General features: G+C 69.0%; 35 protein-coding genes and 1 tRNA gene. 19 read left to right on the top strand and 17 right to left on the bottom strand.

Annotated features, from left to right (window positions below; translation table 11 throughout):
• Both LRR16_RS23215 and LRR16_RS23210 read right to left on the bottom strand, forming a co-directional pair.
• Positions 1-896, bottom strand: an 896-nt coding sequence (locus LRR16_RS23215) for an AAA family ATPase (RefSeq protein ID WP_232207221.1), incomplete at its 3' end; no start/stop codon positions are given.
• Positions 893-2,167 (bottom strand): exonuclease SbcCD subunit D C-terminal domain-containing protein, encoded by a 1,275-nt coding sequence (locus LRR16_RS23210; RefSeq protein ID WP_232207220.1) that lies wholly within the window; start codon positions 2,165-2,167, stop codon positions 893-895. The genes LRR16_RS23215 and LRR16_RS23210, both read right to left, overlap by 4 nt.
• Positions 2,168-2,317: 150 nt before the next feature.
• Here LRR16_RS23210 and LRR16_RS23205 point away from each other — a divergent pair.
• Positions 2,318-2,391, top strand: a tRNA-Cys gene (locus LRR16_RS23205).
• 50 nt (positions 2,392-2,441) lie between these two features.
• Here the strand turns inward: LRR16_RS23205 and dmeF are convergent.
• Positions 2,442-3,470: a CDF family Co(II)/Ni(II) efflux transporter DmeF gene (gene dmeF / locus LRR16_RS23200; protein WP_232207219.1), complete on the bottom strand. Its 1,029-nt coding sequence runs from the start codon at positions 3,468-3,470 to the stop codon at positions 2,442-2,444.
• Positions 3,471-3,891: 421 nt separating this feature from the next.
• Here dmeF and LRR16_RS23195 point away from each other — a divergent pair, with 421 nt between their 5' ends.
• Positions 3,892-4,464: an acyloxyacyl hydrolase gene (locus LRR16_RS23195; protein ID WP_023263830.1), complete on the top strand. Its 573-nt coding sequence runs from the start codon at positions 3,892-3,894 to the stop codon at positions 4,462-4,464.
• Between the two features lie 46 nt (positions 4,465-4,510).
• On the opposite strand, the gene LRR16_RS23190 is transcribed toward LRR16_RS23195, so the two are convergent.
• Complete coding sequence (locus LRR16_RS23190; protein WP_232207218.1) at positions 4,511-5,953, bottom strand: PLP-dependent aminotransferase family protein; 1,443 nt, start codon at positions 5,951-5,953, stop codon at positions 4,511-4,513.
• Positions 5,954-6,282: 329 nt separating this feature from the next.
• On the opposite strand from LRR16_RS23190, the gene LRR16_RS23185 reads away from it, so the two are divergent.
• From LRR16_RS23185 to LRR16_RS23175, 3 genes are all read left to right on the top strand, one after another.
• The gene (locus LRR16_RS23185; protein WP_232207217.1) at positions 6,283-7,614 is read left to right on the top strand and encodes an aspartate aminotransferase family protein; all 1,332 of its coding nucleotides are present in this window, start codon (positions 6,283-6,285) and stop codon (positions 7,612-7,614) included.
• A gap of 455 nt (positions 7,615-8,069) precedes the next feature.
• On the top strand, positions 8,070-9,458 hold the full coding sequence (locus LRR16_RS23180) for an amino acid permease (RefSeq protein WP_064575070.1): 1,389 nt from the start codon (positions 8,070-8,072) through the stop codon (positions 9,456-9,458).
• A 312-nt stretch (positions 9,459-9,770) separates the two neighbouring features.
• The gene (locus tag LRR16_RS23175; RefSeq protein WP_064575072.1) at positions 9,771-10,118 is read left to right on the top strand and encodes a DUF2917 domain-containing protein; all 348 of its coding nucleotides are present in this window, start codon (positions 9,771-9,773) and stop codon (positions 10,116-10,118) included.
• A 10-nt stretch (positions 10,119-10,128) separates the two neighbouring features.
• On the opposite strand, the gene LRR16_RS23170 is transcribed toward LRR16_RS23175, so the two are convergent.
• Entirely contained in the window at positions 10,129-11,190 is a 1,062-nt protein-coding gene (locus tag LRR16_RS23170; RefSeq protein WP_064577375.1) for a hypothetical protein, read from the bottom strand.
• A 296-nt stretch (positions 11,191-11,486) separates the two neighbouring features.
• Here LRR16_RS23170 and icmF point away from each other — a divergent pair, with 296 nt between their 5' ends.
• The 4 genes from icmF to LRR16_RS23150 all read left to right on the top strand — a co-directional run bounded on the left by icmF (position 11,487) and on the right by LRR16_RS23150 (position 18,835).
• Positions 11,487-14,801: a fused isobutyryl-CoA mutase/GTPase IcmF gene (gene icmF, locus LRR16_RS23165; protein ID WP_232207216.1), complete on the top strand. Its 3,315-nt coding sequence runs from the start codon at positions 11,487-11,489 to the stop codon at positions 14,799-14,801.
• Between the two features lie 155 nt (positions 14,802-14,956).
• Positions 14,957-15,373 (top strand): HIT family protein, encoded by a 417-nt coding sequence (locus LRR16_RS23160; protein WP_023264791.1) that lies wholly within the window; start codon positions 14,957-14,959, stop codon positions 15,371-15,373.
• Positions 15,374-15,444: 71 nt separating this feature from the next.
• A complete protein-coding gene (locus tag LRR16_RS23155; RefSeq protein ID WP_232207215.1) occupies positions 15,445-16,305 on the top strand; it encodes a 3-hydroxybutyryl-CoA dehydrogenase in 861 nt (286 codons plus the stop codon).
• A 340-nt stretch (positions 16,306-16,645) separates the two neighbouring features.
• Positions 16,646-18,835 (top strand): hypothetical protein, encoded by a 2,190-nt coding sequence (locus LRR16_RS23150; protein WP_232207214.1) that lies wholly within the window; start codon positions 16,646-16,648, stop codon positions 18,833-18,835.
• Between the two features lie 10 nt (positions 18,836-18,845).
• Here the strand turns inward: LRR16_RS23150 and LRR16_RS23145 are convergent, their stop codons facing one another.
• Positions 18,846-19,514, bottom strand: coding sequence for a Crp/Fnr family transcriptional regulator (locus LRR16_RS23145; RefSeq protein ID WP_006578248.1), 669 nt, complete (start codon positions 19,512-19,514; stop codon positions 18,846-18,848).
• A 259-nt stretch (positions 19,515-19,773) separates the two neighbouring features.
• Here LRR16_RS23145 and LRR16_RS23140 point away from each other — a divergent pair, with 259 nt between their 5' ends.
• The 7 genes from LRR16_RS23140 (at position 19,774) to LRR16_RS23110 (ending at position 28,573) form a co-directional block, all read left to right on the top strand.
• Positions 19,774-21,783, top strand: a complete 2,010-nt coding sequence (locus LRR16_RS23140) for a long-chain fatty acid--CoA ligase (RefSeq protein WP_064577370.1) — start codon at positions 19,774-19,776, stop codon at positions 21,781-21,783.
• Positions 21,784-21,796: 13 nt separating this feature from the next.
• Positions 21,797-22,744 carry an ABC transporter ATP-binding protein gene (locus LRR16_RS23135; RefSeq protein WP_232207213.1) on the top strand — a complete coding sequence of 316 codons (948 nt, stop codon included), beginning with the start codon at positions 21,797-21,799 and terminating at the stop codon, positions 22,742-22,744.
• 55 nt (positions 22,745-22,799) lie between these two features.
• Positions 22,800-23,714, top strand: a complete 915-nt coding sequence (locus tag LRR16_RS23130; protein WP_006578245.1) for a branched-chain amino acid ABC transporter permease — start codon at positions 22,800-22,802, stop codon at positions 23,712-23,714.
• Between the two features lie 42 nt (positions 23,715-23,756).
• On the top strand, positions 23,757-24,833 hold the full coding sequence (locus LRR16_RS23125; RefSeq protein ID WP_006578244.1) for a branched-chain amino acid ABC transporter permease: 1,077 nt from the start codon (positions 23,757-23,759) through the stop codon (positions 24,831-24,833).
• Positions 24,834-24,927: 94 nt separating this feature from the next.
• Positions 24,928-26,265 carry an ABC transporter substrate-binding protein gene (locus LRR16_RS23120; protein ID WP_023264789.1) on the top strand — a complete coding sequence of 446 codons (1,338 nt, stop codon included), beginning with the start codon at positions 24,928-24,930 and terminating at the stop codon, positions 26,263-26,265.
• 212 nt (positions 26,266-26,477) lie between these two features.
• The gene (locus LRR16_RS23115; RefSeq protein WP_006578243.1) at positions 26,478-27,293 is read left to right on the top strand and encodes an ABC transporter ATP-binding protein; all 816 of its coding nucleotides are present in this window, start codon (positions 26,478-26,480) and stop codon (positions 27,291-27,293) included.
• 32 nt (positions 27,294-27,325) lie between these two features.
• Positions 27,326-28,573: a phenylacetate--CoA ligase family protein gene (locus tag LRR16_RS23110; RefSeq protein WP_006578242.1), complete on the top strand. Its 1,248-nt coding sequence runs from the start codon at positions 27,326-27,328 to the stop codon at positions 28,571-28,573.
• Positions 28,574-28,595: 22 nt separating this feature from the next.
• Here the strand turns inward: LRR16_RS23110 and LRR16_RS23105 are convergent, their stop codons facing one another.
• The 10 genes from LRR16_RS23105 to LRR16_RS23060 all read right to left on the bottom strand — a co-directional run bounded on the left by LRR16_RS23105 (position 28,596) and on the right by LRR16_RS23060 (position 38,220).
• Positions 28,596-29,018 carry a YbaN family protein gene (locus tag LRR16_RS23105; RefSeq protein ID WP_082928731.1) on the bottom strand — a complete coding sequence of 141 codons (423 nt, stop codon included), beginning with the start codon at positions 29,016-29,018 and terminating at the stop codon, positions 28,596-28,598.
• Between the two features lie 111 nt (positions 29,019-29,129).
• A complete protein-coding gene (locus LRR16_RS23100) occupies positions 29,130-30,107 on the bottom strand; it encodes a nitronate monooxygenase family protein (protein ID WP_232207212.1) in 978 nt (325 codons plus the stop codon).
• Between the two features lie 323 nt (positions 30,108-30,430).
• Complete coding sequence (locus LRR16_RS23095) at positions 30,431-31,633, bottom strand: class I SAM-dependent rRNA methyltransferase (protein ID WP_232207211.1); 1,203 nt, start codon at positions 31,631-31,633, stop codon at positions 30,431-30,433.
• A 123-nt stretch (positions 31,634-31,756) separates the two neighbouring features.
• On the bottom strand, positions 31,757-32,047 hold the full coding sequence (locus LRR16_RS23090) for a DUF493 family protein (RefSeq protein WP_023264787.1): 291 nt from the start codon (positions 32,045-32,047) through the stop codon (positions 31,757-31,759).
• Between the two features lie 23 nt (positions 32,048-32,070).
• Complete coding sequence (locus LRR16_RS23085) at positions 32,071-33,276, bottom strand: D-alanyl-D-alanine carboxypeptidase family protein (protein ID WP_232207210.1); 1,206 nt, start codon at positions 33,274-33,276, stop codon at positions 32,071-32,073.
• Between the two features lie 114 nt (positions 33,277-33,390).
• Positions 33,391-34,035, bottom strand: a complete 645-nt coding sequence (locus LRR16_RS23080) for an alpha/beta hydrolase (protein ID WP_232207209.1) — start codon at positions 34,033-34,035, stop codon at positions 33,391-33,393.
• An 88-nt stretch (positions 34,036-34,123) separates the two neighbouring features.
• A complete protein-coding gene (locus LRR16_RS23075) occupies positions 34,124-34,444 on the bottom strand; it encodes a ferredoxin (protein ID WP_006578238.1) in 321 nt (106 codons plus the stop codon).
• Positions 34,445-34,689: 245 nt separating this feature from the next.
• Positions 34,690-36,807 carry an ATP-dependent helicase gene (locus LRR16_RS23070; protein WP_023264785.1) on the bottom strand — a complete coding sequence of 706 codons (2,118 nt, stop codon included), beginning with the start codon at positions 36,805-36,807 and terminating at the stop codon, positions 34,690-34,692.
• Positions 36,808-37,135: 328 nt separating this feature from the next.
• Positions 37,136-37,681: a TlpA disulfide reductase family protein gene (locus tag LRR16_RS23065; RefSeq protein WP_006578237.1), complete on the bottom strand. Its 546-nt coding sequence runs from the start codon at positions 37,679-37,681 to the stop codon at positions 37,136-37,138.
• Between the two features lie 65 nt (positions 37,682-37,746).
• Positions 37,747-38,220, bottom strand: coding sequence for a thioredoxin fold domain-containing protein (locus tag LRR16_RS23060; RefSeq protein ID WP_232207208.1), 474 nt, complete (start codon positions 38,218-38,220; stop codon positions 37,747-37,749).
• A 212-nt stretch (positions 38,221-38,432) separates the two neighbouring features.
• Here LRR16_RS23060 and LRR16_RS23055 point away from each other — a divergent pair, with 212 nt between their 5' ends.
• The 3 genes from LRR16_RS23055 to LRR16_RS23045 all read left to right on the top strand — a co-directional run bounded on the left by LRR16_RS23055 (position 38,433) and on the right by LRR16_RS23045 (position 41,256).
• Positions 38,433-39,017 (top strand): hypothetical protein, encoded by a 585-nt coding sequence (locus tag LRR16_RS23055; protein WP_064577356.1) that lies wholly within the window; start codon positions 38,433-38,435, stop codon positions 39,015-39,017.
• Entirely contained in the window at positions 39,017-40,399 is a 1,383-nt protein-coding gene (locus LRR16_RS23050) for an MFS transporter (RefSeq protein ID WP_232207207.1), read from the top strand. Before LRR16_RS23055 ends, LRR16_RS23050 begins: the two co-directional genes overlap by 1 nt.
• 197 nt (positions 40,400-40,596) lie before the next feature.
• A complete protein-coding gene (locus tag LRR16_RS23045; protein WP_064577354.1) occupies positions 40,597-41,256 on the top strand; it encodes a LysE family transporter in 660 nt (219 codons plus the stop codon).
• Positions 41,257-41,656: 400 nt separating this feature from the next.
• Here LRR16_RS23045 and LRR16_RS23040 read toward each other — a convergent pair.
• On the bottom strand, positions 41,657-42,633 hold a 977-nt coding region (locus LRR16_RS23040; protein ID WP_232207206.1), incomplete at its 5' end, for a YifB family Mg chelatase-like AAA ATPase.

Here is a 42,633-nt window from a genome sequence, read left to right as displayed (position 1 = left end):
GTTCGCCGTGGCGCGGCGGCATCGTGGGCGGCGACGGCGTCCCGATGCCGGTCGATCGCCTGTTGTTCGAGCCTGGCGAGGTCGGCCGCATCGGCGTGCCAGCGCAACTGCGCCTCGTGTTGCCGCAGCCGCTCGTCCAGCGCCGCCACCGCGTCCTGCTGCTGCCGCCGCTGCTGCTCGCACTGCGCGCGCGTGTCGGCGTCCAGCGGCTGGTGCTGGGCGGCCTGCTCGCGCAGCTGGCGCAGCGCCTCCTGCTCGGCCTTGTTGCGTTCGAACGCGCGCCGCGAGATCGCCTCGAAGCGGCCGGTGCCGGTCAGCGCCTGCAGCAGCGCCGCACGTTCGTCGTCGCCGGCCTTCAGGAAGGCGAAGAACTCGTTCTGTGCCAGCAGCACCGCGCGGGTGAATTGCTCGAAGGTCAGACCGACGCGCTCGACGATCGCGGCCTGGACCTCGGTCTTCAGTCCGCCGCCGACCGGTTCCTGTCCGGGCAGCCGTGCCAGCGACATCTGGGTCTGCTGCAGCTTGCCGCCGGCCTTGCCGCGCGCCCGGCGCACGCTCCAGCGGGCGCGGTAGGCCTGGCCGTCGCCGCCGACGAAGTCGACCTCGGCGTGCCCCTCGGCGGCGCCGCGGCGCAGCAGCGTGCGCGTGTCGTGCGCGCCGATGGTCTCGCCCGCGACGTCGGGCAGCACCGTGGCGCGGCCGCCGACCCGGGCGACGCGCGGAGTTTCGTCATACAGCGCCAGGCACAGCGCATCGAGCAGTGTGCTCTTGCCCGCGCCGGTGGGGCCGCAGATCGCGAACAGGCCGGCCGAGGCCAGCGGTTCGGCGGTGAAGTCGATCGCAAACTCGCCGGACAGCGAGGCCAGGTTGCGGCCGCGAATGGCGAGGATCCTCATGGCGCGGCGACCTCGTCCGGGGCGTGCAGCAGTTCGGCGAGCGCGGCCGCCAGCGTGGCCGGCGCCTCGGCACCATGCCGCTCGCGATACAGCGAGGCAAACACCGCGGCCGGGTCGAGCCGGTTCAGGTCGTCGAGCGACAGCATCGGCGCGGGCGCGTCGCCGGGCGCGCCGGCGGCGCTGACCTCGATGCGCGCGAGGCGCACCGGCTTGCCGTCGAGCGCGGCTTCGACCTTCGCGCGCAGTGCCGGCTCGGGACCGTCCAGCGTGACGCGGACCTGCAGATAGGGCTGCAGCGAGTCCGGCAATGGCGGCAGCTCGAGCGCGCGCAGCGCGTCGAGCACCTGTTCCAGCGGCCGGGGCGTCGGCGGCACGCGCATCAGCTCGACCGGCCTGGGCACCGGGATCGCGTGCCACTCGGCCAGTGCTTCGCCGTCCAGTCTGGCGCTGACGACCTGGTGCGGGTAGTGGATCTCGGAGAACGACATTGGCAGCGGACTGCCGCTGTAGCGGATGTGCTCGTGGCGGCCGACCTTCTGCGGCCGATGCAGGTGGCCCAGCGCGACATAGGCGATGGCGGGGTCGAAGATGCCGGCGGGCAGCGCCTCGGCGCCACCGATCACGATGCGCCGCTCGGAGTCCTCCGACACCTCGCCGTCGCGCATATGGCAATGGCCGAGCGCGACGATGGGCTGACCGGGTTGCCGGCGGGCGAGCGCCAGTTCGAGCGCGCCGCGATAGAGCGCGGCGACGCCGGCCTGGTAGGGGTCGGCATCGGCGTCGGCATCGTCATCGGCATGGTCGCTGGAGCCGTCGACGCGCGGCACATCGCCGGGCCGCAGGAAGGGGATGGCCAGGCACCACGCCGCGATCCGGCCCTGCGCATCGCGCACCGGCACCACCAGCCTTTCCATGTCGATCGTGCCGTCGGGCAGCCGGTGGACCTGGCCGACGCAGGCCGCGCCGAACCAGTCGAGGAAGGGCGCGGGCGCCTCCAGCCGCGCCGGCGAATCATGATTGCCGGCGATCATCGCGATCGCCAGATGCGGACGCCGGCGCCTCGCCTCGGTCAGGAAGCGGTACAGCTGCCGCTGCGCGGCGGCCGACGGGTTGGCGGTATCGAAGATATCGCCGGCGACCAGCAGCAGGTCGGTGGCCTCGGCGTCCAGCGTATCGAGCAGCCAGTCGAGGAAGTGCTGGTGTTCGTGGGTGCGGTCGTAGTGATGCAGGGTCTGGCCCAGATGCCAGTCCGAGGTGTGCAGCAGTCGCATGCGGGGAGGGGCCTTTCAACGATGGCCGAGACGATAGCAGAGATCGCTGTGGGGTCCGGTGTGGGCCGATGGAGCGCTCGCCTGCACGATCGGGAGAATCGGGCTACACTTCGGCCCGCGCTGTTTCGCAGCGCACCGCTTCAGAACAGCGGCGGGGTGGCAGAGTGGCATGCCACGGCCTGCAAAGCCGTGTACGACGGTTCGATTCCGTTCCCCCGCCTCCAGTCTTCCTGCCCGCGCCAGCGCGCGGGTGCGAGCCGGTCAGCAGCCGCGGTCAGCCGGCCTTGACCATCGCGCCATCGTCGCAGCGCGCGATTTCCACCGTCACATGCGCCAGTTCCTCGTGCACGCCGAGGGCGGTACGCACGCGCGCCGGCGTCAGCGTCGGGTCGTGCGTGACCAGCGCGACGATGCAGGCGAACTTGTCCTTGCCGACGCGCCAGACATGCAGGTCGGTAATGCGGGTGCCCTCGCGCCCGTGATCGAACCCGGCCAGCACCTCGCGCACCGCGTCGACCACCGGGTGGTCCATCTCGCGATCGAGCAGCACGGCGGAGGTCTGGCGGATCAGGCCCAGGGCCCAGTGTCCGACCAGCACCGCGCCGACGATGCCCATCACCGGGTCGAGCCAGTTCCAGCCGAGCCACCAGCCGCCCGCCAGCGCCAGCAGCGCCAGCACCGAGGTGGCGGCGTCGGCCAGCACGTGCAGATAGGCCGAGCGCAGGTTCAGGTCGTGGCCATGCGCGTGGCCGTGATGGTGGTCGTGGCCGTGGTGATGATCGTGGTGATGATCGTGGTGATGGTGAGCGTGATCGTGGTCGTTCCCGTGCCCGTGGTGGTGATGATGGTGGGCGCCGCCCAGCAGCCAGGCGCTGGCCAGATTGACCAGCAGGCCCAGGCAGGTGACCGCCATCGCCTCCGGATAGCGGATCGCCGCCGGCGCGAACAGCCGCTCGATCGACGCGAAGCCCATCAGCGCGGCCACGCCCATCAGGAAGATCGCGCTGGCGAAGCCGGCCAGCACCTCGATCTTCCAGGTGCCGAAGGCGAAGCGGCGGTCGTTGGCGAAGCGTCGGGCCGCTGCATACGCGAATACAGACAGGCCGATCGCCAGCGCGTGCGAACTCATGTGCCAGCCGTCGGCCAGCAGCGCCATCGAGCCGAACCACCAGCCGGCGCCGATCTCCGCGACCATCGCCGCGGCCGTCAGCAGCAGCACCAGGCGCGTCCCGCGCTCGCCGGCGGCGTTGCCGCGGTCGAACACATGCGAATGGGTCCAGGGGGAGAGATCGTGGGTATGCATGGCGTGCCTCTTTTCGATGGCCGCAAGGGTAGCAGCATGCGCGTGCCGGCAGGCGCAAATCCCTGTTGGCGGTGCGCCGGCTGGCGCGGCGCGGCTCAAGTTTTCGGGTGGCGGATCGTTTACCCCCAGACGCGAAATGGATTTATCGGCTCATAACATACATTCATGAATGCATGTATCATCCGGGTCACGAATTTGCGTAACTTCGCTCTTTGCTTGCCAAAAGTACGATGACTTATCGATTTATTGCCGGTTGCATGGCGGCGTGGCTGGGCATGTGCGCCACCGCCGGATGGCTGATCGAACGGCTCTGGGCCTAGCCTGGGCCGGTTCGCGCGGCGCCGATGCGTGTGGCGTGTTGTGCCTGGCACGGACTGTGCCAGTGCCTTCGCCGGCATCTTTCAACTCTCTCCCCTCGACCATGACACAACAACAAGAACGGACGGCGCGTTCGCTGCGCCGCTCGGCCGCCCTTTGCTGCGCTGCCGCAGCGCTGATCGTGGCGGCGCCGGCCCAGGCCGATCCCGCCGTCCATGTCGCCTACGGCCGCGACCCCGGCCACGGCCTGAACAAGTACGAGATCGGCCTGAACTGGGATTCGGGATTCGCCTACGGCAATCCACAGGGCTGGCTGGCCAAGCTGCAGTGGGAAGTCGAACTGGCCCGCTGGAACGCGCGCACCGGCAACAATCGCCGCGACGTGACCGAGATCGGCTTCTCGCCGATCCTGCGCGTCGAAAAGCATGGCTGGAGCGTGGTGCCGTTTGCCGAGCTGTCGGTCGGCCTGCGGCTGATGAGCGCCACCTCGACGTCGGACTCGCACGACTACAGCACCGCGTTCCAGTTCTCGGACATGGTCGGCGTGGGCGTGGCCTTCGGCCCGCAGAAGCGCGCCGAGGCGGGTTTCCGCTTCCAGCACATCTCGAACGCCAGCATCAAGCGGCCGAATCCGGGTACCAACTTCTACACCGGCTACGTGCGCTACCGCTTCTGAGCGGGTCCTTGGCGCCGGTCGTTGGCGTAGCCAGAGGCGTGCGCGGCTAGCCGCCGCCGCGCACGCCGTCGAAGAATTCCCACAGCGCCGGCGCATCGCTGGTCGCGATATTGAAGCGGATCCACGGCGAATCGGTCTCGTCCGGCGCGAAATAGCTGCCGGGTGCCAGCCACACGCCGTGCGACAGCGCGCGCGTCGCCAACTGTCCGCCGGACAGCCCGCGCGCAGCGGCGGCCGCGCCGTCGGGCGCCCCCCGCACGCGCGCCCAGGCAAACATGCCGCCTTCCGGGCGCAGCAGCACTTCGAGGCCGTGCGCCTCCATCTTCTCGGTGACCCGGTCCTGCTGCGCGCGCAGCCGGGCCGCCAGCGCGTCGACATGGCGCGCGTAGTGGCCGCCGGTCAGCACCGCATAGACCAGCCGCTCGGTCACCTCCGACGAGGTCAGCCCGACCGCCATCTTGGTGCGGGCGAAGGCCTTGGCCAGTTCCGGGCTGGCCGCCAGATAGCCGACCCGCAGCGACGGCGTGATGGTCTTCGAGAACCCGTTGACATAGACCACGTGCGACAGCCCGTCCATCGCCGCGAGCATCGGCGCGCCGGCCGGCGCCAGCTCCCGGTAGATATCGTCCTCGACCACCAGCAGCCGGTGCTGCTCGGCCAGTTGCAGCACGCGGTGCGCGTTCATGCTGGTCAGCGTGCCGCCGGTCGGGTTCTGCAGCACCGTGTTGACGAACAGGGCGCGCGGCCCGTGCCGGCGGATCGCCGCGTCCAGCGCGTCGGTATCGAGCCCCGCCGCGCCGCGCGGCACGCCGACCACCTTCAGCCCGGCGAGCCGCAGGATCTGCAGCAGATTGCAGTAGCACGGGTCCTCGACCAGCACGGTATCGCCGGCGCGCAGCAGCGTGCGCACCACCAGGTCCAGCGCCTGGGTCGCGCCCTGCGTCAACACCACCTGCTGGGCCTGCATCGGCATGCCGTACTGCGCCAGCCGGGTGGCGATGTGCTCGCGCAGCGCGGCGAAGCCATAGGGATGCCCGTAGCCCGACACCTGCCCGGCCGGCACGCGCGCGGCGGCGCGGATCGCCTGGTGCAGCCCTTCCTCGTTGAGCCAGTCGCCCGGCAGCCAGCCGGCGCCGGCCTTGATCGGCACCGAGTGGTCGGCGAACACGTCCGACAGCAGCCAGGCGGCGTTCAGCGCCGGGGTTTCCCAGCGGGGGTGGTGCGCCTGTTCGGTGCTGGGCTGGCGATGCGCCACCGTGTAGCCCGAGCCGGCGCGCGCCGCCAGGTAGCCGAGCGCGGTCAGCCGGCCGTAGGCCTCGGCCACCGTGAAGGTGCTGACGCCATGCTGCGCGGCGAAGCGCCGCACCGAGGGCACCGCGATGCCGGGGCGCAGCGCGCGCCGGTCCACCAGCGCGGCGATGCCGGCGACGATCTGTTCGGTCAGCGTGTCGCCGCCACGGCGGCTGCGGGTCAATTCGAGCTGGATCATGCGACCGCATTGTGCGGGCGATGCCTGTACAGTTCAAGCGGGGCGAAGCGCGCCGCCGGACCGCTCGGTCATGCCGCGATGGCGCGGATTGTCGGCCAATACCGTGGCATCGCGATGATGGCACTGGGTTGGGGCGCTCATGTACCTGTACGGTTTGAGGCGAAAAAACAGTACGGTAAGGCGAGCATTTCACAACCGTATATTTTTAGCTGAAGCAGGGCTCGCTACAGTGGCCGGATCGCTATCCCGCACCATCGGGCGCTTCGGCGCGGTGGCGCGGACCCCGAACGACACCCGGAACGACATCCGGACGAACCAAGGAGGAAGTAATGGACGCCGCCAAGACCGTGATTCCCGATCTCGATGCGCTGTGGATGCCGTTCACCGCGAACCGCCAGTACAAGGCGGCGCCGCGGCTGCTGGCTTCGGCCAGCGGCATGTACTACACGACCCACGACGGCCGCAAGATCCTCGACGGCTGCGCCGGCCTGTGGTGCGTGGCCGCCGGGCACTGCCGCAAGGAGATCGCCGACGCGATCGCGCACCAGGTGCAGACGCTGGACTATGCGCCGCCGTTCCAGATGGGGCATCCGCTGTCGTTCGAGGCGGCCAGCAAGGTGGCGGCGATCATGCCGTCGGGCCTGGACCGCATCTTCTTCACCAACTCGGGCTCCGAGTCGGTCGATACCGCGCTGAAGATCGCGCTGTCCTACCACCGCGCCCGCGGCGAGGGGCAGCGCACCCGCTTCATCGGCCGCGAGCGCGGCTATCACGGCGTCGGCTTCGGCGGCATGGCGGTCGGCGGCATCGGCCCGAACCGCAAGGCCTTCTCGGCCAACCTGATGCCCGGTACCGACCATCTGCCGGCCACGCTCAATATCGCCGAGGCGGCCTTCTCCAAGGGGCAGCCGACCTGGGGCGCGCATCTGGCCGACGACCTCGAGCGGATCATCGCGCTGCACGACCCGTCCAATGTCGCCGCCGTGATCGTCGAGCCGCTGGCGGGCTCGGCCGGCGTGCTGGTGCCGCCGGTCGGCTATCTGGAGCGGCTGCGCGAGATCACCAGCAAGCACGGCATCCTGCTGATCTTCGACGAGGTGATCACTGCCTTCGGCCGCCTGGGCGCGGCCACCGCGGCCGAGCGCTTCCAGGTCACGCCGGACCTGATCACGATGGCCAAGGCGATCAACAACGCGGCCGTGCCGATGGGCGCGGTGGCGGTCCGGCGCGAGGTCCACGATACGGTGATCGACGCCGCCGCCGCGGGCGCGATCGAGCTGCCGCACGGCTACACCTATTCGGGCCACCCGCTGGCGGCCGCCGCGGCGATCGCCACGCTGGACCTGTACCGCAGCGAGGACCTGTTCGGCCGCGCCGCGAAGCTGGCGCCGCTGTTCGAGGAGGCCGCGCACGGCGTCCGTGGCGCCCCGCACGTCAAGGACATCCGCAACCTGGGCCTGGTGGCCGGCATCGAGCTCGAACCGCGGCCGGGACAGCCGGGCGCGCGCGGCTACGAGGTCTTCCTGAAGTGCCTGGAGCGCGGCGTGCTGGTTCGCTACACCGGCGACATCCTGGCCTTCTCGCCGCCGCTGATCGTCACCGAGGCGCAGATCGCCGAGCTGTTCGACACGGTGCGGCAGGCGCTGAAGGACGTGCAGTAAGGCGTCGCGCGCGCACCGCACCGCGGCTTGGTTTTCCCCTCTCCCGCCTGCGGGAGAGGGGCAGGGGAGAGGGCAGCGGGCGGTCGTTCTGCCATCGCGGATCGAAACCACCCCCTCTCCCCAACCCTCTCCCCCTGATGGGGAGAGGGAGAACACCCGCCGGCGTGGATTCCTTCTCTCGCCGATAAGCCGCCCCCCTTCCCCGGAATCTCCTGCCCCGAACCCCGACGCCCGCCTCCATAAGTGACGGCTTGGCCGGCGCGGTTCGCTAAACTAGGCGCCTTTTTTGCCCCGGCCGGCACACCTTGCCGGCCCGCGGGCTGCCCGCGCGTCCGCCCAGGCGGTGGCGCGCGCGGGCATTGGCGACCGGTCATCCACAGGCCGGCCAACTCGATCCTGGCGACACCGCGTGACCGACCCCCGGGGCGGATGCCGCCAATGCAGGAGATCCCTTCATGAGCTTGTTCCGCACCAAGGACATCGAAACGATGCTCGCCGCGAGCCGCGACGATGGCTTGAAAAAGGTGCTCGGCCCGGTCGACCTGGTGATGATGGGCATCGGCGCCATCATCGGCACCGGCATCTTCGTGCTGACCGGTACCGGCGCGCTGACCGCCGGTCCGGCGCTGACGCTGTCCTTCGTGATCGCCGCGCTTGCCTGCGGTTTCGCCGCGCTGTGCTACGCCGAGTTCGCGACCGCGATCCCGGTGTCCGGCTCGATCTATACCTACAGCTACGCCACGCTGGGCGAGATCGTCGCCTGGATGATCGGCTGGGACCTGCTGCTCGAATACGGGCTGGCAACCTCGGCGGTGTCGGTGGGCTGGTCCGGCTACTTCCAGTCGCTGCTGTCGGGCTTCGGCCTGCAGTTGCCGGCCGCGCTGACCGCGGCACCGGGCGCGGTGCCCGGCGTGCAGACGGTACTGAACCTGCCCGCGGTGCTGATCATGCTGGCGATCACCTGGGTGGTGTCGTACGGCGTGCGCGAGTCGGCGCGCGTCAACAACATCATGGTGGCGATCAAGGTCGCGGTGGTGCTGCTGTTCATCGTGGTCGGCGTCTGGCACGTCAAGCCGGCCAACTGGCAGCCCTATGCGCCGTTTGGCTTCGCCGGCATCGTCAATGCGGCGGCGCTGGTGTTCTTCGCCTTCATCGGCTTCGACGCGGTGACCTCGGCGGCGGAGGAGGTGCGCAACCCGCGCCGCGACCTGCCGATCGGCATCATCGGCTCGCTCGCGGTCTGCGCGCTGCTGTATGTCGCGGTGGCGGCGATCATGACCGGCATCGTGCCGTTCCCGAAGTTCGAGGGCATCGACCATCCGGTCTCGCTGGCGCTGCAGTACGCCGGCGAAAACTGGGTCGCCGGCTTCGTCGACCTGGGCGCGATCCTCGGCATGACCACGGTGATCCTGGTGATGACCTACGGCCAGACCCGCATCCTGTTCGCGATGTCGCGCGACGGGCTGCTGCCGGCCAGGCTGTCGCAGGTGCATCCGGTGCACGCGACGCCGTTTCACGCGACCTGGACGGTCGGCATCGTGTTCTCGTCGATCGCCGGCCTGGTGCCGTTGAACGTGCTGGCCGAGCTGATCAATATCGGCACGCTGTCGGCCTTCGCGCTGATCTCGATCGCGGTGCTGGTGCTGCGCCGGACCCGGCCCGACCTGCCGCGTACCTTCCGCTGCCCCGGCGTGCCGGTGGTGCCGCTGCTGTCGGTAGGCTTCTGCCTGTTCCTGATGGCGCATCTGCAGCCGTTCACCTGGATCGCCTTCCTGCTGTGGCTGGCGCTCGGCCTGGTGATCTATTTCGGCTACGCGCGGCGCAACGCCGTGCTGCACCGCTAACCGACGGCCGAACTGTCAGAAAAAACGCCGGAACAGTACCTGGGAAACTGTCTGGAACTGTCACTGGGATGGCCGCGCCGGCCGTCCATAATGAAATCGTGCATCGAAGCACGCCGTGGCGCCGCCGTCCGTGCGGTCGCCCACAGTGGCAGCAGGCCTGGCGCAGCGGGCAACAACCGTCGCGGAATACCGAAAGGCTTTCCGACCATCGCCGTCCACCATGCCCGCCTGGGCAATGGCCGGCCCGCGTGCGGCGCGGGCGGCGGTTGGACGGGCCGGCTCCGTTCGATGCCCATCGACAGGAGCAGCACCATGCAGGAACTCAGGGACTTCGAGCTGGACCAGGCCGGTACGCCGGTCAGCTGGCGCGCGCGGCCGGGCCAGCGCATCGTCGCGCGCGAGGGCAATATCTGGCTGACGGTGGAAGGGCAGCGCGGCGACGTCTGGCTGGCGCCGGGCCAGTCGTTCGACCTGCCCGACGGCGCGTGGGTATGGATCTCGGCCGACGCGCCGGGGGCGCGCTTCACGGTGGCGCAGCAGTCGGCGCCGCTGTCATGGCGCGCTCTGGCCGCGCTGTTGCGACCGCGGCCGCGGCCGGACCCGATCCGGCTCCCCGAGCCCTCGGCGGGCTGGTGGCCGGCGCGGCATCTGTCGCGCTAGGCGGCGGCGCTCAGCGCGCCGGCGTCGCGGTCGACAGCGTGGCGGCGACCGCCTGCCACAACGGTTCCAGCCGCTGCCGCTCGTTGTCGGCGGCCTGCGGCGGCAACGATGGCGTGCGGCACAGCAGCACCGCGGTCTGGCCGGCCTCCGGCAGCGGCACCCACCAGACGCGGCCGTACTGCAGGCGGCCGCCGTCGCTGGCGATGGAGAAACTGGCCCAATTGGCGCGGTGATTGGCCAGCCGGACCGTGCCCTGGGCGATCACCTTGGCGCCGGCGCCGGTCAGCGCCTTCAGTTCCTCGGTGGCGCGCGCGGCGGCCGCCGCGCTTGCAGCGTCCTTCCCCGCTTCCTTCCCCGCTTCCTTGGCCCCGTCCTTGGCCCCGTCCTTCGCGCCATCCTTCGGCAGCGGCCGCGCCAGCAGATCGATCGTCGACAGGCCGTTGCCGCCCTGGCTGGTGAAGGCAAAGATGGCGTTGTCCGGCAGCAGCTTTTCGCGGGCCGGATCGCGCTCCCACGACAGCGGCATGCGCAGCATCAGGTCGATCGCGCCGGCCTGGCGGATGCCCTTGGTGGTGTAGCTGCGGGCCATCGGCGAGGCCAGTTCGGCGGCGGGTTTGTCCTCGTAGACCGCGGCCAGCAGCAGCTGCAGCGAGGCCTTCTCCATGTCCCCCTGGGCGCTTTCGCGCACGCGCTGCAGATAGGCCTGCATCGCGGGCTCGGAGGCCAGCGCCGACTGCATCGCCTCGCGGTCCATTTCCAGCACCTTGGTCGCCAGCCGGGCGCGATCGGCGGCGGGCAGCGGAATGTCCTGGAACAGCCGGGTCACCGTCGCCAGCGCATCGGGATACTGGCGGTCGAACGCATTGCGCACCTGCTGGATGTCGTTGCGCAGCGACGGGTATTTGGCCGCGGCGCGCTCCAGCGTGGCGTTCTGGTTGGTCAGATAGCCGTACAGGCTGGTCAGACCCGAGATGGCCGCAGGCGTGTAGTCCCACGCGATGGCACTGGCAGGCAGGCCGATCAGACCCGCCACCAGCGCAAGGCGCGGCAGCCACGGCACGCAATGCCGCATAGGAATCTCCCTTCAGTAGGTCGACACGGCCGGCGGTGCGTGTCCTTTGTTGTGCCGACCGGAGGTCCGAGTCCCGGCGGATGTTCTGGATTGTAGCCGAAGGCAGAGGGCGTCACGTGCCGTTTGCTGCCCGCTGGTCAGGCCCGGCGGGATGGGCCTACAATCGACTGGCCCCCCGGCGGCTGCGCCGTGCGGGCGACCCCAGACAATATGGCCAGCAATGGCCGCACAACGCGATGGCCGGTGCTTCGGCGGCGCAGTCTGTCCGCCGGTCCCGGCCTCACCGGGTGGAGACCATGACCGATCTGTCAGACCTGCGCAAGGCAGGCGCCGAAGCCGAGGCCGCTACCGTGGCGCCGGCACCCGCGCCCGCCGGCGCGCCGACCCACAAGGTCCGCTTCGTTACGGCCGCATCCTTGTTCGACGGCCACGATGCTTCGATCAACATCATGCGCCGCATCCTGCAGGCGCAAGGCTGCGAGGTGATCCACCTCGGCCACAACCGCTCGGTCGAGGAAGTCGTCGCGGCCGCGCTGCAGGAGGACGTGCAAGGCATCGCCGTGTCGAGCTACCAGGGCGGCCACGTCGAATACTTCAAGTACATGGTGGACCTGCTGCGCGAGCGCGGCGGCGCCCATATCCAGGTGTTCGGCGGCGGCGGCGGGGTGATCGTGCCGGCCGAGATCCGCGAGCTGCAGGACTACGGCGTCGCGCGCATCTACAGCCCCGAGGACGGCCAGCGCATGGGCCTGGCCGGCATGATCGCCGACATGGTGCGCCGCTGCGACTTCGACCTGTCGCGCCATGCCCCTGCCACGCTCGACACGCTGCGCGCGGGCGATCGGCGCGCGCTGGCGCAATGGATCACCGTGCTGGAGAACGGCAAGGCCGATCCCGCGCTTGCCGCGGCGCTGCATGCCGACGCCGCCGGCATCGCGACCCCGGTGCTGGGCGTGACCGGCACCGGCGGCGCCGGCAAATCGTCGCTGACCGACGAGCTGATCCGCCGCTTCCGGCTCGACCAGCAGGACGGCCTGCGCATCGCCGTGATCTCGATCGACCCGTCGCGCCGGCGTACCGGCGGCGCGCTGCTGGGCGACCGGATCCGCATGAACGCGATCCACCACCCGCAGATCTACATGCGCTCGCTGGCCACGCGCGACGCCGCCAGCGAGGTGTCGCGGGCACTGCCGGACGCGCTGGCGGCTTGCAAGGTCGCCGGCTTCGACCTGATCGTCGTCGAGACTTCCGGCATCGGCCAGGGCGACGCGGCGATCGTGCCCCATGTCGACCTGTCGCTGTACGTGATGACGCCCGAGTTCGGCGCGGCCAGCCAGCTCGAGAAGATCGACATGCTGGACTTCGCCGACTTCGTCGCGATCAACAAGTTCGACCGCAAGGGCGCGCAGGACGCGTGGCGCGACGTTGCCAAGCAGATGCAGCGCAACCGCGAGCAATGGCATGCGCGCGCCGAGGACATGCCGGTCTACGGCACGCAGGCCTCGCGCTTCAACGACGACGGCGTGACGATGCTGTACCTGGGCCTGCGCGAGGCGCTGGCCGCGCGCGGCCTGGTGCTGCGCGACGGCACGCTGCCGCGGCTGGCGGGACGGCAGAGCACCGGCCGCAACGCGATCGTGCCGCCGGCGCGCAGCCGCTATCTGGCCGAGCTGGCCGACACCGTGCGCGGCTATCACAAGCGCGTGGCCGCGCAGAGCCGGATCGCGCGCGAGCGGCAGCAGCTGCGCGAGGCACGGCGCATGCTGGCGGAGGCGTCGCCTTCCGCCGGGGCCGGCGCGTTGGCGGCATTGCAGGCGCTCGAGGCCGAGCGCGACGGCGCGCTGGGCGAGACCGAGCGCGCGCTGCTGGCGGGCTGGCCCGCGCTGCGCGAGGCCTACAGCGGCGAAGAGCATGTGGTCACGATCCGCGGCAAGGAGCTGCGCACCGGCCTCGTCACCACCACGCTGTCGGGCACACGCCTGCGCAAGGTCGCGCTGCCGCGCTTCACCGACGAGGGCGAGCTGCTGCGCTGGCTGATGCGCGAGAACCTGCCGGGCTATTTCCCGTACACCGCGGGCGTCTTTCCGTTCAAGCGCGAGAACGAGGATCCGACCCGGATGTTCGCCGGCGAGGGCGATGCCTTCCGCACCAATCGCCGCTTCAAGCTGGTCTCCGAAGGCATGCCGGCCAAGCGGCTGTCGACGGCATTCGATTCGGTGACGCTGTACGGCGAGGATCCGGACCTGCGTCCCGACATCTACGGCAAGGTCGGCAATTCGGGCGTCTCGATCGCGACGCTCGACGACATGAAGGTGCTGTACGACGGCTTCGACCTGATCGATCCGCAGACCTCGGTGTCGATGACGATCAACGGTCCGGCGCCGGCGATCCTGGCGATGTTCATGAATACCGCGATCGACCAGCAGCTCGAGCGCTTTCGCCGCGAGCAGGGCCGCGAGCCCGATGCCGGCGAGGCCGCGAAGATCCGCGCGATGGTGCTGCAGAACGTGCGCGGCACCGTGCAGGCCGACATCCTGAAGGAGGACCAGGGCCAGAACACCTGCATCTTCTCGACCGAGTTCTCGCTGAAGGTGATGGGCGACATCCAGCAGTACTTCGTCGATCATCAGGTGCGCAACTTCTACTCGGTGTCGATCTCCGGCTATCACATCGCCGAGGCCGGTGCGAATCCGATCTCGCAGCTGGCCTTCACGCTGGCCAACGGCTTCACCTATGTCGAGGCCTATCTGGCGCGCGGCATGCATATCGACGACTTCGCGCCCAACCTGTCGTTCTTCTTCTCGAACGGCATGGATCCGGAGTACAGCGTGCTGGGCCGCGTCGCGCGCCGCATCTGGGCCGTCACGCTGCGCGACAAGTACGGCGCCAACGAGCGCAGCCAGAAGCTGAAGTACCACATCCAGACCTCGGGCCGCTCGCTGCACGCGCAGGAGATCGACTTCAACGACATCCGCACCACGCTGCAGGCGCTGATCGCGATCTACGACAACTGCAATTCGCTGCATACCAACGCCTACGACGAGGCCATCACCACGCCGACGGCGGAATCGGTGCGGCGTGCGCTGGCGATCCAGCTGATCATCAATCGCGAATGGGGCGTCGCCAAGTGCGAGAACCCCAACCAGGGCAGCTTCCTGATCGAGGAGCTGACCGACCTGGTGGAGGAGGCGGTGCTGCAGGAGTTCGAGCGGATCGCCGAGCGCGGCGGCGTGCTCGGCGCGATGGAGACCGGCTACCAGCGCGCCAAGATCCAGGAAGAGTCGATGTATTACGAGCAGCGCAAGCACGACGGCTCGCTGCCGATCATCGGCGTCAACACCTTCCGCAATCCCGACGGCGATCCGACCCCGGCCACCTTGGAGCTGGCACGCTCCAGCGAGGACGAGAAGCAGAGCCAGTTGCAACGGCTGCAGGACTTCCACGCCCGCCATGCCGACGAGGCACCGGCGATGCTGGCGCGGCTGCGCCAGGCGGTGATCGACGACGAGAACGTGTTCGCGGTGCTGATGGACGCGGTGCGGGTCTGCTCGCTCGGGCAGATCACGCATGCGCTGTTCGAGGTCGGCGGACAGTATCGACGCAACATGTAGCGCTTGCCGAACGGCACGACAGCGCCGGGCCGCCGTGCCCGGCGCTGTCGTTTTCCGCGGCCATCGTCGCGCGCCGCAATTTCGCACGACCGTGCGTTAAACTCGCAGGCGGCGCCGCATTGCCGCCGCCACGCTTTTCCGAACCGGAGCTCACGGTGTACGACCCGAACAATATCTTTGCCCGAATCCTGCGAGGCGAGCTGCCTTGCCACAAGGTCTACGAGGACGCCGACACGCTGGCCTTCATGGACATCATGCCGCAGTCCGACGGCCACGTGCTGGTGCTGCCCAAGGAGGCCGCCGCCGAGCTGTTCGAGCTGTCGGAAGGCGCCGCGCAGGCCGCGATCCGCACGACCCAGCGCATCGCGCGCGCGGTGCGGGACGCGTTCGAACCGGACGGCCTGTCGATCGGCCAGTTCAACGGCGCCGCCGCCGGCCAGACCGTGCCGCACGTGCATTTCCATATCGTGCCGCGCTACGCCGACCGCCCGCTGCGCGGCCACGCGAGCGAGCCGCAGGATCCGGCCGTGCTGCAGCAGCACGCGGCGCGCATCATCGCGGCGCTGGGCTGACGCCCGCGTGCGGCCCGACTGCACCTCCATCCCCGATCCATTCCTATTCCATTCGCAAGCAGGGAGACAGCATGACAATCCACACCGTCGGCATCATCGGCGCAGGCACCATGGGCAACGGCATCGCGCAGGCATGCGCGGTGGTCGGGCTCGATGTCGTGATGGTCGATATCAGCCAGGGCGCGATCGACAAGGGCATCGCCACGATCGCCGGCAGCCTGGACCGGCTGATCAAGAAGGACAAGATCACCGAGGCCGACAAGAACGCCGCGCTCGCGCGCGTGCGCGGCTCGACCGCGTACGAGGACCTGAAGGCCGCGCAGATCGTGATCGAGGCCGCCACCGAGAACTACGAGCTCAAGCTCAAGATCCTGAAGCAGATCGATGCGCTGGTCGGCGACGACACCATCGTCGCGTCCAATACCTCGTCGATCTCGATCACCAAGCTGGCCGCGGCGATCAACCGGCCCGAGCGCTTCATCGGCATGCACTTTTTCAACCCGGTGCCGATGATGGCGCTGGTCGAGCTGATCCGCGGCCTGCAGACCAGCGACGCCACGCACGCGGCGGTCGAGCAGCTGTCGAAGCAGCTCGGCAAGTATCCGATCACGGTGAAGAACAGCCCGGGCTTCGTCGTCAACCGCATCCTCTGCCCGATGATCAACGAGGCCTTCTGCGTGCTCGGCGAGGGCCTGGCCTCGCCCGAAGAGATCGACGAGGGCATGAAGCTCGGATGCAATCATCCGATCGGCCCGCTGGCGCTGGCCGACATGATCGGGCTCGACACGATGCTCGCCGTGATGGAGGTGCTGTACGCCGAGTTCGCCGATCCGAAGTACCGGCCGGCGATGCTGATGCGCGAGATGGTGGCCGCCGGCTACCTCGGCCGCAAGACGGGACGCGGCGTCTACGTCTACAGCCAGAGCCGCTGACGCACCGGCCGCTGAAGTACCGGCCGCTGAAGTAGCGGCCGCTGAAGTACGGCCGATAACCCACCGATCGGCCGCTCCGCGGACCGGCCCGCGCGTCGGTTCGCGTCTTTCCCGGTTCCCGTCCGCCTCGTCTTCCCGAACTTCCTCTCGCTTCGCTTCCCCTGTCCTCTCCACCATCCGCGTCCTGCACGAGCACGAGTACGCGCGAAGGATGCTTCGCGCTTCGTGCCCGCCGCGTGGTGCCATTTCCATCGACAAAGAATCGGTCGCTTTCCGAAAAGTGGCCTCGTCGCGATCCGTACGATGACCGCCTCCACTCACCCTATGAGGATCGAAAGTCATGGCGACGTTTATCGGACAGGTGAAAAAGACGACGTACGATCAGTACTACCAGCACGTGCGAAGCAATCCAGGCGACTTCGTGGCGCGCGTCCTCGGACAGAAGGCCAGCGGGCCGGAGCCGAGCGGCCGATTCCAGATCGGCGAAGAGATCTTCACGCTGAAGCTGGTTACCAAGGGAAAGACACGGCGGCTATGCATCGAGCGCCAGTTCGAGAACGGCGAATCGTTGGTGCAGACGCGGATCCGGCAGCTGATGGACTATCTGTTCTTCCGCAGCAGCACGCGCAGGATGGAGCGGGCGCTGCGCAGCGGATCCACCATCACGGCGGGCCTGGTCAAGGGCCTGCGCGGGCATGCCGATCGCGTTGTCGAAGAGCTGTGGCCGGGCTTCGAGGCACCGCTCGCCGAAGCCGGCGCGGCCGAACGGCGCGGCCAGGCGGCGGCGTCGAACCGGCGCCCGATCTCCGAGCGCGCGCTGGGGACGCTGGTATCGCTGAACCCGGGAGAAATCGACGCATGGATCCGCTGTCCCGAAGAAGGTCCGGTGAGCCTGGAACAGATCGATCGCGGCAAGTCCAGGATCGAGGATGACATCCTGGTGCTGTCGTTCAAGAGCGGAGGCGATGCCATCGAGTTCCGGCTGCACGCCCGGGGTAGCGGCTCGCCCGAGCGCAAGCAGCGCGCCCGCCGCGACATGGAGCGCTTGCTGTCGATCGCCAGGGGTGACCGAGAGGATTGCGGTTACCGGAACATGGCCGAACTGATGGGCCGTTTCATGGTCGCGACGATCGAGGACGAAGCCCCGCGGCTGCTGGAGCAGTGGGCGCGTGGCATCCTGTCGGATAACGAGAATCACGAAGTCAGGCCGCTGCTGATCTGCACGGTCAAGAAGGATGGCAGCCCGGAGTCGACGCGGGCGACGCGGCGGGCCCTGGCCCGCGCCGTCGACGAAGCCATGGCGTCGTGCCGGGCTTGCGCGGCACAGCGCTTCCAGGCGATCCTCAATGGGGTGTGCCGCGACAAGGCCGATCGGATCGTATCCGCGGTGCTCGATGCACGCGCGAGCCTGATCGAGGCGATCCAGCAGAAGGCCAAGCCCTTTGTCGCCGGACAGCGGCTCGCCGCGTTCGTGCGCCAGGTCGTGCAGGAACGCGGTGTGTCGGCCGCCGCGGCGCAGGCGCTGCACGACGACCGCCCGGCAGGCGCGGCCTTGCCCGAGGGCGTGCGACTGGCGCGCTTCACCCGCAAGCCGGGGCTGCTCGATTGGATCTCGGGCGAGCGGACTCACGAGGAGGTGCTGGCGGTCGCATCGCGCAAGGATGGCGAGGCGTTGCGCTTCGTGCCGCAGGGACGGCCGAGCCTGGCGAAGTGGGCATGGAAGACCATCCGCCTGGCCGAGGTGCCCAAACATATCGAGGGCGATGCCAAGGCATTGCATCAGACGGTATTCGACGTTTCGCTGGGCCAGTTCTACCAGAGGGAGATCGTTCCGCTGCTCCACGACAGCGTGCGCCGGCTACAGAGCCAATTCGCCTTCGAGTGGAAAGCCGAAGAAGACGTGCCGACCGAGCTGTTGCTCAGGCTGACGTCCAGTCTGCGAATCGGCAATACGACCTGCGGCTACCTCCATCGCTGGGCGGGCGAAGCGGCCGGGGCAGGCGGTGCCGGGGGACCGTCCGCGGAGCGCGTCGTCGTGGCCGACGAGATCGAGGCGGTTTCCGGTCCGATCGCCGAGCAGCCGATCTCGCCGCAACAGGCCGCGGCGTACGTGCTGAGGCAGGAACTGAAGTCCGTGGTTCCCCCGGTCGCCACGGTGGCGGAGACGGACTGCGAAAAGCCCGTCACGGTCTACACCGACGGCAAGTTCGAGTCCTTGCATCAGTTTGACCTGGACGCGCCGCGCAAGCCGAACGATCGCCCGCAGCGGCATCCGGTGGACAAGGGCAAATCGCCGAACCCTCAGCAGCCAGCCGCATCGCCTTCCTCCACGTCTTCCACGTCTTCCACGTCTTCCACGTCTTCCACGTCTTCCACGCCTTCCACGCCTTCCACGCCTTCCACGCCTTCCACGCCTTCCACGTCCTCCACGGCTTCCACACCTGCCACATCTTCCACGCCTGCCACGGTGCCGCCGTCCGCGCCGCCGCTGCCCGAACGGGTGCCAGCCGGGCAAACGGCGCCGGTCTGAATCCGATGCCTCATTCGCCGTACTGGCGCAATCCTTCGAGATCGAGCACCTCGATCTCGCCATAGTCGACCCGAACCAGGCCTTGCTGCTCCAATACCTTCAGGGCCTGGTTCGCCCGCTGCCGCGAAATGCCGGCCAGCAGTCCGATCTCTTCCTGCGAAATTTCCAGCTTGGTGCCGATGCCCGGATACAGGTGCTCGTTGAACAGCGACGACACCGCCCGCGCGACGCGCGAGTCGATATCGAGCAGCCGCTCGTATTCGACCGCGGCGATGAACTGGCCGAGCCGCTCGTTGAGCTGCGTCAGCAGGAAGCGCGTGAACGGCAGGCTGGTATCGAGCAGCCATTGGAAGGTCTCGCGCGGCAGGAAGGCGATGCGCGAATGGCGCAGCGCCATCACGTCGTACTTGCGGATCTCCTGCTTGAGGGCGGCCCCTTCGCCGAACCAGCCGCCGGTCGGCACGCCGGTGAAGGTCACCGACTTGCCCGATGGCGACACCGTCGTGATCTTGACGATCCCCTCCAGCACGCCGAGCCAGTGCTCGGCCATCTCGCCCTTGTGGCAGACGTAGTCGCCGGGGTTGTATTCGCGCACGAACATGGCCTGCCGCACCCGCTGGCGCTGTTCGTCGCTGAGGTCGGCGGCCCAGATGCACCGGTCCAGAAAGTCGTTGAGCATGCCTGCTAGGCTCCGGTCGGGAGTCCGGCGAGGACTCCGCTAGGGATTAACCCGGAATTGTCACCGACGTGACAACCGGGGGGAGGGGCATCGGCTATCTTACGTTCACCACGGACCGACCCGCGCGCAAAGGCGCGGCCACGATATCCCTGGCGCGCCGCGGCCGTCTGGCCGGCGGGCGACCAGCGGCAAGTATAACGATCGGCACCGGCGCTTGGCACCGGCGGGAACCCACCCGCCGGAGGGACAGGAGACAGCGATGCAGGACAGGTCGGCAACGACCTTCCCGCGACTGCTGCTGGCGCATGCGCAGCAGCGGCCGGATCATCCGGCCTATCGCGAGAAGGATCTCGGTATCTGGCAGACGAGCAGCTGGTCGCAGGCGGCGCAAGAGGTACGCGCACTGGCCTGCGGGCTGGCGGCGCTCGGCTTCGGCCGCGGCATGAACCTGGCGGTGGTCGGCGACAACCGTCCGCGGCTGTACTGGGCCATGACCGCCGCCCAGGCGCTGGGCGGCGTGCCGGTGCCGCTGTATCAGGACGCGATCGCCAGCGAAATGGTCTACGTGCTGCGCGACGCCGAAATCGCGTTCGCGGTGGTCGAGGACCAGGAGCAGGTCGACAAGCTGCTCGAGGTCGAGCAGGACCTGGCCGCGCAGGGCGGTGCGGTGCGCCACCTGATCTACGAAGACCCGCGCGGGCTGCGCGACTACGACCATCCGTCGCTGATGTCGTATGAGCGCCTGCAGGAGATCGGCCGCGAATACGACCGCGCGCATCCGGGCTTCTTCGACCAGGCCGTGGCGGCCGGCGATCCGGACGATACGGCGATCATCCTGTACACCTCGGGCACCACCGGCAAGCCCAAGGGCGTCTGCCATTCGCACCGCGGCCTGATCGGCGCGGCGATGCATGGCTGCGAATTCGACCGGCTCGGCCCCGACGACGATGTGCTGTCGTACCTGCCGATGGCCTGGGTCGGCGACAACCTGTTCTCGTACGCGCAGGCGCTGGCCGCGGGCTTTACCGTCAACTGCCCCGAGTCGCGCGAGACCGTGATGACCGATCTGCGCGAGATCGGCCCAACCTACTACTTCGCGCCGCCGCGCATCTACGAAAGCCTGCTGACGCAGGTGATGATCCGCATGGAGGATGCCGGCTGGCTCAAGCGCAAGCTGTTCGACCGGGCCATGGCCGTGGCGCGCCGCTGCGGCGCCGACATCCTCGATCGCCGTCCGGTGCCGCTGCTCGAGCGGATGCGCTACGCGCTCGGCGAATGGCTGGTCTACGGCCCGCTGCGCAATGTGCTCGGCATGAGCCGCATCCGCGTGGCCTATACCGCGGGCGAGGCGATCGGCCCGGACCTGTTCCGCTTCTATCGCTCGATCGGCATCAACCTGAAGCAGTTCTACGGCCAGACCGAGACCTGCGCCTATGTCTGCCTGCAGCCCGACGGCCAGGTCAAGTTCGACTCGGTCGGCCCGGCCGCGCCCGGCATGGAGATCCGCATCGCCGACAACGGCGAGGTGCTGGTGCGCGGTGTGGGTCTGCTCAAGGCGTACTACAAGCGCGACGATGCGACGCGCGAGGCGATCAACGACGACGGCTACTTCATGACCGGCGACGCCGGCGTGATCGACGCCGACGGCCATCTGAAGATCATCGATCGCGCCAAGGACGTCGGCAAGCTGGCCGACGGTTCGATGTTCGCGCCCAAGTACATCGAGAACAAGCTCAAGTTCTTCCCCTACATCAAGGAGGCGGTGGCGTTCGGCACCGGCCGCGACCGCGTCTGCGCCTTCGTCAACATCGACTTCGAGGCGGTCGGCAACTGGGCCGAACGGCGCCATCTGCCGTACGCGGGCTATATCGACCTGGCCGCGCAGCCGCAGGTGATCGAGCTGATCACCGAATGCGTGGAGCAGGTCAATGCGGACCTGGCCAAGGATCCGGCGCTGTCCGGCTCGCAGATCGCGCGCTTCCTGATCCTGCACAAGGAGCTCGATCCGGACGACGACGAACTGACCCGCACGCGCAAGGTGCGCCGCGGCTTCATCGCGGAGAAGTACGCGGTGCTGATCGACGCGCTGTATGCCGGCCGCGCGGAGCAGTTCATCGAGACGCGCGTCAAGTTCGAGGACGGGCGCGAAGGCAGCGTCAGCGCGACGCTGAAGCTGGTGGATGCCCGGCGCTTCCCGCCGGCGGCAGCGGCGCAGGCCGCGACGGCAACGCAGGCCGGCGCCGCGACGCCCGCCGAGCAAGCGGCATAGCAGGGGCAGGAGGATGACGCAGATGGCGTGGCAAGGCGTGGAGCGGCGGGCCGACGGCTCGCCTGAATGGTCCGGCGCAGGGGCAGGGCCCGGGACACAGCAAGCCGGCGAGCCGCTGGCCGAAGGCGGCGTGGCGATCGAGGCGGAGTCGAAGTCGAACCAGCGTGCGACAGGGGCGACCGCGACGCGGCATGGCGAGGTGATCCTCGATCTGCAGCATATCTCGCTGTCGTTCGGTGGCGTCAAGGCGCTGACCGACATCTCGTTCGATGTCCGGGAGCACGAGATCCGCGCGATCATCGGCCCGAACGGCGCCGGCAAGAGTTCGATGCTGAACGTGATCAACGGCGTCTATCACCCGCAGCAGGGACGCATCGTGTTCCGCGGCGAGGAGCGGCGCAAGATGAATCCGACCGCCGCCGCGCGCCAGGGCATCGCCCGCACGTTCCAGAACATCGCGCTGTTCAAGGGCATGACCGTGCTCGACAACATCATGACCGGGCGCAACACGCGCTTTCGCTCCGGGCTGCTGGCCAACGCGCTGTGGTGGGGACCGGCCCGCAACGAGGAGATCGCGCACCGGCGCAAAGTCGAGGAGGTGATCGACTTCCTCGAGATCCAGTCGATCCGCAAGACGCCGGTGGGGCGCCTGCCCTACGGCCTGCAGAAGCGCGTCGAACTGGCGCGCGCGCTGGCGGCGGAGCCCTCGCTGCTGCTGCTGGACGAACCGATGGCGGGCATGAACGTCGAGGAGAAGCAGGATATGTGCCGCTTCATCCTGGACGTCAACCAGCAGTTCGGCACCACCATCGTGCTGATCGAGCACGACATGGGCGTGGTGATGGACATCTCCGACCGCGTGGTGGTGCTCGACTACGGCAAGAAGATCGGCGACGGCACGCCCGAGCAGGTCAAGTCCCACCCCGAGGTGATCCGCGCCTACCTGGGCGCGTCGCACTGAACGGCATCGCCCACTTGCGCAACGCTGACTCCCGTCCTTCACCGAGGCCACGCCGATGACCTTCTTCTTCGAAATCCTGCTCGGCGGACTGCTGTCCGGGCTGATGTACTCGCTGGTGGCGCTCGGCTTCGTGCTGATCTACAAGGCCTCCGGCGTGTTCAATTTCGCGCAGGGCGCGATGGTCTACTTCGCCGCGCTGGCCGTGGTCGGGCTGATGGACAAGGGCATGCCGATGTGGGCGGCCGTGATCGGCGCCTTCTTCGTGATGACGCTGGTCGGCATCGGCACCGAACGCTTCGTGCTGCGCAAGCTGGTCAACCAGCCGCCGATCACGCTGTTCATGGCGACCATCGGCCTGTCGTTCTTCCTCGAGGGGCTGGGGCCGCTGCTGTTCGGCAACGAGGTGCGGCCGATCCAGCTGGGCATCGTCGACGAGCCGATCGAGGCGATCCTGACCCGCTTCAATATCGTGATCTCGAAGTTCGACCTGGCCGCGGCGGCGATCGCCGGCGTGCTGGTCGCCACGCTGGCGCTGTTCTTCCAGTACACCAAGGTCGGCCGCGCGCTGCGCGCGGTGGCGGACGACCACCAGGCCGCGCTGTCGCTGGGCATTCCGCTGCAGAACATCTGGGCCATCGTCTGGGGCGTGGCCGGCTTCGTCGCGCTGGTGGCCGGCATGCTGTGGGGCTCGCGCAATGGCGTGCAGTTCGCGCTGACGCTGACCGCGCTGAAGGCACTGCCGGTGCTGATCCTCGGCGGCTTCACCTCGGTGCCGGGCGCGATCGTCGGCGGGCTGATCATCGGCGCCTCGGAGAAGCTGGCCGAGATCTATATCCCGCCGGTGTTCCAGTCGATGTTCGGCGGCAACTTCGGCGGCATCGAGGGCTGGTTCCCCTATGTGTTCGCGCTGCTGTTCCTGCTGGTGCGGCCCGAGGGGCTGTTCGGCGAAAAGCATATCGACCGCGTGTGACGGTCCCCAACGATCCAGCGGCACGACGCCAGGGAGTCGCCCATGTTCTATCGTGAAGCCGGCCAGTTCAAGACCGACTATGTCGCCGACAGCCAGATCTTTCCGATCCGGCAGGACCGCATCGGCTTCGCCGTGCTGCTCGCGCTCGCCTTCGTCGGCGTGCCGCTGATCGGCAGCGAGTACTGGTTCTCGGCGATCCTGATCCCCTTCCTGATCTTCTCGCTTGCCGCGCTGGGGCTGAACATCCTGACCGGCTACGCGGGCCAGCTGTCGCTGGGCACCGCGGCCTTCATGGCGGTCGGCGCCTACGCGGCCTACAACTTCCAGCTGCGCATCGAGGGACTGCCGGTGCTGCTGACGTTCGTGCTGGCCGGGCTGTCGGCCGCCCTGGTCGGCGTGGCCTTCGGCCTGCCCTCGCTGCGGATCAAGGGCTTCTATCTGGCGGTGGCGACGCTGGCCGCGCAGTTCTTCGTGGTGTGGGCGCTGACCAAATTCCCCTGGTTCTCGAACAACAGCTCGTCGGGCGTGATCACCGCGCAGCAGCTGGACCTGTTCGGCCTGCCGATCGACACGCCGATGCGCAAGTACCTGTTCGTGCTGGCGATCGTCACGGTGCTGGCGCTGATCGCCAAGAACCTGGTGCGCTCGTCGACCGGACGCGCATGGATGTCGGTGCGCGACATGGACGTGGCGGCCGAGGTCATCGGCATTCCGCTGATGCGCACCAAGCTGCTGGCCTTCGCCGTCAGCTCGTTCTACTGCGGCGTGGCCGGCGCGCTGTACGCGTTCTGCTACCTGGGCTCGGTCGAGCCGGACGGCTTCTCGCTGGACCTGTCGTTCCGCGTGCTGTTCATGATCATCATCGGCGGCGTCGGCAGCATCCTCGGTTCCTTCCTCGGCGCCGCGTTCATCCTGCTGCTGCCGATCCTGCTCGACAACATGCTGCCGCCGCTGGCCGCGCTGCTGCACCTGCCGTTCACCAATGCGACGGTGTCGCACATCCAGATGATGGTGTTCGGCGGCCTGATCATCTTCTTCCTGATCGTCGAGCCGCACGGCCTGGCTCGGCTGTGGCAGATCGGCAAGGAGAAGCTGCGGCTGTGGCCGTTCCCGCATTGACGCCGTGTCGACGGGGCACGCGTCGGTGTCATGCAAACGGGTCGTTGGACAACAACGCCATAACAATGCACCTGCCAAGGTGAAGGAGACAGTGATGAGCAACCTGATTCGCAATGCCCAGCGCGTCGCGCTGGCAGTCGGCGCGGCCGCCGCGCTGCTGGTGCCGGCGCTGCCGGCGCAGGCCCAGAGCGGCGAGCAGTTCATCGCGCTGCCGAGCTACCGGGTCGGTCCGTATGGCGCCAACGGGCAGTCCTGGTACGGCGGCTTTATCGATTACCTGAACTACGTCAACCTGAAGGAAGGCGGCGTCAACGGCGTCAAGCTCAGCTGGGAAGAGTGCGAGACCGAGTACAACAATGCCAAGGGCGTCGAATGCTATGAGCGCCTGAAGGGCAAGAACCCGACCACCAAGGGCACCGCCTACCATTCGATGTCGACCGGCATCTCGTACGCGCTGGTCGACAAGACGGCGGCCGACAAGGTGCCGCTGGTGATGATGGGCTATGGCCGCACCGACGCGGTGGACGGCTCGGTGTTCCCCTACGCCTTCCCGCTGGTGACGACCTACCAGATGCAGGTGTCGGCGATCGTCAAGTACCTGGCCGGCAAGAGCGGCGGTTCGCTGGCCGGCAAGAAGATCGTCTACCTGTACCACGATTCGGCCTATGGCAAGGAGCCGATCGTCGCGCTGCAGGCCGAGGCCAAGCTGGGCAAGTTCGACCTGATCGAGATCCCGGTCGCGCATCCGGGCAACGAGCAGGGCGCGCAATGGCTGCGCATCCGCCAGGAGCGGCCCGACTACGTGATCTTCTGGGGCTGGGGCGTGATGAACCAGACCGCGCTGAAGGCCGCGCAGAAGGTCGGCTATCCGCGCGACAAGATGATCGGCTCGTGGTGGGCCGGCTCAGAGGAAGACACCGTGCCCGCGGGCGACGCCGCCAAGGGCTACATGAGCGCGACCTGGAACGTGGCCGGCAAGGGCGTGCCGCTGATCGCCGATATCGAGAAGGTGGTCTACGGCGGCGGCAAGGGCAATATGCAGGACCGCAACAAGATCGGCTCGGTGCTGTACAACCGCGGCGTGTCGGCGGCGGTGGTCACGGTCGAGGCCATTCGCGTCGCGCAGAACAAGTTCGGCAAGGGCAAGCCGATGAGCGGCGAGCAGATGCGCTGGGCCTTCGAGAACCTGAACCTGACCAACGCGCGGCTGCAGCAGCTCGGCGCCACCGGCCTGCTGCCGGAGATCAAGACCAGCTGCGAAAACCACGAGGGTTCGGGCAAGGTCAAGATCCAGCAATGGGACGGCGCCAAGTGGACCGTGGTGTCGGACTGGATCGAGGGCAACAAGAGCCTGATCCACCCGCTGTTCAAGGCCAACGCGGCGCAGTACGCGAAGGAGAAGGGCATCACGCCGGCTTGCGCGAAGTCGTGATGCCTGCAATGGCCTGAAATTGCGAGAGTGGTCTCCCCTCTCCCGCTTGCGGGAGAGGGGCGGGGGAGAGGGCAAGCGGCGGTGGATGGACCACCGCGGCTGGACACCACCTCCCTCTCCCCAACCCTCTCCCCCTGAGGGGGAGAGGGAGAACCCCCGAGTTACATGCCAACGCCTCGATTCAACGGCCCGCTTTCACTACCGAGGTCACCATGACCCTGCTGTCCATCAACAACATCGAAGTGATCTACGACCACGTGATCCTGGTGCTCAAGGGCGTGTCGCTCGACGTGCCGGAGGGCAGCATCGTCGCGCTGCTGGGGGCCAACGGGGCGGGCAAGACCACCACGCTGAAGGCGATCTCGAACCTGTTGCGCGCCGAGCGCGGCGACGTGACCAAGGGGTCGATCGAATACCGCGGCGCGCGCGTCGACCAGCTGACGCCGAACGATCTGGTCAAGCGCGGCGTGATCCAGGTGATGGAAGGCCGGCACTGCTTCGCTCACCTGACCATCGAGGAAAACCTGCTGACCGGCGCCTATACGCGCGGGCTCTCGCGCGGCGAAACGCGCGACGAGCTCGACAAGATCTACACCTACTTCCCCCGCCTGAAGACCCGGCGCAAGTCGCAGGCCGGCTATACCTCGGGCGGCGAGCAGCAGATGTGCGCGATCGGCCGGGCCATGATGGCCAAGCCCAACATGGTGCTGCTCGACGAGCCGTCGATGGGGCTGGCGCCGCAGATCGTCGAGGAGATCTTCGAGATCGTGCGCGACCTGAACCAGCGCGAGCGCGTCAGCTTCCTGCTGGCCGAGCAGAACACGATGGTCGCGCTGCGCTATGCCGACTACGGCTACATCCTCGAGAACGGCCGCGTGGTGATGGATGGCGCCGCCGAGGCGCTGCGCACCAACGAGGACGTCAAGGAGTTCTACCTCGGCGTGGCCGCCAACGATGCCGACGGCGGCGGCCGCAAGTCGTTCCGCGACGTCAAGAGCTACCGCCGGCGCAAGCGCTGGCTCGCCTGAGCGGCAACCATCCTTAACGACATCCGTCACCCATGTCAGAACACTTCGACGCTCTCGAGACGCGCGACCCCGCCGCGCGCGAACAGTCCCTGCTGGCCGCGCTGTCGCGCCAGGTCGCGCATGCCAGAACGCACGCGCCGTACTTCGCCGAGGCGCTGCGCGATGTCGATCCGCGGGCGCTGACCTCGCGCGAGGCGCTGGCCGCGCTGCCGGTCACGCGCAAGGCGCAGCTCGGCGCGCTGCAGCAGGCCAGCGGTCCGCTCGGCGGGCTCAACGCGACGCCGCTGGGCGCGCTGCGCCATATCTACCAATCGCCCGGGCCGCTGCACGAACCCGACGGCCACGGGCCCGACTGGTGGCGCACCGCGCGTGCGATGTTCGCCGCAGGATTTCGCCGCGGCGAGCTGGTCTACAACACCTTCTCGTATCACTTCACGCCGGCCGGCATGATGATGGAAACCGGTGCGCACCGGCTGGGCTGCTGCGTGTTTCCGGCCGGCGTCGGCCAGACCGAATCGCAGGTGCAGGCGCTGTCGATGCTGCGGCCCGCGGCCTACGCCGGCACGCCGTCCTTCCTGAAGATCCTGCTCGAACGCGGCGCCGAGCTCGGCCAGCCATGCAGCCTGGCCAAGGCGCTGGTGTCGGGCGAGGCGCTGCCGCCTTCGCTGCGCGCGTGGTTCGTCGAGCGCGGCATCAAGGTGCACCAGATGTATGGCACCGCCGATGTCGGGCTGATCGCCTATGAGAGCGAGGGCGCCGACGGCTGGGTGGTCGACGAGGGCGTGCTGGTCGAGATCGTCGAACCGGGTGGCACGCGGCCGATGCCGGAGGGTGAGGTCGGCGAAGTGGTGGTCACGGTGCTGGGCAACGAGGACTATCCGCTGATCCGCTTCGGCACCGGCGACCTGTCCGCCGTCGTGCCGGGCTCGTCGACGACGCCGAGCCCCTGCGGGCGCACCAATATCCGGCTGCGCGGCTGGCTGGGCCGCGCCGACCAGACCACCAAGGTCAAGGGGATGTTCGTCCATCCGGGCCAGATCGGGGAGGTGATGCGCCGCCATCCCGAGCTGCGCGCCGTGCGGCTGGTGGTGACCGGCGCGCCGGGCGCCGACGTGATGACGCTGCATTGCGACGCCACGCGGGACGATCAAGGGCTGGCCGATGCGATCGCCGTGTCGATGCGCGACGTGATGCGGCTCAAGGGCGAGGTGAAGTTCGTGCCGGCCGGTTCGCTGCCGCAGGACGGCAAGGTCATCGAGGACGCGCGCAGCTACGACTGAGCGCGTCCAACGGGGCGCGCGTTCAGCGGCGCCGCGGCGGTTCCGGCTCGGCCGGCGGCGCGGCCGATGCGGGCCCATAGCCGCCGCGCGGCCGGGTCGGCAGGTACAGCAGATAGGCCGTCGCCACGACGCCGATCGCCAGCAGCGCGATCGAGAATGCCGGCCTGGCGCGCAGCAGCCAGGCCGTGGTCGGCAGCGAGATCCACATCATCCCGATCGCCAGGATCTTGGCGCGCAGCGGGATGCTGCGGTGGCGCTGCCAGTCGTGCACGATCGGCCCGAGCCGGGGATGGCTCATCAGCCAGTCGTGGAAGCGTTCGGAGCCGCGCGCGAAGCAGGCCGCGGCCAGCAGCACGAACGGCGTGGCGGGCAGCACCGGCAGGAAGATGCCGAGCACCGCCAGCACCATGCAGACGATGCCGAGCGTGGCCCAGGCCGCGCGCACCAGGCGTTCGCGGCGGCTGCGCCGGACCTCGGCAATGACGACAGGGGGTTTATCCAGCGGGGAATCTCCAGCGGTCTGCGGGGACGACCGCGTCCGCGGTGGCGGAGGCGGTCAGCAGGCGGCGCACAGGCGTGCCTTGGCCGCATCGTACTCGGCCTTCATCCGCGCGACAATCTCGCCGGCCGACTGGATCGCGTCGATCTGCCCGACGCCCTGGCCCGCGCCCCAAATGTCCTTCCACGCCTTGGCCTTCGAGCTGCCGCTGGAGAAGTCCATCTTGCTCTTGTCGGCCTGCGGCAGGTTTTCCGGATCGAGCCCCGAATTGAGGATGCTCTCGCGGATGTAGTTGCCATGCACGCCGGTGAACAGGTTGGTGTAGACGATGTCGGCGGCGGCCGCATCGGTGATCGAGCGCTTGTAGGCCTCGCTGGCATGCGCTTCCTGCGAAGCGATGAAGCGCGTGCCGACATAGGCGAAGTCGGCGCCCATCGCCTGCGCCGCCAGCACCGCGTCCCCGGTGGCGATCGAGCCCGACAGCGCGATCGGGCCGTCGAAGATGCGCCGCACCTCGCCGACCAGCGCGAACGGCGACAGCGTGCCGGCATGCCCGCCGGCACCGGCCGCGACCAGGATCAGGCCGTCGACGCCGGCCTCGATCGCCTTCTCGGCATGGCGCAGGTTGATCACGTCGTGCAGCACGATGCCGCCATAGCTGTGCACCGCGTCGATCATCTCCTTGACCGGCGCGCGCAGCGAGGTGATGAAGATCGGCACCTTGTGCTCGACGCAGACGCGCACGTCCTGCTCCAGCCGCGCATTCGACGCGTGCACGATCTGGTTGACCGCGATCGGCCCGATCGTGGCATCAGGATTGGCCGCGCGGTGCGCCGCCAGGTCCTGCTGCATCTGCGTCAGCCATTCGTCGAGCAGTTCGGCCGGGCGCGCGTTCAGCGCCGGAAACGAACCGACGATGCCGGCCTTGCATTGCGCCAGCACCAGTTCCGGATAGCTGACGATGAACATCGGCGACGCGATCACGGGCAGCGTCAGGTTCTGCAGGGCGGCGGGAATCTGTTTGGCGGCGGGCATGGTGTCTCCTGGACCTCGGAAGCGATGCGTGGCATCGGCTTTTTTTGAACGATCGTTCGATTATAGGAAAGCTGCGCGAGGCGACGGTAGCGCAACGGTAGAGGCCCCAGTCTAGCGCCCGGTAATCGGCGACGAACCAAAAAAAAGCCCCGCGTCCGGGGCGGGGCAATTACCACGAAGACTGATACATCGACGGCGGGCACCTGCCAATGCCGGAACCGTCAACGGCATGGTAGAGCGGCAATATGACGATCCGGGGACGACCCGGTGACGTCTCGATGAAGCGGCAAGCCGTCGATGCAACGCGGTGCGCCGATCCGCGGCTACACGCGCTGCAGCAGCAGCCCCTTCAGATATTCGCCCTCGGGGAAGGCCGCCAGCATCGGATGGTCGGTGCCGGCCGACAGCCGCCGCAGGATGCGCGCGTCGACGCGCGCGTCGGTGGCGGCGCCGGCCACGATCTTGTGGAACAGCTCCATGCCGATCGCGCCCGAGCACGAGTAGGTGAACAGCAGCCCGCCCGGGCGCAGCAGCTGCATGCCGACCAGGTTGATCTCCTTGTAGGCGCGCGCGGCGCGGTCGATATGCTGGGCCGACGGCGCGAACTTGGGCGGGTCCAGCACAATCAGGTCGAACTGCCGGCCCTCGGCGCGGAACTGCCGCAGCGACTTGAACACGTCCGCGTCGAGCCACGTCGCGCGGCCCGCATCGAAGCCGTTCAGCGCGACATTGCCCTCGGCGATCTTCAGCGCCTCGCCCGACGAATCGATCGACACCACCGACGCCGCGCCGCCGCGCAGCGCGGCCAGCGAGAAGCCGCCGGTGTAGCAGAAGCAGTTCAGCACCTCGCGCCCTTCGGCGAGGTCGCCGACCAGCTTGCGGTTGTCGCGCTGGTCGACATAGAAGCCGGTCTTGTGGCCGTTGCGGACATCGACGTAGTAGCGCACGCCATGTTCGGTCACCGACAGCTCGGGGTTGGGCTCGGCACCGGCCAGCACGCCGGTCACCAGCTCCAGCCCTTCGCGCTCGCGCACCGCGGCGTCGGAGCGCTCGTAGACGTTGGGGCAACCGGTCTCCCTGACCAGCGCCTGCACGATCGCGTCCTTCCACTGCTCGACGCCGGCGGCATTGAACTGGCAGACCAGTTGCGCCTGCTCGGCGCCGCGCCCGGCGCCGTAGTAGTCGACCACCAGCCCGGGCAGACGGTCGGCCTCGCCGAACACCAGCCGCACCGCGTCGCTGTCGCTGACCCACTGGCGGCGATGGGCGACCGCCGCGGCGACGCGGCGCTTGATCAGCGCATGGTCGACCGGCTCGTTCTCGTCGAAGGTCCAGACGCGTGCGCGGATCTGCGAGTGCGGACTGTAGGCGGCCTTGGCGAGAAAGCGGCCGTCGGCGGCGCGTACGGTGATGGTGGCGCCTGGCTCGGCGCGGCCCTCGACGCGGTCGACGCCGGTCGCATAGATCCAGGGATGGCGGCGCAGCAGGGACTTCTCCTTGCCGGGCTTCAGGGTCAGGGTATTCATGATTCAGGGAAGAGGGACCGCGCCTCGGCGGCCTCGAGATTCACCGCGCGGGTGGCTCCCCTCTCCCGCCTGCGGGAGAGGGGCCGGGGGAGAGGGCGGCAGCAGTGGCCAAGGCCGAAGGCGTTACAGCACCACCTTGACCATCGGATGCGCGGTCAGCGCGCGATACAGGTCGTCGAGCTGCTCGCGGCTGGTGACCCAGACCGTCACGGTCAGGCCCAGATAGTTGCCGTTGCGCGACGGGCGCATCTCCATCTTGCCGGCGTGGAAGCCCGGGTCGAATTCCTGCACCAGCGTGACGATGGCCTCGGCGAAGCCATCCTGCATCGCGCCCATCACCTTGATGGGGAAATCGCTCGGGTACTCGATCAGCGAAGGCCGGTCGGACCCGTTGTCGGTGTTGTCGGCGCTCATGGCGGCGGCCTCCTTGTTGCTTGTTACTTGCGCTTGAACCACAGGCGGATGGTGTCCCAGATGCGGCCGAAGAAGCCGGCCTCCGGCACCTCCTCCAGCGCGACCACCGGGAATTCCGCCACCTTGGTGGTGCCGTCCATCAGCTTGACGGTGCCCACCTGCTGGCCGGCCGAGATCGGCGCCACCAGCAGCTCCTGCCGCTCCAGCACCGGCTTCAGACGGCCCGCGGTGCCCTTGGGCACGGTGACGTAGGTCTCGTCGCGGACGCCGATCTTGATGGTGTCGTTGCGGCCCTTGTAGATGTCCGGCGTGGCCAGTACCTGGCCCTTGTCGTACAGGCGCAGCGTGTCGAAGAACTGGAAGCCGTAGTTCAGCACCTTCAGGCTTTCCTGGGTGCGGACCTGTTCGCTGGTGGTGCCGATCACGATCGAGATCAGGCGGCGCGAGCCGTTCGGCACGTTGGCCAGCGGGCGCTTGGCCGAGGAAATCAGGCAGTAGCCCGCCGAGCGGGTGTGGCCGGTCTTGACGCCGTCCACGGTCGAATCGATGTACAGCAGGCGGTTGCGGTTGGGCTGCTTGATCTTGTTATAGGTGAACTCCTTTTGCGAGTACATGCCGTAGTACTCGGGGAAGTCCTGGATCAGGCGCGTCGTCAGGATCGCCAGATCGGCCGCGGTGGTGTAGTGGTTCGGGTCGGGAATGCCGTCGGTATTCGTGAAGTGCGTGCTCTTCATGCCCATGCGCTGGGCCTCGCGGTTCATCATCGCGACGAAGCCTTCCTCGGAGCCGCCAACGGCCTCGGCCAGTGCCAGCGCGGCGTCGTTGCCCGACTGCACGATCAGGCCCATCAGCAGGTCCTGCACCGTGACCGGCTTGTTCGGCTCGATGAACATGCGCGACTCGTCGCTCTTGACCTTCAGCACGACATTGGTCGGCACCACGGCCTGGTCCAGCGTCAGCCGCTTTTCCTTCAGCGCCTGGAAGGCCAGGTAGGCGGTCATGATCTTGGTCAGCGAAGCCGGCTCGATGCGGGCGTCGGCATTCTGCGAGCCGAGCGCCTGGCCGCTGGTGACGTCGTAGAGCATCCACGCCTTGGCTGCCACCTGCGGCATCGGCACGGCCTGCGCGCGCACCGTCAGCGGTGCGCTGGCGAGCGCGAGCACGGCGGCGCTGGCCAGCAGGGTATGGGCGATGCGGTGGAAGAACAGCGGCGAAGCTTGATTGAACATGTTTTCAGGTTCCGACAAGAAAGAAAGGGCAGCGTCGCGCCGCCACGCGGGCGTGGCGGCGGGGCATGGAGCGGCGGCCACGGATCGCCGTGGCCGCCCGCTCAATGCCCGGGCTCAGCGCTGCCACGCATTGACGACGAGCTGCTTGATCAGGTGCAGCTTGCGATGGAAGAAATGGTCGGCGCCGGGAATCACCGTGACCGGCAGCTCCTGCGGCCGCGCCCAGTCGAGCACGCTGGCGAGCGGCACGGTCTCGTCCTGCTCGCCGTGGATCACGATGGTGTCGGCGGGAACGTCGGCGACCTGCCAGCGCGAGGCCGCGGTGCCGACCATCGCCAGCCGTTCGGCCGGCGTGCCGGCCTCGGCGAGGCGCCGCGCCACATGGCTGACGACGAAGCTGCCGAACGAGAAGCCGGCCAGCGCCAGCCGCAGCGTGGCCGCGTCGGCGGACCAGTCGCGCTGCTGGCGCATCCAGTCGATCACCGCCAGCAGATCGTCCTGCTCGCCCTGGCCGTTGTCGTGCTCGCCGGCGGTGCCGCCGACGCCGCGGAAGTTCGGCCGCACGGTGGCGTAGCCCAGCTGCACGAAGGCACGCGCCAGCGTCTGCGCGACCTTGTTGTCCTTGGTGCCGCCGAACAGCGGATGCGGATGGCCGACCAGCGCGAGGCCGCGCACCGGCGCGGCCTGCGGCAGGTCGACCGACACGTCGATCGCGCCGGCGGGACCGGCAACGGTGAGTACCTGGGTATGCGCGTTCATGGCAGGAAGGGCGGAAATCCGGGAACGAAAGGGAGCGTGGGCGGCGGCTGGCAGCGGGATGGCGACGGATGCGGTCCGAGCGCGGCGCTCAGCGATCCACCATCAGGCGTTCGACCGGCTTGCCGTGGATCAGATGGCTGTCGATGATTTCGTCGATGTCCTGCTCGTCGACGAATGTGTACCAAACGGCCTCCGGGTAGACCACCAGTACCGGACCGAGTTCACAGCGGTTCAGGCAGCCCGCCTTGTTGATCCGCACGCGGCCCTCGCCGCCGGCGATGCCCAGCTCCTTGCAACGCTTCTTGGCGTATTCCTGCATCGCCTTGGCGTTGTGGTTGGCGCAGCAGTTTTCGCCCGGCTCGCGCTGATTCAGGCAGAAGAAGACGTGGTGCTGGTAGTAGCTGCTCATGCGTGGGAGGGCGCGGCACGCTCGGCTGGGCCGCGCGGGCGGCTGGGCGCCGGTCGGAACGGTGGGAAGCTCGGAATTATACGGCGAGCCGGGGGCCGTTTCGACCGCATGGCGGCGTCTGCAGGGCGGCGCCGTGGCGGGAGTTAGCTATGGCGCACAACAAGCGCCGGTCCGACGCCCTCGTCGCAGGCGCGGGGTAACGGGTGTCCGCGGGCTACGCCCACACTACGGCCCCTACGGCCGGCTCATCGCCACATATTGCGCATCCGCGCGGCCAGGTCGACCGCCGGCAGCGACGCGCGCTGGGGCGCCGCGTCGACCGGCGGAGGCGGCGGCCACGCGCGGCTGTGGAAATGCGGCATCACGCGATTGGGCAGGAAGCGCGTGCGCGACGCATACACGTGGCGGTCGCCCATGCCGGGCTGCTGATGCACGTAGAAGCGCTGCGGCACCACGATATCGAGATGGTCGCGTGCGCGCGTCATCGCGACGTAGAGCAGCCGGCGCTCTTCCTCGATCTCCTCGGTGGTGCCGGTGGCGAGATCCGACGGCAGGCAGCCGTCGACCGCGTTCAGCACGTAGACGGCCTTCCACTCCTGGCCCTTGGCCGAATGGATCGTCGACAGGATCAGATAGTCCTCGTCGCGCAGCGGCACGCCCGATTCGTCGCTGGAGGCGTCGGGCGGGTCCAGCGTCAGCTCGGTCAGGAAGCGTTCGCGCGAGCCGTAGGTCGCGGCGATGCGCGCCAGCTGCTGCAGGTCGGCGGCGCGCGCGGCGGCATCGTCGTGCAACCGTTCCAGATGCGGCTCGTACCAGCGCAGCACGCGTTCGAAGTCGACCGGCCATGCCGCCGCGGGGGCCATCGCCTCGCGCGCCAGCGCGACCAGTTCGGTCCATGCCTCGGCGGCCGCCGGCGGCGCTTCGAACGATTCCAGCGCGAACAGCGGATCGCTGGCGAGCTCCAGTCCGTCGAGCACACGTGCCGCGGTCTTGGGCCCGACGCCCGGCATCAGCTGCAGCGTGCGAAAGCCCGCCATGCGGTCGCGCGGATTCTCGAGCCAGCGCAGCGCCGCCAGCATGTCCTTGACGTGGGTCGACTCGAGGAATTTGAGTCCGCCGAACTTGACGAACGGAATGTTGCGGCGGACCAGCTCCAGTTCGAGCTGCGCGCTGTGGTCGGCGGCGCGGAACAGCACCGCCTGCGCCATCAGCGCCAGCCCTTCCTCGCGCCGCGCGAGGATGCGCTCGACCACGAAGCGCGCCTGCTCGGTCTCGTCGTTGACCACCACCACGCCCGGTTTCTCGGCGCTGGCGCGGTCGGACCACAGGTCCTTGGTGAAGCGCTCGGCCGCCAGCCCGATCACCGCGTTGGCCGCGGCCAGGATCGGCTGCGTCGAGCGGTAGTTGCGCGACAGCGTGACCTGTCCCGCCGGTGGCGAGAAGCGGTGCGGGAAGTCGAGGATGTTGCGTACGGTGGCGCCGCGGAACGCGTAGATCGATTGCGCATCGTCGCCGACCACGGTCAGGCCGCGGCCGTCGGGCTTGAGCGACAGCAGGATCGCCGCCTGCAGCGCATTGGTGTCCTGGTATTCGTCGACCAGCACGTGGTCGAAGCGCTCGCCCATGTCGCGCGCCAGCGCCGGCTCGGCCAGCGCCTGTGCCCAGTACAGCAGCAGGTCGTCGTAGTCGAGCACCTGCTGCTTCTGCTTGGCCTCGACATAGCCGGCGAACAGCGTGCGCAGCGCGTCGACCCACATCGCGTAGCGCGGGAACTGGCGCTGCAGCACCTCTTCGAGCGGCAACTGCGTGTTGACCACGCGCGAATAGATCGCCAGGCAGGTTTCCTTGCGCGGAAAGCGGGCGTTCTGCGCCGACAGGCCGAGGTCGTGCCGCACCACGTTGATCAGGTCGGCCGAATCGCCGCGGTCGCTGATCGTGAACGAGGGCGACAGGCCCAGCGTCTCCGCGTATTCGCGCAGCAGCCGCGCGCCGATCGCGTGGAAGGTGCCGGCCCATTGCAGCGCCGCGCGGCCGGGATTGGCCGACGACGTGGCGCCGTTGCGGGCGGCGAAGGCCTGGTCAACGATGCGCTCGACGCGCCGGCCCATCTCGACCGCGGCGCGCCGCGAGAACGTCAGCAGCAGGATGCGCCGCGGATCGGCGCCGCCCAGCAGCAGGTGCGCGACGCGGTGCGCCAGCGTATTGGTCTTGCCCGAGCCCGCGCCGGCGATGATCAGCAGCGGCTGGTCGGTCGGGTGCTCGACCGCTTCACGCTGCTCGGGATTGAGCGCGGCGAGATAGTCGACCGGATCGGCCGGGTCGGCCGGGGCAGCGGCGGGTGCAGGAGCGAGAGCGACGGACACAGTAGCGAGCGAGGGCGAAAACCGGAAATGTTCGCCGCAGACTGTATATCCATACAGATGTGTTGGGCAAGCGGGGGATGGTTGAAGGGGCGAGAGGGGCGCTTTTGGCGTGGTAGCGCCGGAGTTGCCCTCTCCCCCGGCCCTCTCGCGAGCGGGCGAGAGGAGCAAGCCGCAGCCTTGTCGAACGCCTGCGGCCAGCTATCTCGCCCGCCTTCGCGAGAGCCTTGCCGAATGCATACTGGGTTCTCCCTCTCCCGCTTGCGGGAGAGGATTGGGGAGAGGGCAAGCGGCGCCGGCATACCGCGGCCGCCCCTTCCCTGTCAGCGCATCAAACCGCCTTGCCCAACGCCTCATCCAGCAGCTTGTGCAGGCTGTCCCATTCCGGCTCGCCGACGTAGCGCTTCAGGATGCGCCCGTCCTTGTCCACCACGAAGGTGGTCGGCGTCAGCTGCACGTCGCCGAAGGCCTTGGCCGCGGAGCCGTCCGAATCGAGCGCGACCTTGAACGGCAGCTTGCGCGTCTCGGTGAAATTGGTCACGTACATCGGCGGGTCATAGCTCATCGCCACGGCGACGAACTCGAGGCCCTTGTCCTTGAACTGCTGATAGGTGCGCACCATGTCCGGCATCTCCTTGACGCAGGTGGTGCAGCTGGTGGCCCAGAAGTTGACCATATAGACCTTGCCCTGCAGCTGCGCGGTGCTGACGCGCTCGCCGGACAGCAGCACGAAGGTCGCTTGCGGCGCGTGCCGGGCCGGGGTCAACGCGCGGTAGCCTAACCAGCCGAGCAGGACCAGTACCAGCAGGCCCGCGACCAGCGGCCAGCGCTTGCGGGCAGAGGCGGGACGTTCCGGTTGGGAGGCGGACGAAGTCATGATGGGCCGACCGAAGGAGGGAGAAACCGCCATTCTAGCGCCGAGGCCGCGGCGGTGACGGGAGGTCAGCGCCCGCCGGCCGTCGCCGCCATCGCGGCGCGCGCGGTGTCGAGCGACTGTTCCAGATAGGCGCCGTAGAAATCAGGCTGCATGCCGCGCAGCGGCGGCGCGGCCGGGCGGCCGCGGCCGTCGAGAAACAGCACCGTCGGCGCGAAGCGGATGCCGTGTTCGCGCGCCCAGGCCCGCGCGGTGGTGGCACGGCCGTCGGCATCGCGGATCGGCGTCGCCGCGCTCATGTCGAGCTCGCGCGCCACAACCTCTCCGCTCGCGGCCTGCGGGCCCAGGTAGTTGCGCCGCACCGCGTCGCAATAGCCGCAGTCCGGCAGCGTCACCAGCACCACCAGCGGTTCGCCGCGCCGGCTGGCCGCGCGGGTTTCCGCCGCCAGGTCGCTGACCGCCGGCAGATGCGTGGCGCTCGCCGCCCGTGCCGGCGGCGGCGCCACGGCGAACGCCAGGGCGATCGCGGGGATGGCCAGCATGCCGGCCACCCGCGCCGGGATGGCGCCCCGATGCGATGCCGGACCGATGCGGCGACCTGCGAAGTCGAAAACCATAATGAAATATCGAGAAGAGAAAGACACTGCGCCAGTGCCTGATCCCCGATAATAGCGGCTTGGCCGCGCCGCTGCCGGGGCGGCGCGTGGCCCGCTTTTTTCTGCCGTCTTCCGTTCACCGCCCGATCACGCTTTCGATGTCTCGCCTTTCGTTCCTCCGCCGGCCGGCCCGGTGTTGCGCCGCCCTGGCGGTCGCCGCGCTGCTGGCCTGCTCGCCGCGCTACGACTGGCGGACGATCCAGTCCAACGAGGGCGGGTACGCCGCGCTCTATCCCGGCAAGCCGACCAGCGCCGCGCGCGATGTCGCGATCGCGGGCCGCAAGCTGCCGATGACGATGGAGGCGGCGCGCGTCGACGAGACGCTGTTCGCCGTCGGCGTGGTCACGCTGCCCGGCGACGACGCGGCGCTGCGCGCCGAGGCGCTGTCGGCGATGCAGTCCGGCCTGCTGGCCAATCTCGGCAACGCGCCGACCGAACCGGTACAGACGCGCGCGGTCACGGTGATGTCGTCCGCGCAGCCGCCGGTGGCGCTGCAGGGCATCGAGATCCGCGTGGCCGGGGTGTCGCCACAGGACAAGGCGCCGCGCCGGCTGACCGCGCGGCTGGTCGCCAAGGGGACGAAGGTCTACCAGGCCGTCGTGCTCGAGGCCGGCGATGCCGCGCGCGACCAGCGCCAGGCCGAGCAGGTCGAGCAGTTCCTGGCCGGCTTCCACCCGTTCTGATGCGTTCCCGTACTACCCGTACCAGTCCACGCAGCACCCGCCTCGGCCTGACGATGCGCCCATCCGCGCTGCTGCGCCGGGGCGAGGGCGCGCTGGTGTTCGCCTGCTTCGCGGCCGCCTATGTGCTGTCGTACGCGCTGCGCACGATCAACGCGGTGATCGCGCCCGAGCTGATCGCCGACCTGCGGCTGTCGAACGCCGACCTCGGCCTGCTGTCGTCGGCCTATTTCCTCGCCTTCGCCGCGATGCAGCTTCCCGTCGGCCAGTGGCTGGACCGGCGCGGCGTGCGCCGCGTCGAGACCGTGCTGCTGCTGATCGCCGCAGCCGGCGCGCTGGTCTTTGCGCTGGCCGGCTCGGCGGCGACCCTGTGGCTGGGCCGGGCGCTGATCGGCGCCGGCGTGTCGGCCTGCCTGATGGCTTCCTATACGGCGTATCGCCGCTGGTTTCCGACCGCGCGCCAGAGCCAGCTGTCGGTCTGGATGCTGGTGGCCGGCAGCGGCGGCGCGCTGATGACGACACTGCCGGTGCAGGCGGTGCTGCCGTGGCTGGGCTGGCGCGGCGTGTTCCTGGTGATGGCGGGCCTGCTGCTGGCGTCGGCGCTGGCGCTGTATCGGGGGCTGGCGCGGGTCGAGCGGCGCAGTGCACGGCTGGCGCGCCGGGCGCAGCCGGATAGCGCATCGGCCGAGTCCGCCAATTTCGCGGCCGACATCGGAAGCGCCGGCGGTAACGTCGCGGCGCAGGCACCGACGGCGATGGCCGGCGGCTATCGCGCGCTGCTGCGCCACCCGGCGTTCGTCCGCGTGATGCCGTTCGGGCTGCTGAACCAGGCCGGCTTCATGGCGGTGCAGACGCTGTGGGTCGGCCCGTGGCTGGTCGACGTGCTCGGCTTCGGGCCGGACCGCACCGCGCAGATCCTGTTCCTGTTCAATATCGCGCTGCTGGCCGGGTATCTGCTGCTGGGGTGGCTGGCGCCGCGGCGCGCGCGCGACCCGGTCGAGTCCGCGCGGCTGGTGATGATCGGCGCCGGCCTGACGCTGGTGCTGCAGGCGGCCATTGTCGCCTGGGCCGCGCCGGCGGCGTGGCTGCTGTGGCCGCTGCTGGCGATGTGCGCGAGCACGCTGTCGCTGATCCTCAGCACGCTGAGCCTGGCGTTTCCCGCCGAGGTGGCGGGGCGCGCCAACACCACCTACAACCTGCTGGTGTTCGGCGGCAGCTTCCTGATCCAGTGGGGGCTGGGTGTCGCGATCGATCTGTTCCGCGACGCCGGGCTGCCGCAGGCCGACGCCTTCCGCGCGGCATTGGGCGGGCTGCTGGCGCTGCAGCTTGCCGGTTACCTCTGGTATGCCCTGGTGCCGCGGCTGTGGAAGCGGGCGGCGGGCTGAACGCCGCCGGCGTTTGAAGCGATCCGGGGATTTGAAAAGGTCCGGGGGTTGGAAAAGGCCGGAGTTTGGCAAAGTCCGGGGCTTGCAAAAGCCCGGGGCTTGGAAAAGGCCGGGGTTTGGGGAAAAGCCCGGGGTTTGGAAAGGCCCGCGAGGTTCGAAAAGGTTCGAGCTTAGGCAAAGACAAGAAGGAGCAAATCATGCGTTGGGAAATCTGGCTCGCCTATTTCGCGGCCTGCTGGGCGATCGCGGTCTCGCCGGGCTCGGGCGCCGTGCTGTCGATGAGCCACGGACTGTCCTATGGGCTGCGCAGGACCACCACGACGATCCTCGGCCTGCAAGTGGGGCTGCTGATCGTACTGCTGGTCGCCGGCGGTGGGCTGGGCGCGCTGCTGCTCGCGTCCGAGCACGCGTTTGCCGCGGTCAAGACCGTCGGCGCGCTGTACCTGATCTATCTGGGCGTGCAGCAGTGGCGCGCGCGCGTCGAGCAGGAGCCGGCCGATGCGCGCGGCGACGGCCAGTCACCGGGCGGCATCCGCGTGGCCGCGATGAGTCCGCGCCGGCGGTTCGCCACCGGGCTGCTGACCAATGTCACCAATCCGAAGGGCATCGTCTTCATGGTCGCGGTGCTGCCGCAGTTCATCGATGCGGCGCGGCCACTGGCGCCGCAGCTGGCGATCCTGGCCGTGACGATGTGCGCGGTCGACCTGGTCGTGATGCACGGCTACGCGCTGCTGGCCTCGCGCATGCAGGGCCTGTTCCGCGATGCCCGCGCGATGCGCTGGCAGAACCGCGTGTTCGGCAGCGTGCTGATGGCGGTCGGGGCCGCGCTGTTCTTCGTGCGGCGCCAGCCGGGCTGAGCGCTGTCGGACCGCGCCGGCTGGCGATCCCCCGGCCGGTTTGCTTCAATGGTGGTTACCCCGCTCCTGGAGCCGACCGATGCCGTGCCGCGCCGACCATACCGTTCCCCCGATAGAAGACCCGCCGCCGCCCGGCGTGCCACCCGATCATCCGCCGATCGAGGAAGAGCCGGAACCGCCGGGCGAGCCTCCCGAAGCTCGCCTTTTGGCTTGATGTACCGCAACGCGCCGCCACCGCGCCGGTTCGCTTCCCTCTCCCACTTGTGGGAGAGGGGCGGGGGAGAGGGCAAGGGCAAGGGCGATTGAATGACCGGCGGCGTCGATAGGGCGATCGCCCGTTCCCTCTCCCCCGACCCCTCTCCGGCCAGCGGGAGAGGGGAGCCGATCGCAGGCGGGTCAGCTAGGCGGGACGCAATACCCGCCGATACTGCACCGCCTCCGCCGCGTGTGCCGCGCCGACGATGTCGGCGCCGCCCAGGTCCGCGATGGTCCGCGCGACCTTCAGCACGCGAAAGTACGACCGCGCCGACCAGCCGAGCCGGGCCATCGCCGCCCGCAGCAGCCCCTGCGCCTGCTCGTCGAGCGGGCAGTGCCGCTCGATCTCCTGTCCCGCCAGTTCCCCGTTGGGTTTGCCCTGCCGTTCCAGTTGCCGCGCCCGGGCGGCCAGCACGCGCGCGCGGATCGACGCGCTGTCCTCGCCGGGCGGGCCGTCCAGCGTCTCCTGCTGGCTTTGCGCCGGCACCTCGATCTGCAGATCGATCCGGTCCAGCAGCGGCCCGGACAGCCGCGACTGGTAGCGCAGCACCTGGTCCGGCGTGCAGCGGCAGGCCCGGGCCGGATGGCCCTGGTAACCGCAGGGGCAGGGGTTCATCGCCGCGACGAACTGGAAGCGTGCCGGGAAGTCGGCCTGCCGGCCCGCACGCGAGATCGTGATGCGGCCGGACTCCAGCGGCTCGCGCAGGACCTCCAGCACGCGCCGCTCGAACTCGGGCAACTCGTCGAGGAACAGCACGCCGTGATGCGCCAGCGAAATCTCGCCGGGGCGCGGATCGCCGCCACCGCCGACCATCGCGGCCGCCGAGGCGGTATGGTGGGGCGAGCGGAACGGCCGGCGGCCCCAGCGCTCGGCCTGGAAGCCGGCGCCGGTCAGGCTCAGCACCGCGGCCGATTCGAGCGCCTCCTGCAGCGTCATCGGCGGCAGCAGCCCGGGAAAGCGCTGCGCCAGCATCGACTTGCCGGTGCCCGGCGGGCCGATCAGCAGCGCCGAGTGCTGGCCCGCCGCGGCGACCTCCATCGCGCGGCGCGCCTGCCCCTGGCCGCGGACGTCGCGCATGTCCGGCATGCTGGCGGGCGGACCGGCCAAGGGGGCCGTCGCCC

It is taken from the genome of Cupriavidus sp. UGS-1, from assembly GCF_021213615.1.
In the GTDB taxonomy this organism is placed as follows: Bacteria; Pseudomonadota; Gammaproteobacteria; order Burkholderiales; family Burkholderiaceae; genus Cupriavidus.
The sequence above is the reverse complement of the archived record's forward strand: the minus strand, read 5'-3'. Positions and strand labels throughout refer to the sequence as shown.

Bases quoted from the DNA above. Each gene is read 5' to 3' on its own strand.
- LRR16_RS23210 (WP_232207220.1), bottom strand. From the start codon at position 2,167: ATGCGACTGCTGCACACCTCGGACTGGCATCTGGGCCAGACCCTGCAT.
- dmeF (WP_232207219.1), bottom strand. From the start codon at position 3,470: ATGCATACCCACGATCTCTCCCCCTGGACCCATTCGCATGTGTTCGAC.
- LRR16_RS23195 (WP_023263830.1), top strand. From the start codon at position 3,892: ATGACACAACAACAAGAACGGACGGCGCGTTCGCTGCGCCGCTCGGCC.
- LRR16_RS23190 (WP_232207218.1), bottom strand. From the start codon at position 5,953: ATGATCCAGCTCGAATTGACCCGCAGCCGCCGTGGCGGCGACACGCTG.
- LRR16_RS23185 (WP_232207217.1), top strand. From the start codon at position 6,283: ATGGACGCCGCCAAGACCGTGATTCCCGATCTCGATGCGCTGTGGATG.
- LRR16_RS23180 (WP_064575070.1), top strand. From the start codon at position 8,070: ATGAGCTTGTTCCGCACCAAGGACATCGAAACGATGCTCGCCGCGAGC.
- LRR16_RS23175 (WP_064575072.1), top strand. From the start codon at position 9,771: ATGCAGGAACTCAGGGACTTCGAGCTGGACCAGGCCGGTACGCCGGTC.
- LRR16_RS23170 (WP_064577375.1), bottom strand. From the start codon at position 11,190: ATGCGGCATTGCGTGCCGTGGCTGCCGCGCCTTGCGCTGGTGGCGGGT.
- icmF (WP_232207216.1), top strand. From the start codon at position 11,487: ATGACCGATCTGTCAGACCTGCGCAAGGCAGGCGCCGAAGCCGAGGCC.
- LRR16_RS23155 (WP_232207215.1), top strand. From the start codon at position 15,445: ATGACAATCCACACCGTCGGCATCATCGGCGCAGGCACCATGGGCAAC.
- LRR16_RS23150 (WP_232207214.1), top strand. From the start codon at position 16,646: ATGGCGACGTTTATCGGACAGGTGAAAAAGACGACGTACGATCAGTAC.
- LRR16_RS23145 (WP_006578248.1), bottom strand. From the start codon at position 19,514: ATGCTCAACGACTTTCTGGACCGGTGCATCTGGGCCGCCGACCTCAGC.
- LRR16_RS23140 (WP_064577370.1), top strand. From the start codon at position 19,774: ATGCAGGACAGGTCGGCAACGACCTTCCCGCGACTGCTGCTGGCGCAT.
- LRR16_RS23135 (WP_232207213.1), top strand. From the start codon at position 21,797: ATGACGCAGATGGCGTGGCAAGGCGTGGAGCGGCGGGCCGACGGCTCG.
- LRR16_RS23130 (WP_006578245.1), top strand. From the start codon at position 22,800: ATGACCTTCTTCTTCGAAATCCTGCTCGGCGGACTGCTGTCCGGGCTG.
- LRR16_RS23125 (WP_006578244.1), top strand. From the start codon at position 23,757: ATGTTCTATCGTGAAGCCGGCCAGTTCAAGACCGACTATGTCGCCGAC.
- LRR16_RS23120 (WP_023264789.1), top strand. From the start codon at position 24,928: ATGAGCAACCTGATTCGCAATGCCCAGCGCGTCGCGCTGGCAGTCGGC.
- LRR16_RS23115 (WP_006578243.1), top strand. From the start codon at position 26,478: ATGACCCTGCTGTCCATCAACAACATCGAAGTGATCTACGACCACGTG.
- LRR16_RS23110 (WP_006578242.1), top strand. From the start codon at position 27,326: ATGTCAGAACACTTCGACGCTCTCGAGACGCGCGACCCCGCCGCGCGC.
- LRR16_RS23100 (WP_232207212.1), bottom strand. From the start codon at position 30,107: ATGCCCGCCGCCAAACAGATTCCCGCCGCCCTGCAGAACCTGACGCTG.
- LRR16_RS23095 (WP_232207211.1), bottom strand. From the start codon at position 31,633: ATGAATACCCTGACCCTGAAGCCCGGCAAGGAGAAGTCCCTGCTGCGC.
- LRR16_RS23090 (WP_023264787.1), bottom strand. From the start codon at position 32,047: ATGAGCGCCGACAACACCGACAACGGGTCCGACCGGCCTTCGCTGATC.
- LRR16_RS23085 (WP_232207210.1), bottom strand. From the start codon at position 33,276: ATGTTCAATCAAGCTTCGCCGCTGTTCTTCCACCGCATCGCCCATACC.
- LRR16_RS23080 (WP_232207209.1), bottom strand. From the start codon at position 34,035: ATGAACGCGCATACCCAGGTACTCACCGTTGCCGGTCCCGCCGGCGCG.
- LRR16_RS23075 (WP_006578238.1), bottom strand. From the start codon at position 34,444: ATGAGCAGCTACTACCAGCACCACGTCTTCTTCTGCCTGAATCAGCGC.
- LRR16_RS23065 (WP_006578237.1), bottom strand. From the start codon at position 37,681: ATGACTTCGTCCGCCTCCCAACCGGAACGTCCCGCCTCTGCCCGCAAG.
- LRR16_RS23060 (WP_232207208.1), bottom strand. From the start codon at position 38,220: ATGCTGGCCATCCCCGCGATCGCCCTGGCGTTCGCCGTGGCGCCGCCG.
- LRR16_RS23055 (WP_064577356.1), top strand. From the start codon at position 38,433: ATGTCTCGCCTTTCGTTCCTCCGCCGGCCGGCCCGGTGTTGCGCCGCC.
- LRR16_RS23050 (WP_232207207.1), top strand. From the start codon at position 39,017: ATGCGTTCCCGTACTACCCGTACCAGTCCACGCAGCACCCGCCTCGGC.
- LRR16_RS23045 (WP_064577354.1), top strand. From the start codon at position 40,597: ATGCGTTGGGAAATCTGGCTCGCCTATTTCGCGGCCTGCTGGGCGATC.